Raw genomic sequence first — 57,376 nt, forward strand, 5'->3', positions numbered from 1 at the left:
CACCAAAGCTTGCCGCCCGCGTCTTTTACCAGCTGGGGGATTGTTTCTTCACACCCATTAAATTCCGGTGAAACCGTTCGGGACGAATCCTCACCGCAATGCGTCTGCGGCGGATTTAAGTACGTCAAAAATGATGTGGGCAAATCCGGCGCATATGCCTGACAAACCTTCAACAAGTCCCAATCAAAACTATGGAGCACCGTTCTCTTTGACAGATCAGTCCTCCGAACAACCTTGACGACTTCCGCGACTAAGCGCTCACGGTATCTGGGAGCAGAAACAAATTGGGGATCAGACTTAATTTCTAGCATTAAGAAAGTATCTGAATGCTGGGGATGCGAAACTAATGTGAGCAAGTCTTCAAGTTTTGGCACATGGACATCGCCAACCTGCGCTTGGTCAGGAAACCGCTGACCATAAGCCGTAGATCCATCAATCCATCCAATTTCATATTGACGGAGTTCATCCCAAGTCAGCTCTGAGATACGTCGTTCTTCCGTAATAAAATGACCGTCGAGCCCTCGGAATGTTGGCGCATGGAGCCTGTGATTGTGCGTAATCACGGGTACGATATCCGCAGTCATAACAACATCAAATTCAAGCAACTTTACCCCAGTATTAATGGCAAATTCAAAGCCAATCATAGAATTTTCGGGGAGTACGCCGCGGGCGCCTCGGTGACCAACTATTCGAACTGTATTTTGTGCACCGCGAAATGCTTCCGCCGCATCTAGCTCAATCATCCACCAACCTCTTTAGCGAAACTGGATCAAACAAATGAATATTGTCTGCAGCCACACTAAACCGCATGGGCGCTTGCACGCCTTCGAGATTGTGCACCCCATTTAAGCTTGCAGTTACCTGCTGGTCATCAGATGCCTGTAAGCGGCCATGCAAAAGCGTATTCGCGCCCAGGGGCTCTGACATGCGCATCTCAATGCTTATTGATCCCTCATTATCAGGCACAAGATGTTCTGGTCGAATGCCAAGTTTAACGGGGCCATCTGGGAGCCTGGCAGTTCCAATTTTAACAACGTCAACGCAAACCACTTTATCTTTTATGTGGGCGTCAAACACATTCATTGCAGGACTGCCAATGAATTGGGCTGCGAACAAGGTTTGTGGCCTCTCGTATACTTCTAGAGGCGTTCCGATTTGCTCCGCAACACCATCATTCATGACAATCATCCGATCTGCCATGGTCATGGCTTCAACCTGGTCATGCGTAACGTATAGAGACGTAACTCCGAGAGTTTGTTGCAGCTCGCGTATCTCTAAGCGCATCTGGACGCGCAATTTGGCATCCAAATTTGACAGTGGCTCATCAAAAAGGAAGACAGATGGCTCCCTGACAATTGCGCGCCCCATCGCGACGCGCTGACGCTGACCGCCGGACAATTGTCGTGGCCTACGATCTAGCAACTCAGTCAATTGCAGCAACTTTGCAGCATCTTCGACTTTTGAGTGAATGAGTGCCTTAGGAAGCCCCGCAATTTTGAGGCCGTATCCCATGTTCTCGCGTACCGACATGTGCGGGTAAAGCGCATAGTTTTGAAAAACCATTGCAATATCCCGTTCCATCGGTTCCTTCTCATTCACACGATGATCGGCAATAAAAATATCGCCTGCAGTTACAGTCTCCAAACCGGCAACCATTCGAAGGAGAGTGGACTTTCCGCAGCCTGATGGCCCAACGATAACGATGAATTCTCCGTCCACAATATCTACGCTTATACCGTGTATGACATCGACCGGACCGAAGCTCTTTTTTATATTTTTAAGACTTACCGTCGCCATCCTATTTCTCACTATCAACCAGGCCTCGTACAAACAGCCGTTGCATCGAAACCACTACAAATATGGGCGGAACCATTGCTAGGATCGATGTCGCCATAATTACAGGCCACTCAGCAACATCGTCACCAGAAGGGAACATTTGATTTAGCCCCATCACAATCGTGTTCATGCTTGGATCCGTGGTGATCAAAAGCGGCCACAAATACTGGTTCCATCCATAGATGAACAAGATGACAAAAAGGGCCGCAATATTAGTTCGGCTCATAGGCACAACTATATCGATGAAAAATCGCATAGGCTTTGCGCCGTCGACGCGAGCCGCTTCAGCTAATTCATCTGGTATCGTCAAGAAAAACTGACGGAATAAGAATGTCGCCGTCGCAGAGGCTATGAGAGGGAAAATCAGCCCCGCGTAACTGTTGAGCATTCCAAACCCGGCAACCACCTCAAATGTCGGCACAATACGCACCTCAACTGGCAACATGAGAGTGATGAAGATCATCCAAAAGAAAGTTGTGCGCCCAGGAAAGCGAAAATATACAATTGCAAAAGCTGACAACAATGAAATCACAATTTTCCCAACAGCGATGCCAAGCGCCATCACAAGGCTGTTAAACAGCATCTGCAGAACTGGCACGTTGACGCCTGAAAAGAGAGCCGCCTTATAATTTTCCCAAAAGTGCTCTCCGGGGAGCAGCGGCATTGGCGGTCGAACAATTTCCGGCTGCGTGACCGTAGAGGCGACAAATGCGAGCCATATTGGGAAAAAAACTAACAAAACGCCGCAAATCATAAAGAGATGGCTCAGCCACAATCCCGCACCACGACGCTCCACCATTCCATGAGACTGAGCCATCAATAATGCACCTTTTTCTCGACATATTTAAATTGAATGACTGTCAATAATCCGACCACAAACAGCAAAATCACTGACTGGGCGGAAGAAGATCCCAAGTCTTGTCCGACAAATCCATCAGAGAACACTTTGTACACGAGGATAGTTGTCGCCTGTTGTGGTCCACCAGATGTAATCGTGTGGATTACTCCAAAAGTTTCAAAAAACGCATAGACTACATTAACAACCAATAAGAAAAACGCTGTTGGAGTGATCAATGGTAGAACGATGCCGAAAAACCTGCGCCAAAAATGAGCGCCATCAATAGCAGCCGCCTCAATAACCGATCTCGGCACTGACTGCAGGGCGGCAAAGAAAAATAGGAAATTATAACTAATGCGCCCCCATGCCGAAGCAACGACAACTAAGCCCATTGCCTCGCCATCGTTCAGCACATGGTTCCAATCGTAGCCAAGGTGACCTAGATACCACGAGACTACCCCAACACGGGTATTAAACATAAACATCCACAAAACTCCTGCTACTGCAGGAGCCACGGCATACGGCCAAATGAGAAGCGTTCGGTATAGTCCTGAACCCTTGATTAAGCGATCGGCGACTACGGCTAGAAACAGCGCGGGCACCATAGAACATAGAGTTACCAGCACGGAAAATATGGCCGTTGTCAAAAAAGATGCGCGGTAGTACCGATCCAAAAATAGAAACTCAAAATTTCCAAGCCCGACAAATTCTGCGGACAGACCAAAGGGATCTGGAATGAAGAGTGACTGCCAAATGGCTTGCGCAGCGGGATAGAAAAAGAAAACAGCCGACACCAGTACTTGTGGCGCTATCAAAAGCAAGGGCAGAACCCAGCCACGAAAAGTTACACGCTTTTCCATTGTGAGACCCCGATGAGGTGCGGGCCGTAATAGCCCGCACCTGAACCATGGTGATTAGCGGTTCGCCTGCTCGAACCGACGAAGCAAGCCGTTTCCACGCTCAACTGCGCTGTCCATCGCCTCCTGTGGCGACTTATCACCGGACCAAATCGCTTCGAGTTCTTCATCAATAATTCCGCGGATTTGATCAAACGAGCCCAAGCGCAAACCTTTTGAGTTTGCCGTTGGCTCATTAGCTGTCATTTGGATAACAGCCACATCGGTACCTGGGTTTTCGTCATAGAAGCCAGAAGCGCGTGTGGCATCGCCAGCAGCCGCAGTGATGGGCAAGTATCCAGTATTCTGGTGCCAAGCGGCTTGGATATCGGTAGACGACAGGAAGCTTAAGAATTCGCCAACACCGCGATATTCAGCAGCATCATGACCCTCCATGACCCACAAAGACGCACCGCCAATGATTGTGTTTTGAGGTTCAGATGCAATTGCTTCCCAATAAGGAAGTGGCCTCACATCGAAATCAAACTCAGCCTCGGAGCTGATACCCGCGTATCCAGCGGAACTCTCCGTAAACAGAGCACAGTCACCAGAACGGAAGTTCGCGCCACCCTCATTGCGACGACCAGTGTAAATAAACTTACCGTCTTGAGCCCACTCTTGCATAGCAGTCAGGTGTGCGATCTGAGCGGGGCCATTAAATGTCAGTTCCGTATCTAGACCTGCAAAACCATTGTCGCGGGTCGCAAATGGAACATCATGATAAGCGGAGAAATTCTCCAAATGGATCCAGCTCTGCCATGCCGTCACGAGCGGGCAATCCTCTCCTCCTGCCTTCAGAGCGTCGAGGGCGTCCCCAACTTTCTCCCAAGTTGAGAGATCAATATCGGGATCGACGCCAGCTGCCTCGAATGCATCACGGTTGACCCACAAAACAGGTGTCGAGGAGTTAAATGGAAGGGACAACATGTCCCCATCGGTAGAGGTGTAATAACCTTTCACTGCCCCAATATAAGCGTCTGGATCAAACTGCGCACCGCTTTCAGCCATGACTTCATAAACGGGACGCACGGCACCTTCTGCTGCCATCATTGTTGCTGTGCCAACCTCAAAGACCATCAAGACGTGAGGCTGCTCACCTGCGCGGAAAGCCGCGATACCGGCATTCAACGTCTCCGAGTAGTTGCCTTTATGAGTTTGCACTACGACATAATCACTTTGGCTTGCGTTGAATTGTTCAACTTGCTCGGCAACCAGATCTCCCAACCGACCAGTAAACGCATGCCAGAAATGGACTTCCGTCTGAGCATATGCCGCCACTGGTGATAATGCTGCGGCAATCGCTGCACCGCTCACGAGATACTTTTTCATATTTCCCTCCCTTGTGCGCTCATTGGCGCAAAAAATCACACGGGTACCCACCCGAAAAGATCCTCAGATTTACAAGCGTATCTTCAAATATTTATAATGCAAGTAATTATTCTTGTGGATTTTCATAACATTTCATTATAATTATGGCACTAGGGGGTTAACCACATGACATCACGCAACATTCCAAAAATTCGTCAGCTTGAAGCGCTTATGTCAGTTATAGCAAGCGGCTCAATGACTGCAGCGGCATCAAATCTAGGCATAAGCCAACCCGCAATTAGTCGGCTGCTTTCAGACCTAGCAAAAGATTTTGATTTTCAGCTTTTTGAAAAACGCGATGGCCAACTTCGCCCAAGCCAAGAAATTCAAGTTTTAGAACCTGATATCCGTAGAGTGCTCGAACTGATGCGTCACATTGCCGACGTGAGCGCTGACATCACACGTCACAAAGCAGGGCATCTCAGAATTGCTTGCCTGCCAGGATTTGCAACCAGCCACCTGCCAATAGTCGTCGCCAACTTCTTGAAAGACCGCCCCGGTGTGACAATGACCATTGAACCAGATCGTCCAGAAAGAATTTTAGAGTGGATGGTGAATGAGCAATACGACCTCGGCATCACAGGTGAATTTTTTGGACACCCCGCGGTCGAACAAATCGCGCTGAACCTACGTACAGTATGTATCTTTCCTAGTGGGCATCGGCTTGAAAATTTGGAGGAGATTTCGCCATCAGATTTAGCGGACGAGCCCATGATACATACGCGCAAGGACAGTATCTTTTTCAGTCAACTTTCCAATCGCTTCCAAATGGCGAATTGTGCCATCAATTCGCATGTTGAAGTTCGCCAATTCACTGCGGCCTGCGAGCTAATTTGTAATGGGATTGGCGTTTCGGTCGTCAGCGAGCTTGACGCAGTCCAATATGCTCAAAAAGGACTTAGCTTTAGGCCATTTAGGCCATCGCTCCCACATAGAATTTCATTGGTCAGACCCGTCCATAAAGCGCCATCCATGCTCACCATAGACTTTATGGACCACTTTCAAAAAAGTGTTGAAGTTTTCCGCTGTTAATTTGCGCTCTGCGCATGATCAACTCTCAGATTGGTGACAGAGGTTGATATTTTTGGCAGTCCTTTCCCCCGAGTTTCATTCGCAAAAAAAAGAGCCAAAGGACCCTACTTTGGCGCACAAATATCTTTGTATTCGTCCAGCTGTCGATGGAGCGAAAAATTGAAAACGTTCTCGTGAAGGTTCAATTTTGTTCACCCAATTCTCGCGCCAAACCACGCAATAAGTACTTTTGAACTTTCCCAGTCGCTGTCTTGGGGAGTTCTCCAAAAACAACTGTTTTTGGCGCCTTAAAATGAGCGATATTGTTCCTACAAAAATCAATAATCTCTTGCTCTGTAGGATTACTCCCAACTCTTAATTCTACAAATGCACAAGGGCTTTCACCCCATTTGGCGTGAGGTCTCGCAACAACCGCCGCCAGTTGCACTGCTGGATGGCGGTGCAATACAGCCTCAACTTCGACGGAGGAAATATTCTCTCCCCCAGAAATAATGACATCTTTTAGGCGGTCGCGAATTTGCACATACCCATCTGGGTGAACTACGGCAGCATCTCCCGACCAAAACCACCCATCTAAAAATGCGTCTTTAGTGGCAATCTCATTCTTATAATAGCCAGTCATTACGGTGTTGCCGCGGATAGCAATTTCTCCCTGAGTTTTTCCATCTGCGACAACATCGTTACCTGTTTGACGATCCACCACACGTACATCTTCAACCATCGGAAAACTAACGCCCTGCATGGCCTGCATAGACGCCCGTTCTGCCATTGAAAGATCAGCCCACTCATCCTTCCACAAACATTGAGATATGTGGCCGTAAGTTTCGGTTAAACCATAAACTTGCATGACTTCGAGGCCCAAAGCAGCCGCCTTTTCCAAGACAGATGGAGGAGGAGGAGCACCCGCAGTCATCACTTTTATCATTGGTGAAAAAGGATTCTCTGGCGCATCAGGGCTTTCACATAACATTTGCAACACAATGGGAGCCCCACCCATGTGAGTAACACCGTGAACCTTAATCGCCGAAATAAGTTTCGCAGGAAGAGGGTCGCGGGTGAAAACCATATTTCCACCTACAACTGCCATCGCCCACGGGTGGTTCCAGCCATTACAGTGGAACATTGGTACGATGGAGAGGTAAGTTGGCATTTGTGGAAGTGCCCAAGCAGCGACTGTACCCATAGCCATCAGATAGGCGCCGCGATGATGATAGACTACTCCCTTTGGCTGACCCGATGTTCCTGAGGTGTAATTCAAACAAATCGCCTGGTCCTCGGATCCTGGCAGCCGCCAGTCAATCGGCTGACATTCTATCATCTTGTCATATGTGTCATCGCCACTTGCACTTTGACCTGCCTGAGCATCGACAATTTCAATTACAGGTAACGCTTTTCCGTTGATCTCAAATGCTGCCTTGAGAAGCGGCAGAAATGCTTGGTCGCAAAGAACAAGGCAACTGTCAGAGTGTTCAAGAATATAGGCAACGGTTTCTTTTTCGAGGCGAGTATTGATCGTATTTAATACGGCGCCGCTCATTGGGACAGCATAATGCAACTCAAAAAGCTGAGGTATATTTGGAGAAATTACCGAAACTGTATCGCCCGGTTTGATGCCACGCGTAACCAGTGCGCCCGCAACTGAACGGCAACGGAGCGCCATGTCACGCCAAGTGCACTGCTCATTGCCATAAGTCCAAGCCGGATGATCACAATACACCGCGGATGCGCGCTTTAAAAAAGACACGGGCGAAAGAGGCACATGATTAGCTGGATTGAATTTAAGCTCTTCAAAATGCTCTCTCATACCCACTCCTCCTACGCAGGGCCATGCCAGTTAATCTGACAAATTTCCGCAGATCTACCTTCAAAGTCCCATACACGTCCGTGGGCGCGAACTCGCCCCTTATTGGCAGAGGCGATAGTGATTTCAGAACCCATCCAGTAGCCCGTGTTTATTACTTTAACGTCTTCATTCGGGTCAGGACCCTCAATGGGCTCCACCTCGCCCTGAATTATTTTGCCAACCATTAAACGACGCTTCGGACCGTCATTTTCAAAAACAACAGGTGCACGCTCAGCTCCCAGAAACTCTGAAACAAGCATTGAAAATAACCCAGTTGTGCCGCGCACTTTACCAGAGAAAATTGACACCAGTCCCTCAAAGGCCTTTTCAGTTGCCCGTTCGTCGATATAGGCGGCTGCCTTCCAGTTTCCTCGGCCCATGTTGCCAGGTATGTCTAGCACCATGCCTATGTTCAGGCCTGCCAAACTTTCACCGTCAAAATTGCCTTCATCAATTCTAACGCCCATCCATGCCTGGCAATAACCTTCGGTCGGTGGATGCTTCCCTAAACTTACAACGCATGGGCAGAAAACTGTACAGTTACAGTTTAAAATTAACTCGCCCTTCAAGTTCCATTCTGGGATCGTATTTTTCATAACTGTCCTCCTACCGTCATTAATATAACAAATTTTATCAGCGCAGCACCAATCAAGATAACCCCCAGAGGCTTAGTCACAAATCGACCAAACTCAGGAAGCTTTTCAAAAACCATGAAAATTGTCGCCGCACCCATCCAAAGAACGTTCATCGCGCCACCAATGAAACCAATCAGCATCAAAAGCCAACAGCATCCAATGCACCACAGTCCAAGCCTGACGCCCATTGAAAACGCCGGCCAGTATCCCGGTTTCCAATACTCCATGAAGAACAATAGCGGATGACGGCACTTGGACAGGCAAGCCATTTTGGACGCACTGAATTGGTAGCCGCCTGAGATACCCAAAAGGATTGCGGTTATCCAAGGGTTTAATAGTTGCCCAGCATCGCTTAGAGCTCCGGCTCTAGCCAATAATATCTGCAATGTAGTGGCGGCGCTTGCAAATATTAACCAAGCCGACAAATAGCCAAGAGCTAGAGCAGTCATGGATCCAGCACTTGTGGCGTCCACGCTCCCAAGGTCGCCAAACACTCGAGCTGCTGGAACAAACGTCGGTAACATCATCGCCGCAGACATCAGTGCCCACATGCTAAAGATCAAACTTGGATTGGAGGAACCGGCTGAAACACACAGAGCTGCCCAGTATTCAGCGGCGGTCATTCCAGGTAATGGCGAGGCATTCATCTTAATTAAAAGAACCCACGAAATAAGAATGACCCCATAAAATCCGACCCAAAAAATACCCTTTGCAAACAAAGGCCAACTTAAGCGGAAGATGGAAAAAAGCCGCGCTTGCATCACAAAAAAGGCATTTCTACGAGACGGCCATTACTGCGCCCTGCTTGGCGGAGTACTTCAACTTGGGCACCCACGGGGACGGCACGGTCAACCAAAGCAAAACCAATGTTGGCTTTGAGCCGATAGGACCAAACACAGTTGGTCAACATTCCAATTTTTTTTCCGGAGGCTACAATATCCTCGCGGTGCACTCCAAGCGGAGCGGGGGTATCGCCCTCCAAAATGATCCCAAGCTGGTGACGCCTAAAACCCTCAACTTTAATTTGCCGCAAAGCCTGTATCCCTATGGTGTCATCGGGCACATGTAAGTCGATGTATTTTTCCATTCTAATTTCAAAAGGATTGGTCTCATCATCGGTGTCACCGCCAACTGAGACAAGGCCACTTTCTACACGCTCGGGTGTGGCAGGGGCGCCTGGACCAATATCCCAGGGCTTTCCGGCTTCCTTGAATATGTTCCACAACCTTGTCCCAAACTGGGCGTCCTTCAGATAGATTTCAAACCCTCCCTGCTTGGACCAGCCGGAACGTTGAATGGCGACGGGGATCCCCTCAATTTCACATTCTCTAAACCAAAAATACTTCAGCTCTCGCACCCAATTCCCGACCACATGCGCGACAACATCCTCGGCTTTGGGGCCCTGGATTGCCATCGGCGAAACATCGGGCTCACAGATCTCAACGTCGAGACCACGTTCCGCAGCGATTGCCCTAGCCCAGAGCTCTACATCACTGTCGGCGATGGAAAGCCAAAACAAATCATCAGCTAACTTTAGCAAAATCGGATCGTTAAAAATGGTGCCCCGGTGATCACATATCGCCACATATTTTCCTTGTCCGACCTCACACCTTGATAGGTCTCTTGTCACAAGAATTTGTGCCAACTTGGCTGCGTCTTTTCCTTTCAGCTGGACTTGGCGCTCAACACCAACATCCCATTGCGACACCCCATTAATTAGTCGCCAGTACTCACCCTCTGGGTCCCCATATGACGTAGGCATAATCATACGGTTGTAGACGTTTGCCATTTTGAGACCATCAAGGATTGCTGCCTCTAGAAAGGGTGAAGGCTTAATTCGACTATTAGGCTGAAATAAAAACATCTGCTCGCTCCCCAAGATCGAACAAAAGATAGAATTTAGTACTGTGGCACTCAATCAATCGATTTATGATCTTTGCCATTACAAAAAGTTATGCATAGTCATATTCTATGTATCGCGACCTTCCACCACTTACATGGCTTCGTGCGTTTGAAGCATCAGCAAGATTGCTGAGCTTCACGGCTGCGGCGCATGAATTGAACCTTACACAAGCGGCAATTTCCAAACATGTGAAGTCATTAGAGCTGCGCCTGAAACGCCAATTGTTCATTCGCCATCCCCGAAGCTTGGAAATGACAAAGTGGGCGGAGGCGTACCTCCCAAAAGTTCAGGACTCGCTACAAAGGCTATCGCGCGGGACTAGAGAAGTTTTTGGAAGCACTCAAGGGGATGTACTGACAATCCGCTGTGCCATTTCATTCTTGGTAAACGTGCTATCTGAAAAAATTCCAAAATTCCTAGCTGATCACCCCGATCAGAAAATACGCATCATATCAAGTGTGTGGGTCGATGCATTTGATCATGAAGCCTACGATTTTGATATCCAATATGGAACGGGGACTTTTCCTGGCGCCAAAAGCTATCGTTTATCGTATGAGAAAATTACTCCAGTTTGCGCGCCATCCAGGGCGAAAACCCTGAAGCACCCTGAACAGCTTAGCACTGAGCGACTAATCCATGTACAAGGTTATCAAGATGGGTGGGGCACATGGCTCAATGCCGCAAATCTTCAGGGCGTTGACCACGGACTTGGGCTGCAAGTCGACAACTCGCTAGCCGCATATGAACTGGCTGCACAAGACGCAGGCATTGCACTCGGCAGAAGTTCGTTGGTCGCTAACGACCTGAAAATGGGCCGGTTGGTAGCACCATTTGAGTTTACTCAAGAAATTGAAGAAGGGTTCTTCCTATTAGAGCCTCTAACATCAACAACGCGTGCGGACGCCGCAGCATTTGCGAAATGGTTGTTGAATGAACTCCAATAGTAAATAGAAGTGAAAATTTCGTGCGGCTCAACGCGGACATGACGGATAAGCGGAGGCTATTCAGCATGACCCTACTGAGACACTTGGTGATATTCGCACTTTAACGCCCACCCGTGCCAGTCCAGCCGATAACGGATCGTAATGCCCAGGGTAACGCAAACCAGGAGAAGTAAAATCTAATAAAACGCTCCCCAAGAATTTAAATAGAACAATCTCAGCTTTTATGATTGCTCGGAGCGTTAGCGATTAGAGTTTATCTAAGGCATATTCTTCTAAGATGGGTGCAATACCAGAACCAATCGCGCGGGCTGAAATACCTATCTCACCGGAAACAATTGTGAAAATTCCATTAGTAGAGGCAGCAATTCGTGCCACGCCAGGCATAAAAAAACTGGGAGGACGGATTTTGATGACTGCCTGTTATGATGCCAAACAAATGTTTGTGGCCCAGGCTCTGGAAGCGGATTTTATTGCTCCATACTTTGGCCGAATGATGGAGGCCGGTGTAGACGCAATGGGTCATCTAGCGACGATGGCACAAATGAATAACGGATGCGAAAAACCCTGCTCTGTCCTTGTGGCGTCATTGCGTTCACCTGACCAGATGGTGTCGCTTGCCGATATTGGGCACGATTGCTTCACAATTGCGCCTAGTGTTGCACGTTCACTCTTGGATTGCCGTCTAAGCGTCGCCGCATTTTAAGATTTCGAGGCCATAGCAAAATCAGGTCGGACGTGAATGGTTTTGTCTTAGTATTGCTTTTTTAAGGATAAAACTTAAAACCATCTTGATTGATCGCAAGGCAAGAACAGACAGCTGTGTAAATACGCTAGCCGGCAAACCTTGCCGTCAAGCCGCCGTCTACAGTCCAATTCGCACCAGTAACAAATGACGCTTCATCAGATAATAAAAAGGCAATGCAGTTAGCAATCTCAGCTGGGCGCGCCATGCGCTTCATAGCATGCACATCAAGCACCTTATCCCGCAATTTAGGATCGTTTAGCTCAAAAAATTCTTTGACGAGTGCAGTCTCAGTATAGCCAGGACTTAGAGCGTTCACACGGATTTGATGTCTGCCAACTTCAAGTGCAAGAGAGCGGGTTAGACCAACTAGGCCAGACTTTGCGGCGGCATATGGAAAAAACCCAGGATAGGTCATTGTTGCGTGAACAGAGGCGACATTGACAATTGCGCCGTTCCCACGAGCAATCATGTCGGGCAACACGGCTCTGGCAACGAGCCATGCCGCCTTCAAGTCTATGGACATAAAATCATCCCACTCGGCTTCTGTCATACTAACCGGATCCGCGTAGGAATTCCGTCCTGCATTATTTACCAGGCCAGTTATTGGGCCAAAGGCGGAATGAAACTCACTAAGTGCAGTTGTAAGAGCTTCTGGTGAACAGATGTCTGCCTCACGAAACATGACATCCTTGCCAAGGCTATCCGAAAGATGCTCGCCCTCATCGCGCAGTACATCCACAAAACTCACATACGCGCCCTCATCCCGAGCCTTTTCAACAGTTGCTGCACCAATCCCACGGCTACCGCCGGTGACAAGTATATGCGCGCCTTCTAATCGCCCCATGATGTTAACTGCCTCCGTGAACAGATAAACTGAATGACCATTCAAAGTCGTGGCACCGCAGTGCCATCGAATTCATCGCTCAAGATAGTTCAATCACAACAATTCATTCATCTCAGGCAGTAAATCACATGTGCCCGTGACCGATTTTTCAGCGTCCAGTCAGAGACTGCCGCTTCATTCGCCGATCAATCAGCGTCTGCAGGACTACGGAAACCACAATCACCAAGCCAAAAGCTAATTGAGTGTAGAAAGCGTTAATACCGGCCGCAACGACACCTGCGTTAATGGCGCCAATGATATATGACGCGAAGAAACTGCCCGCGACAGATCCCGTCCCCCCAAAAACACTAGTCCCGCCCAAGAACACGGACGCAATTGTGTTCAGTAGGAAACCCTCACCAGTGGTTGGCCAAAAATAGAACCCGTAAATCGATGTCATCAGACCTGAAAAAGTCGCCATTATGCCAACAAGAATGAATGCGCGTGTTTTAACGCTCACGGCATTAATGCCCATTAGTCTGGCTGAGGTCGGGTTATCTCCAACGAGGAATACATGTGCACCAAAGCGGGTCCGATTGAGTAACAGCCATGCCCCAATTAATATCACGACCATCCAAATTGTTTGGACCGGTATCCCAAACGGTGACGAGCGCAGTAGAGCATGCATCTCTGGATAGTCTTGTGCCGTCAGCGGAACGCCTGATCCATCCATCATCACAAGTTCAAGCCCGCGGAATAAAAACGATGTTCCAATTGTAACCACTAGCGACGGTATATTTAGAAAAGCCACAAGCGTTCCGTTGATCCAGCCACATATTGCGCCAGTGCCAAAGGCTGCGACAAGGGCGAGTGGCCACGCCAGCCCTCCTTGAGCCAAGAGGCAAAACACCGCTGTGCCTAAAGCCATGATAGAGGGGAACGACAAGTCCATCTCCCCAGTTATCACCACAAACGTTAGTGCAATTGCGATTATGCCGAACTGTGGAGTTGTCTGCGCAAACGCTAAATAGATGTTCTTGTTTGTGAACACCTCCGGGGCCGCGATCACGAAGGCAAGCCACATGATCAGGCCCACCCCGACAATTCCTATTTGGCTGACATAGCGGCGCCAGAACGAAGGAGGGCCGACCCGATTGTCTTTAGGCTTCTGGGGTGTTGCCTTAGAGGTTTTTGTCTTCGCTGTCATAATTATTCCTCAGTCCAACGACCCAGTACGGGCGACGTGATACAAGCGCTCGATTAATTCATCCATTGAGATCTCGCTCTTGTCGTAGATCCCAGCCACTTTCCCACGGTCGAGCACATAGAGGCGGTCCACAACTGGATAAACATGGAAAATATTGTGATCTATGAAAATCGCGGATTTTCCGGCTTTCTTAATACCACCCACAAAGTCCAGCGTTTTCTTGGTCTCAGTCAGCGACAGACCGACAGTGGGCTCATCGAGGATCACTAGGTTTGCGTCAAAATATAGCGCGCGGGTTATCGCCACACCTTGCTTCTCACCGCCGGACATTGTTGCGACAACATTGTCAGGGTGTACTGCGGCGGACGTGAACCCCATATGATCGGACATCAATCGAGCCGACTCGGAGCGCATTTTCGCTACGTCCAGCAACCCCCACTTCGAGCGCGGTTCGCGGCCCATGAACATATTCCGCCAAATCGGCTGCTTCTCACAGAGCGCCCGCTCCTGATAAATTGTCTCAATCCCCAGATCACGGGCTCGCGCCACGGACCAGTCGTCAATGCGATTTCCGTCAAACCAGATTTCACCCCCAGGGTCAGGTGAATGAAACCCCATCACCGTTTTCACCAAAGTTGATTTTCCCGCGCCGTTGTCGCCAAGGAGCCCGACGATCTCGCCAGGATATACCGCGAAATCTACATTTGATAGGGAACGCACCTCGCCAAATGTCTTGGACACGTTGCGTAGTTCAATCACCGGTGTGCCGGTGGGAGGCGTCGCCTTAGTCATTTCAGATCCTTTGAAAGCAGCATTACTGCGGCGAGCATGCCGCCGCAGTAATTTTTGGGTTAGCGGATCTCAACGGCCGCAAGTGGCGCAACGGCGTCCACGTTAGACGAGTCTACGAATGCACCGGCGGTGTTAACATCCAGACCTGAGAAGCCATACTTTTCAGTCAGGCAAATATTTAAGATCGGCAGATAGCCCTGTAGGTACGGTTGCTGGTCGATCACAAGGTTCTGATAACCGTCCTGCACTGCCTGGGCAGTATTGGGCGACATATCGAAGCCTGCAAAATACACCTGGCCGGGCTCGAGCCCGGCAGCCACTGCATAAACGCCTACGTTTGAGGTCAAGCCACCGTGGTCGGTTACAACGATTTTTACATCAGGGTTGGCACCCATGAGACCAACAAATGTCGCCGTGCCAGCGTTTGGATTTGCATTCGTGGCGGCGTCGATCTCTTGATACAGTACCTCCAAGCCAGCAGCCTCAAAGGCTTCGATAACCCCAACAGTACGTTGTCCACGGTCGCCGCCCTGAGCCTGAAGGCCCCAGACAAACACTTTGTCGCCAGGCGAAACACCCGCACGAGCCGCTGCCTCAGCACCTAGAGCATAGCCTGCGTCATAGTTAGGCGCGCCGACATAACCAAAGCCATTGGGCCCATACGCTGCCTGGCTGTCACGCAGCGAGGTATTGAGCGTCGTAAAAATTATACCCTGATCGTAAGCTTGCTGGACAATAGGGCCAGTGGCCGCTTCGCCCGCAAACCCATAGGTAGCAATTCCGTCAACACCGGTCGCAACCGCCTGCTGGATCTGCTGGAGCATCAAGTTTGGATCCCAATCAGAAAAGTAGTAGGTTACGTCCGCGCCAAGGTCTAGCTCAGCCTGCCGAAATCCGTTGTACACGTTGTTAGCGAAAACGCCGCCCTGCGGACCACCAGGGAATGCCGCAATTCGAACGCCCTCACACCATTTTTCAACTGGCTCTGCGGATACCCCAGTAGCAGCCAACACAGCTGTCGAGCAGGCAAGCGCAGAAAGCAAAATCTTTGCTGATTTCATATTTATTTTCCTCCCTTTTAAAGCTCCAGCCACGATTACAGCTTTTTGGTGTATGTTGTTATGGAGCACAACTAAATGGGTAAACTAGTCATACAAACCTGTAAATAGTTTTATAAGCAACGGAAAATAGCGCCTTGCAAATAATCTATTCTGTATCAAAAATCTTTTTTTATTGAAAAAATTATCCTCGCAACTGAAATAAATAAATTATTGCATTTACGGGCTCGAAAACTTGTCATACAAGTTGCCCATGGCATTTAAGAAAAAAGAAACTTCACCAGGTGAGACTGCGGCCCAAAACGTTGCAGAGCTGATCACAGCGGAAATTTTTGATCAATTTGATTTAGGAGTACAGCTTCCCTCTGAGACGGAACTCGCCGCTCGTTTCAAAGTCAGCCGAGTTACCGTGCGAGAGGCACTCAAACTTCTTGCAGGGCGTGGCCTCATAAATTTATCGCGAGGCCGGCGAGCCGCAATCCAACAGCCAGATGGCGCTATGTTTGGCGCATTTTTACAGGCGCTCATTCACTCAGACCCACGGGCTGTGTTTGACCTCACTCAAGTAAGGCGTTCCTTAGAAGTGCAATCGGTCACGCTCGCCTGCCGAAATGCAAGCCGGTCCGGCATTGACAGTGTGACATCTGCCCTAGCAGTAATGCAAGAGATCGCGCAAAGCATGCCTGAAGGCGAGGCAAATGTCGAAGTTGGGCAGGCGTTTGATCACGCTGACGTAAAATTCCACCAGTCAATTGCTTTAGCGGGAGGGAACCGAGTCCTCACATTTCTATTTGAGGCAATGGAGGGTGCCCTAATTGAAAGTTTCAAACGTAGTCGCCGCTTTCAGAAAAGATCAAGAGATACCCTACTGAGTGTTTGTGATGAACACGCTCAGGTACTAGAGCACGTCCGGCTCAAAGATGAACGCGCTGCAATAGAAGCACTACTGGCTCTTATTGACAGATCCGAGGCCAACCTCAGATCATCTTCTGGCATGAACGTGAGGAGCCGAATGTGAAAATTACTAGTCTGAAGACTTGGGTCGTACCTCCACGTTGGCTATTTCTAAAAATAGAGACCGACGAGGGTATATCTGGCTGGGGCGAACCTATCCTCGAAGGCCACGCCGAAACTCTGAAGGCAGCTGTACATGAATTGGAAGATGTACTGATAGGCTGCGATCCGAGCCGGATTGAAGATATATGGCAGATGATTTACCGAAACGGCTGCTATAGGGGCGGGCCAGTGCTGATGAGCGCCTTGGCGGGCGTTGATATGGCGCTCTGGGACATAAAGGGCAAAGCTCTTGGCGCCCCTATTCACACATTACTTGGTGGACCAGTACGAGATCGCATCCGCACCTACCAATGGTGTGGCGGCGACAAACCCTCAGATCTTATTGGCGGGGTGAAAGCTGTAAAAAGCAATGGTTATTCAGCTGCAAAATTTAACATATGCGCGGAACTTCAGATCGTAGACACATATGCAGCAGTAGATAGGATAGTAAAAAGCTTGTTCGAGCTACGGGAAGCAGTTGGAGACGAAATGGATCTCGCATTTGACTTCCATGGCCGCGTGCACGCACCAATGGCGCGCGTGTTACTTAAAGAGTTAGAACCTCTAAGGCCAATTTTTGTTGAGGATGCAGTAGTTTCGGCAATGATTGAAACAATGGCAGACCTAGCTCGCTCGACTTCAATACCTCTTTGTATCGGAGAACGCCTGCACAGCAGGTACGACTTTAAACGCGTATTTGAACTTCGCGCGGCGCAGGTCATCAATCCGGACACAGCCCACGTTGGTGGGATCTCTGAAATGGTCCGGATAGGCCATTGGGCCGAAGCCTACGATGTCGCGCTTGCACCTCATTGCCCGATAGGCCCCATAGCACTTGCAGCCTCGTTACAGGTTGATGCAGTTTGCCACAACGCATTCATTCAGGAGCAGTCAATCGGTATCCACTACAATACAGGCGCTGATGTGTTGGACTATCTGGTTCCAGGGGGCATCGAAATAGATAACGGTGACCTACTTATTCCACGGGGCCCTGGCCTTGGGATCGAGGTTAATCAAGAAAAAGTCGAGGAATTGTCTCGAGTGGGCCATCGATGGCGCGCACCCATTTGGAGGCACAAAGATGGGTCAATCGCCGAATGGTAAAACGCTTTAAGGGCATACATGCCGTTCTCTTCGCTCTTTTTGACGCTAACGAAGAGCTAGATCGCTTTGCAATGGCAAGCCAGATGGCGTGGATCCGTCAAGCAAGCCCTGACGGGGTCATTGTACTTGGTCTCGCAACGGAAGTCGGGAAGCTCAGTGAAACTGAGAAGAGGCAAATTATTGATTGGGCCGCTCAAGATCGGGGCGACCTGCCACTCGGGGTCACTGTCACTGGAAATTCGGTTGCGGAGCAAAAATCTCTCGCCGCTCACGCAACAGCTGCCGGCGCTGACTGGTTAATTCTTCAACCACCCCTCGCGGGAAACTACGCCCCCAATGAATACATTAACTTCATGACCCGGGTGGGCAGTGATTTAAGTCTGCCCTTCGCGGTACAGAACGCGCCACAATACCTGGGACGTTCACTGTCATCAGACGATCTTAACAGATTGGCTGACAATTGTCCTGGCTTTACCCACGTCAAAGCAGAAGTGAGCGCAGGTGATTTAGCTAACCTCATTGCCGTGTCAGGCGATAAGCTCACCGTCCTAAATGGCAGAGGCGGGCTCGAGATGACTGACTGCTTGCGCGCCGGTTGTGAGGGATTCATTGTGGCGCCTGATGTGTTGAGCGGTGTGATGAACTGTTTGAAACACTGGCGCTCTGGAGACGAAGCCAGCGCCGAAAAAGCCTATGCATCCTTTCTACCCGCAGCAACCTTTGCCATGCAGTCACTTGAATATTTGGTATGCTACGGCAAACGAATATTCGGGTTTCAAACTGGAATTACGATTTATGATCGAGCGCCAGCACTCCGACCAACCGAAGCTGGACTGGCTTATGCCAGAGGTTGGGCTGAACGCAATTCAGCGGGAAAATGAAAATAAAGAATATGACTTCGAATGACACGCCCTCAGACGGGATCAAAATTGAGTCTCGCTGATTACAAATCAGACCAATTTCCCCAAGGTCTCTATCAGCCGATCAAAATCTCTGTCATCATTCCAGAGATGCGGCGTAATGCGCAAAGAACCCGCGCGCTCCGATAAATATACATTTTCTTTTGCCAATTGGAGCAAGAGGTCGTTGCGCGCACCTGACGGCAGCTGTGCACCAATGAAATGTGCCCCACGGTTTTCAGCGGGAACAGTTTTCAATCCAAGCGCATTGAGCCTGCGACACAAATCTGCATTACGGGCAGCGAGCGTGCTCTCAATCGCCATTACATTCCAATCAAGCAATTGTCGCAGCGCCTCGTTCACACCGGGTAGAAGCGCGAAATTTGCTCGCTCACCCATATCATATCGGACTGCGCCAGCCTCAAATGTTTCTGGGTTCTCAGTGAGACGAGAAAAATTACGCCCACCCTGCCGCGTAACCCAGCCTTCTTCGAGTGGCTTCCCATCAAAATAGGTGGGATCCACGTAAAGAAATCCAGTAGAATATGGGCAGAGCATCCACTTATAATTTGCCACGGCCGCAAAGTCTGGGCGGATTATAGTAAAGTCAGTGACCAGCGCTCCTGCAGATTGTGTCAAGTCCAAGACGAGCGCAGCACCCACTTCGTCACATCGCGAGCGCATTTTTACCAGGTCAATATAAGCCCCTGTGGTCCAGAGCACGTTAGGCACGGCCACGATAGCGGTGCGCTCATCAATTGCCTGTAGGAGCGCAGCGGTTGCTGCCGCACCCTGGGGAACGTCTACTTCAACAAAATCCCCACCGGCCTCACGCGCTTTGCGCTTCCACGGATAGGTGTGTGAGGGAAACTGATTTTTCAGAGTGATAATGCGCTGACCCTGAGTTAGGGGAATGTTATTGGCCGCCGCACTCAACCCGTAAGAGGCGGAGGGAACGACCGCAATTCGGTCCTCAGGCGCATTAACCAACTGCCCAAATAACTTTTTGGCGGTGTCTACTTCTTCAAAAAAATGATCAATGGTTAGCCGCCAGGGTTGCGCCTTCAACCGCACGCCTTCATCGATTGCTGCGACAACAGAATGCATGAGCGGCGACATGTATGCGGTGTTCAGATAGGCGACCTCGTCAGGAATATCGAAGAGATGTTTTTGAGAGGCTATAATCGGCTTACCCATTATCTATTGTCCCTAATTCACTGGGAAAAGCTGTCTTTATCATCACTAGAACACAATCTTTTTCGACATCAGCTTTTTGCTTTTATTTCGTGATTTTGCACTCACCAAAATTCATTTGTTCCTAATGTGTAGAGCATAGCTTTGGGGTACGTTAAATTCTAGGAGACTGAAAAACACGCTCCCCATTAATGCGGATGTCCACATCCACCCGATAGGTTTCCAGGGCTTCGAGGTTCAGCTCAATTCCCAACCCTGGAGCATCTGGCAATTCAATCTCTCCATTGGCATTGGGGGCGATCTGAGTAATCGTCAGCTCGCGTGCCAGCGCCGACAAACCGGTGGGATACTCACAGATTTTATGGTTCTGGAGGCCGGCATAAGGTTGGATTGAGGCTGACAGAGCTAGGTTCGATGTGAACGTGTGATTTATGTAGACCACGTCTCGCTCGGCGGCATAGCGCGCCACATCGACCGCAGGCCCAATACCACCAATTCTACCGCAATCAATTTGGATGAAGCCAACGCCTCCAAAGTCGATCAAGTGCTCTGCCATGTGCCGATTATGTGCCGCCTCTCCGCCAGCGGTTTTGACTGTGCTACATTGGCTAGAAAGCGACTGATACGCACGATATGCGTGACCGTGAAAGGGCTCCTCAAATAGCATGACATTGGCAGCCTCCATAGCTGGCAGCCGCGCCGCTGCCGCCTCCACGTCTTCACCAAATATTTGACCGGCATCTATCAAGAGGATGCCGTCTGGACCCAATCCTTCGCGGGCTGCTGCCACTTGATTGGCGTCAGCTTCAACAGACTGGCCAAAAGGTGACCAACCAAATTTTGCGGCTCGAAAGCCACTGGATCTTATGTCTTTGGCACGGGACAATGTTATCTCAGGGCTGCTGCCAAACAAGACTGAGGCGTAGGGAGTTTTGGCGTATGCCTTCTCCCAATTTAAGAGTTGCCAAACTGGGACGCCTCGAGCCCGGCCGAGCAAGTCCCATAGGGCCATTTCAATTCCGGACCACGTGTGAGCGGCCTGCAGTAGGTCCATAGAGTTGTAAGCAACCTTTGCGGCAATTGCTCTGATATCATTTGGGCTTTCGATCCGCGCCCCGAGCACTGCGTCAGATACTGGACGACATGCGCCGTGCGAGATTGGGCAGACAAATGCAGAAATTGACGGTAATGGAGCTGCCTCACACTCTCCCCATCCCTCGTAATCGCCCCCACGCACCCTGACCACCAATGCGTCCTGGCTCCCATCAGCTGCAACCGTGACTTGCGGCATTGACAGGTAAAAGAAATCAACACTCTCAATCCTCAAAGTGGACATGTCTAAGTCTCCTCGACGAGTGATGGGATCACTCTTGTAGTAATCAATCATCACACACAGTGATATCGATTTCGTAAGATGCCTACCCTCAGCAGAGTATCAAAAACATGTCGGAAAAAAAGCTTTTCACTGTGGAGGAGTAAGCTGCAAACCGTCAACCGTGGGCCAATTTCTAGAATTTAGCCCAGGCTGAGCTAACATTTAAAATAGGATTGTATTGCAAGAAGAAACAATGACGGATTGCACTGTTATCATTCTGGGATCTGGGCCAAGTGTTACAAAGACACGTAACCATCCGCGCAAACCCTCAGAATTTTTTGTTGCCATCAACAATGCCTGGCGGGTGCGTGAGGATTGGGACTGGCTGATACACCCCGAAGACTTTCCCGCAAATCGACGGCCAAATTCACTGCAAAGAGGACAACGTATCGTTGGCGCACGAGAGTATGTCCCGGTGCAAAATGAATTCGGTGGCTTTGTGTATGCCGGCGGAACAATGGCTTTTACTGCTGGATACTGGGCGCTCGGAGTACTGAAGCCTCGGGTGATCGCGATGATCGGATGCGACATGGTATACCCGGATACGGGACCCACTCACTTTTATGGCCACGGCAAAGCAGATCCATTGCGAGATGATATCACCCTCCGATCACTTGAGGCAAAATCAGCAAGGTTTTGGGCCTTAGCCTCGCGGGCTGGCTGTTCGGTCGTTAATTTATCTACGGCGCAGCGAACACGGCTCACATTCCCAACAGCTTGTCACTCCGAACTCGAAAAATTAAGACCAACCCAATTCAAAAAAAATTTCGTGGACAAAGCACTGCAAGCCGAAGCAGCCGCAAACTATTTCGTCCCTTCAGGACGATACTGGGAAGCGAAAAGTAACTTCGACCCAAAGGTAATCGATGCAATTGATAGACTTTGGCTAGATGCGGTCGAGCACCGTAAACGTTGAACGATGAATGCGCGCATTTGTAGAGCGGTGTTGACGATTCAATAGCTTAATCAAAAACGTTTCACTAGCCGCACATCAGCCCGCATTGCCATGCTGATGAAAAATCCCAACGGCTCCTGCGCTAAGTTTAATTATTCGTTTTATTTCTCCTGATACCTTATACTCTCTTATAACTCACCAATCATTGGACTGATTGATGGATGAGTTGAGCAGCCGTCAGGAGCATGCCCGATATGAAACGCATTTATGATTTCTCCCGAAAACCAGCGAAACGCAATTACACCATCGCGGACCTGCAAGACCTAAAGGTAAATCCCAAAAAACTGTCGATGGCCAACCCGGCAAACCGCGCTGAAATACTCGCGTGCAAAGAGGCAGGCATAGACTTGTTCGTTGGAGGGATGGAGCAAATAGATGACATTCGAGAAATTGCGCCGACCCATTTCGCACGAGTGGGCTCAAGGTGGGCACAATTTGGATCGAACGCAGAAATCCTAGCTGACGCATTTGAGGCTATGCGCCGTGGCGCCGACATGTACTACACACTGCGCTCGCTCGATGCTTTGGAAATGATGTCGAGAGAGGGGATCCCGGTGCAAAGCCACATTGGGTTGATCCCAACCTTTAGTCAGTACTGTGGTGGCTTAAGGGGTTGGGGGCGCAATGCCGATGAAGCAATTAAAATTTTTGAAAATCTGAAACGCCTCGAAGAAGTGGGCGTAATTGCGGTCGAAGCCGAATGCATCGCAGAGGAAGTTTTGGAGGCCGTGAACTACAAGACGTCCATCGTCACGTTCTCGCTGGGATCAGGCATGGCCGGGGACGTGATTATGTCCTTTGTTGCCGACATTTGTGGGGAAGATAGCGAAGAGGAAAGGCCGCCAAAGCATGCACACGCATTTGGCAATGTTGGACGCTTACAGAAACAAATTCACGAGGAACGCGTCGCCGCACTCACACAATTTCATAATGAGGTAGCAAACGAAAACTTCCCATATCCAAAAAATAACATTTCGATGCACGAAGGCGAGAAAGACAAATTTCTCGAGGCCTTAGATAAGTGGAGGCCAACGCATCAATAACATTTTGACTTGATATATAAGAAATGTGGACCTGGATCACACGTGCAACCGCACGTGTAAGTCTTTAACAAACCCTCCTCAGAGGCGGCATAAGCATTGATTTCACGCCAACCTTGGTTTCGCGATATCCAGTGCGTCGTCAGCCTCAGGCCCTCTACCGTAGCTCATGCGTTTCATTTGCTCCAATACCCGATCCATTTCATTATCGGAGAGCACTGGCGGTTCACCAAACGCACAGGCGTTAATGTAAATTTTTGCTAGGGACTCTACCTCGATGGCCATTGCAAGGGCGCCGTCAACATTCTTCCCTAGGCTAATTTGACCATGCTGCGCGAGCAGACACGCCATTCTGCCGTCCAGGGCGTCTATCGCTGCATTGGAGAGCTCTTGTGTGCCAAAAGTCGCATAAGGGGCACATCGAAGGGTATTACCGCCCATTAACCCAACGATATAGTGAAAAGCCGGAATGTCTCGATGGTGACAAGCCACAGCAGTGGCGAAGGTGGAGTGACAGTGCAACACAACATCAACGTCTACACGTGTTTTTAGTATATCGCGATGGAAGCGCCACTCCGATGACGGCCGGGGGCCAAGATAGGTGCCGTCCCAATCCATCTGCACAATATCCTCAGGGCTGATTTGATCGTATGGGGTTGAAGAGGGTGTAATCAAAAATCCATCACCATAGCGTACGGAAAGATTTCCAGATGTGCCCTGATTTATACCGTGCGCATTCATCTTTAAGCAGGTCTCAATCATATTGCCGCGCAGTTTCTTCTCATCAGGTTTCATTCAACTCTCTCCCTTGCAAGCCTTTGCCAATCATCGACATATTTTTTCAAACCTTGGACCTTATCCAGTTTGGATGGATGCCCGAGCGTTGGTGGTAAAACTGTAGATGGGTAACATAATGCGACCGCTCCCCTTGAGAGGCCATCAGCCGCCTCATTTATAAAAGTTTTCGCATTAGGCGCGGATAGGGAGCGTATTGAGTTTACCATTGCTGCGTAGAGTGGCTCCTGCAAGTAGCTCCCGTCTAATATCCATGTTCGATCAGGTCCCAAGGTGTTTGCGCACTCCACCGTAAGAAGCGCACTGTGAATGATCGCCAAGGCAAGACGCTGTTCTTGTGTGTCTGGTTTTGGACCGACTATCTGCCCAGAACGCGCAGAACCTGGAAACTGGCCATTATCATCGCCCAAACTCGGTAGCACCATGGTCCCCTGCAATACCAATTCCTGGATCACACTTAGGTCGGCTCTTGCTCCGGCGGGTTGGACACCTGCGATAGTCTCATATTCACGTCCAGCCATCGTCAGTGCGCCACAAACTGGGTTGCCAAACGGATCTGAATTGCACGTCATCCCCAGTGCCTCATTCAGCTGCAGCGGGTCAAATCCCCCAGCGAGGGCCACGGTCCAAGTGCCGGTAGACACAACGGTGAACTCCTCAAGGCCTAACGATTTATAACTATAAAAATTGGCCGATGAATCATGGATCCCCGCGTGCACTTTAATATCAAGAGGCAGTGAATATTTTTGGGCCAATTCCGGTCGTATCTTTCCAAGCACCGCATCAGACGAGGTCATGGGTGGTAATATTCTCTGCCAGTTGCGATCCCGCACTAACTCCGTCCAACTAGACTGAGGCACATTCCACAAGTGAGACTGGGCACCTAAAATTGTAAATTCACTGACAGCCACACCACTCAAACGCCATGCCCAGTACTGTGGAAGGCATAAAAACCACCGAGCATGCTTAATGGCTTCAGGTAGCTCAGTTTCAATCCAAAAAAGCTGACGGGCTACGTGACTGGCACCCATCATTAAGGCCGAACCACGATCTAGGTAGCTGGCCTCAATATTTTCGTACGCCATAGCGATGTCTTCTGGAAGCTCTTGTTCATAGTCGATCATAGGTACTAAGGCTCCATCGCCAACGACCTCATTACGATCCTCAACCAACACTCCACCCGACCCATGGGCCGCTACGATGAGATCTCCAATGGAGTGGTTTTGATTTAATTCAGCTAGTGTAGAGAACACCCATTCGTTTAGCTCGATAAGATCTGTATGCCGCCAATTTTTAGATTCTACCGACACATTCCGAGTCGAGCGGCTATCTATGACGTCACCACTCTTGCTACATATGAATAATTTGACGTTTGATTTGCCGTGGTCGAGGACAGCAACTGTCTGATTATCCATGCTCACTCACTCCCCTACCACAAAGGCACAATACACTTACGAAGAACCGTATTACGCCTACTGCACGCTACCTTTGCGTAAGTTTTGGCTCAATGGGGTTATTAGTTGCAGCCACATCCGATCATCGCTTGTCCGGAACACCATTCATAACACAAACAAAGCGTACTAGTAGCGGTACAGAGATCCAAAAGCGTCAAGAAATCCTCGAAACTTGGTCGCAAATTGACGCGTTCGTCCGCCGAACTTTCATAACGCTAGAGGCGGGAGGCGTGTTATGAACAATCACTTTCGAGACAGTCGCAAGATTGACCCCAGTCGCGGTGCTGTCACCGGTGACAATACGCCCAATGACCAAGATCGAATTGAAATTGGGCCGACTCAACTTGCCTATGCGGAGTGGGCCGATGCGGGTCTACTTCTACCTGATTTGCAGGAGATGCGACGTTATCGTTGGTTCCGCCTAACGCAGGCAATTCAGGCGCGCGACTACGCCGGCCTCTTGCTCTTTGACCCCCTCAATATTCGCTATGCGACTGACAGCACCAACATGCAGTTGTGGAACACCCACAACCCATTCCGCGCAGTCCTGCTGTGTGCGGACGGGTATATGGTAATGTGGGACTATAAGAACGCGCCATTCCTGTCACAATTCAATCCACTTGTGCGCGAGGCCCGGTCCGGGGCTGATCTCTTCTATTTTGACCGCGGCGACAAAATTGACGTGGCCGCGGATCAATTCTCCAATGAGGTGAGGATCCTCCTTGAGGAGCACGCCGGCCAAAACCACCGCCTCGCCGTTGACAAAATCATGATCCACGGGCTCCGCGCGCTCGAGGCGCAGGGCCTGGAGATCATGGAGGGCGAGGAATTGACCGAGAAGGCCCGCTCAATTAAGGGGCCCGACGAGATACGGGCCATGCGCTGCTCGGTCCACGCCTGCGAGACCGCCATGCAGAAGATGGAGGACTTTGCCCGGACCGAGGTGCCGCGTGGCGGAGTTTCAGAAGACGACATATGGGCGGTGCTGCACGCAGAAAACATTCGCCGAGGGGGTGAGTGGATCGAGACACGCCTACTCACCTCGGGCCCGCGCACCAATCCATGGTTTCAGGAGTGCGGTGGACGGATCGTGCAGAACAATGAAATCATAGCCTTCGACACTGACCTCGTCGGCAGTTATGGCATCTGCACTGACATGAGCCGGACCTGGTGGGTGGGCGATCAACGCCCTCGCCCCGATATGGTGGAGGCAATGCGGCACGCTCACCAGCACATGATGACCAACATGAGCTTACTGAGGCCCGGCATCAGCATCCCAGAGCTCGTGGCGAAATCGCATAGCCTCGCAGACAAATACCAAGCCCAAAAGTATGGGTGCCTGATGCACGGCGTCGGACTGTGCGACGAGTGGCCGTTGGTGGCTTACCCCGACCAGGAGGTCGCCGGGGCATTCGACTACACTCTGCAGCCCGGCATGACGCTCTGCGTGGAGGTACTGGTGAGTGAAGTGGGACAGGATTTCTCGATCAAGTTGGAAGACCAGGTCGTCATCACTGAGTGCGGATACGAAAATCTCTCGACCTATCCGTTTGACCCAGCATTATTGGCTTCATAGTGTTCTAGAGACGCACACCCAGTCATGTCGATTTTTTCCAACCCGCGGCAAAATCTAGCCTGCGTGGTTCAGCGTTGTACTTAACCTTTAAAAATATTTTCGCTTTAGCGAATTTTTGAGCCCGACTTTGTGCTGCCAAGGCTACTAATCAATGACGCTGTGTACACGACAAGTGCGATCCAAATAAGTGGAAAAGCAATTACTTTAGGCCCAGTAAACGGTTCCTTAAAAATGAACACCGCGCACAGGAATATCATGGTCGGAGCAATATACTGTAAGATAGCAATCGTTGTCAGACGCAGCCGCTTAGCGCCGTTGGAGTACAACAACAAAGGGACAGCAGTCACCGCACCACACCCCAGAAGCAGCAGTGTTGTCACAGGACCCTCTACGAGAAAGCTACCCGCTCCAGTTAAAATTAAATAAAATATGTAACCCAGGGCGAATGGCAGCAAAACTAAGACCTCCAAAAGGAAGCCTTGATTGGGGCCAATGGGCAAACGTTTTTTGGCTAGTGCGTACATGCCCCAGCTCACAAAAAGTGCCACTGTCACCACAGGCAGGCTACCCGCTGAAACTGTCAATATCACCACAGCAATTACTGCAAAACCGATTGCCACAAGCTGAATTAAGTTAGGGCGCTCTTTTAAAAAAATAGCCCCAAGTGCAACGCTAAAGAGGGGATTAATATAGTACCCTAGCGCGGCATCTAGCGCGTGGTCATTAGCTATCGCCCAAACATAAACTGTCCAATTGAAAGAGATGAGTGCCGCGGTCAGAAGGCCCATAGACAACATCTTCGGCGACCTTAAGGCTTGCACAAGGTCAGACACTCTACCCAATGATATCAAAACTGCGGCAGCTATTGGAACAGACCAAGCCACTCTATGAGCGACAACCTCCGCCGGTGGCACATGAGCAAGTAGCTTCATGTAAATAGGAAGTATTCCCCAAAGGAGGTAAGCTGATACAGCAAATGCGAGGCCCGAACGGCTATCTGTGCTTTCGTTTGCCACTCGATCAACCCTAACTCGCAGAAAAAACTTTAGCGCAACATTATAGTGTTCAAGCAGCACACACTGTTACTTCATCACCATTAGCGATTGGTGAATGTATTCGCCAGTATCCTGAGCGCTTTATGGATTTACAGGGTCAGCTGTAGTAAGAAATACACAACTTAGCTAGAAAAATGCGCCTTGAAGCGATCAATGCAACTCCTGAAACCAGCTTCAAAGTCTCCGTCTCCCTTGTGGTATACGCTCTCAAAAGAGATTACCCCTTGGTAGCTGTCTTGTCGTAAGGAACTAGCAATTTTCGGAAAGTAGGGCGCTAGCTGTCCCTCATCCATTCGGCGCACTTCAAGGTGTGCCCTTGGGGTGTCAACTTGGACGTCCTTTATATGAACGTGGCCTAAGTAACCCTGGCTCAATTCCTTGTAGCCATCAGGAAATGCCACCTCGTGACACCAGCAATTATTAGCTGGATCCCACAGAACGCCCAAGACGTCCTTTGCATCCAGATCATCAATCAGACGACGACCCGTGTAACTGGAATTAACCATCGTGCCATTACCCGTTTCAACCACTAACTTGACACGTTCAGCCCTGGCCAACTCGATTGCTGGCGCAATCAGCGGCAGAATAGCGTCCCACGCGCCCTTCGCGACGTTCCATTGCTCTGCTCCATGACTACCCCAAAGTATTTGCTCCTTCTTTGGCGTCATGATCCGTACTAATCCCGCATCTAAAATGTGTGCCATGTCGATGACGCGTTTAAGTGCGTCCATATGGGTTGTGTGGAGTGTGTCACCGGGTTTGTTGTTTTGGGTCATACCCGCAAAGATGTGACGGGAGAGGCAGGAGACGGGCTTACCGCGATCTCTCAAGAGACTGTCCATTTCTTTGATCTGCTCTGGCGTGTGATCACCCACCTCGGCATCCCAAACAAATTGTAATTCTGCGTATTCTAAGTCGAACTCATCCATTACATCGACGGCATGGTAGAGATCACGGCTGATACCGTCACAAATCACACCAAGTTTCATCTAATGGCCCTCGCCCCATCGCGGTGCAATTCTACACCGACTATTTCCTCAATAACCCGCGTACAAACCCAATTGTCTCCATTGGGGTACTTTATTTTACCTGCATGAAACACTTGCATCGCTTGAGCAGCCATATGCAGCGGCACAGTCATTTGCTGTGCCAAATCAAGGGAAATGGTTAAATCCTTGTGCATGGTGGAGATGTGACTGCCCGTCCCCTCGAATTTACGGTCGATTATATTCTCTAGAGCCGCCTTAGTAACGCCACATCCAGCTCCAGATGTGGTGAAAACATCGTGGATCACTTGCCCCGAAATGCCCGCCTTTGCAGCAAGAACACACGCCTCAAAATTCGCTGCGAAAATCGATCCAATTACTGTCTGCAGGCACGCCTTAACTGTCTGACCTTGTCCGGGGACTGACCCAACCCGATGAATTTTGGCTGACACAGCCTCCATGACTGGCACCGCACGATCAAGGATATCTGAAGGAGCTGCGGCCATCATTGTAAGTGTGCCCGATTGCGCTCCCGGGAACCCGCCTGACACTGGAGTATCGACCAAATCGAGCCCAGTCGATTTTAATCCTTCTGCGATCTCTACAAGCTCATGCGGTTTGATCGTGGCCGTGATCAGAATAATTCCACCCTTGCGCATGGCTTCCACTAGCCCACCTCTTCCAAAGATTACCTCCTTGGCCTGCGCGCCAGTCATCACCATTACGAAGGCTGCGTCCACATTGCGGCCTAACTCGAACAAATTTTCTGCTGGTTTTCCTCCAAACTCAGAAAAGCTAGCCATCCGCTTCTGATCAATGTCAAAGCCCCAAGTCTCAAAGCCAGCCTTGATCAAATTCAAAGCCAAGCCGCTGCCCATATCCCCAAGACCAACAACCGCTGCTTTCATTATCACCCTCCACCGTTGTGCTTGCCATCCGCCGTTCGAAAGCATCGCAGAAGCAGCCAAAAGCCAAGAAAAATCACTTGCAACTTTCATATTTGATGAATTTTGATGTGAAGTATGGCTTAGAATGGATTTATTTGATGTATTTTGATGTAGTAAGTGCCCTATGACCGGTCGTGCTCGTATTAAAGAAATTGCAAATCTCGCAAATGTTGGCAGTGCCACTGTCGATAGGGTTATACATGGACGCAGCCATGTGTCGGACACGACCAGACAAAAGGTTCTTCAGGCCAAATCTGCAATAGAGAGTGGTGCGTGGACGGTGCGCAGCCCTAGGCCATGGCATTTGAAGGTGATTTTGCCTGAAATGGCCGGGCTATCTACTGAATATCTTGCCCAATGTTTTAACGAGTTTGGAGCTCTGGGGAATGCCATTGTCGAATGCGCATTTTCGCCCAAGCTGGAGCCTGCCGCCTTAGCTCGCAAACTACGCAACTGTGGTTCGGGCAAGTGGGACGTGGTTATATTTCAAGCTCTGGAAGATCCAAGGGTTCGTGATGCTGTCTCCTATCTTAATAACAGAGGAGTGCCTTGCCTTAGTCTTCTCTCTCCCCTGCCTAATGCGCCAGTTATTGGGTTTGTTGGTAGTGACGGACGAGCGGCGGGGCGAACTGCGGGGCTCTTAATGGGTCTAGCATGCCCTCACGGCGGCGAAGTTGTAATTATTTCGGGTGGCCAGTTATATCGTTCCCACGAAAATCGAGAAATGGGGTTTCGCTCTTATCTCAGGAGCCACGCAAAGCACCTTAAAATACTTGAAACTGTGCTAGGCCATGACACGGCTGAACAAAATCACGAGAACTTAAGCCGAATTATCCGTAACACTCCCGGCTTGGTCGGGCTGTACAATGTAGGTGGCGGCAACGAAGGGATTGTGCGTGCCCTGAGTGAGGCCAATTTAACTTCAGAAATTTGCGTCATTGCACACAACCTAACACCCAGAACCCGAAGTCATCTAGGAGAGGGCATTTTTCAATTTATTCTTCACCAAGATATGAGACTGATGGCTGAGCGCGCCATAAATGTTTGCCTAAACTACCTAATCAACGGGCAAAGTGACAACATTCACGTGCCTGTAGAGATTATAACCAGGGAAAATCTGGAACCTCGTGATAGCGGCCAGCAAACATTGAATAGTTTGCCTCAATAAATGATTTATTTATTGCCACTTTCGATCATGTGTGAGCGTCATGCTCACAACATAAACGATATGACTTCGGAGCATTCTTGAGCTTTCTCAAAATTAAAACCATACCACAGCTCTTTTGGAGTGCGCCGGTCCCACTTAGTATGCGCCCCCCTTTTACGTCGTGCGCCATGCTCATATTTGGGCTAATAATTTTTGGGTTTGGGGAGACACTCCTCATAGCATCAGGATCAGGGGTGAGCCCATGGACGGTTTTTGCTCAAGGGATTTCACGCCTTACCGGCTGGAGCATAGGGTTGACGACTTTCGTGGTCAGCTGTGCAGTGCTTCTTCTGTGGATCCCGCTAAGACAAATGCCGGGCATCGGGACCATTCTAAACATTATCATCGTAGCCTCAGTGATGGATTTGGCGCTGCCACATATCCCAGTTTTTGAAGAACCAATCTTCAAAATAGCTGAAGGCGCATTGGGTGTATTCACGACTGGATTTGGTGGAGCAATTTATTTGATTGCCAATCTTGGCCCGGGGCCGCGTGATGGCCTGATGACAGGAGCTCAGAGGATTACGGGATTACCGATTGTATGGGTTCGAAGCGCTATTGAAATTTTGGTGGTGACCGTAGGGTGGCTGCTCGGTGGAATTGTGGGCATCGGAACTCTTTTATTCGCATTTGGGATTGGCCCGTCGATTGCACTCAGCATGGCTATTTTAATTTCCTTATTTGGCAAAAAAAATTCACACTAATGGAAAGATTTTTAAGTTTTTTATCAAATAAAACGCATGCCAAGCTGCTAGGCAGAACCTTCGAAGCCCTCTTGAAGATTACTAAAATTTTTGAGAGCCCAGCCTAATGCGCTAAAAACTTGACCAAATTTTTATCTGCTGATTAGCTCAGAGGGCGTTTGTAATTCTCATATGCATGGTGAGTTGAGCTTGGGAGGAAATTGATGTGCTGACAGATAAACAAAAAGAATCTTTTCACACCAATGGCTACCTCGTGGTCGAAGATGTGTTTGATCAAGAAACTATCTTGGAACCCGTACGTAAAGAATACGAAAACCTACTCGATGAGCTCGTTGACGGCTGGATTTCCGAGGGGAAAATTGCAGCTAGCATAAAAAAAGAAGACTTCTACACCAAGCTCATGCACTGCTATGAAGCAGGGTGCGACTGGTTCCAGCCGATGGATATTTCCCTGCCAGGGGATGAGATCAGTGAAAACACACCCATGCACTTTGGTCCCGCCGTCTTCAAACTCCTCACCGCTGACCGACTTCTTGACATCGTAGAAGATCTCATTGGTCCTGAAATCACTTCTAACCCAATCCAACATGTTCGATTGAAACCACCAGCGAAAAGATTGCACCATGACGAGGTGCGTCCCCACATTGGTAACACGGCATGGCATCAAGACCGTGGTGTGGCCCACGATGAAGCCGACGCCACCGACATGGTTACTGTGTGGTGTGCCGTTAACGACGCGACCGTCAGTAACGGCTGCCTGCAGGTTATTCCAAAGAAGACTGAACAGAGCTTATTGCCTCATTGCCCACAGCGACAAACCACAATAGCGGACGGCTTTTTAGAACAGAGCAATGCAATACCTTTGCCTGTTAAGTCGGGCGGCATTTTAATCCTACATCCGTTGACGCCCCACGCGTCACTAGACAACATGACGAATAAATTCAGATGGTCTTTCGATATACGCTTCAACAAAACCGGGCAGCCCACAGGTAGATCACACTTCCCAGAATTTATTGCGCGTAGCAAAGCAGATCCCGGCCAGGTGCTGACAGACTGGAAAGCTTGGAAAAAATCATGGGAAGAAGCGCGGAAAAAACTCTCGACGCAGAGCCACATACCGATCCACCGCTGGACCAGCGACGCGCCATTTTGTGCTTAAATTCCAGTTTCTGTGTGGTCTGGTAGGCTTCATGGTAGCCGAGGCCTATTTCCGTACAACCAAACCCCCAGGTGCGCAGGGGGCGCGGCTGAAATTAGTTAGTTTTCTACCATTGAATGAAAAGCAGCGCGTTAAGTCTTAGGAACTTCTAATCTTCGTATCTGACATCACTGCCTTTCATTAAATCTGGCAACCACTTCGGCATTTTAAGGCCTTGTGCGACCTGCGCATCCAACTCGGCTTCGAGAGATTTGATGCGTTCCAGCTTTTGAATAACATCATCGATCTTGGCAAAGGGAACTACAACTACTCCGTCAAGGTCAGCAACAATCATGTCACCGGTTTCAACCTGTTGGCCACCAATTTGAATTGGAAAGCCAACTGTTCCGGGCCCCGACATGTAGGGAGATGCAGGTGTGAGGCCTGTACACCAAACCGGCAGACCTACTTCGACGATGCCTGAATAATCGCGGACGGGGCCATCGGTTATAAATCCAGCAGAGCCAGAGTTTTTGTACATTCCTATCAATCGATCGCCAGCCGCAGCGCAACCCTGATGGGCATCAGAAGACACAACCACCATCTCGCCGCCTTCGATTAAATCCAGGACAGCAAAGCTAGCTAAAACGTCAGCTGGACCAGAATAAGCCGTTATTGCTGGTCCTGCCGCGACACACTTGATGTCTCGGCCTGCACCCAGAGGTTGTATGTTCTCACTCAGAGCGCCTTTTCCATCTAGCGCATCTGCAACAAAGCTGGTCGGTACATTTTGAAAAGCCGCAACCTGAGCTTTGGTAGGACGGCTAATATTCTTCTTGATGATTAACCTAGGCGGATTTTCAATCATGATGCACCTTTTCTTTAACTTGTAAAAATCAAAGAATGACAAATTTACAGCGCACTGGCTATCAATTTTCGTTAGATGGAGATTACGCCGATAGTCCTCAATTTAGGCCAGTTTCAGGAGCGTGTTGGCGAAGTTGACCGAAAAAATGGATCGGTGCGCGGTTAAAATTTTCTTGCTTTTAAAGTGATCCACTAGACACAGTTAGTTTAGTCACAAGGTGTCGAGACAATGGTTCTAGAAAACAAAAAAAGCGTAACAAAGAATAAAGTAGCTAAAGGCCACCTTTCTGGGATGTTAGTCTTCGAATTTTTCTCGACTGGAATGCCCATGATAGCCGCGTCCGCGGATGCTGATTTTCTGATGTATGACATGGAGCACACCGGCATTGGATTTGAGACATTAAAAAATCAAATGGCGGCATGTAGAGGGCTCGATATAGCGCCGTTTGTTAGGGTACCTACGGTGGAAGGGAACACAATCGGCCAGGCACTAGATATAGGCGCCCATGGTGTGATGATACCCATGATAGAAACTGCTGACCAGGCAAGAGACCTTGTAAAGCGGGCCTACTACCCACCGATTGGCAAGCGCGGCACTGCATTTGGTGTGGCACACGACGACTATTCAGACAGGGCCCCGGCGGCAATCATGGCAGACGCCAATGAAAAAACCATTTTAATCGCCATGATCGAAACAGCTGAAGGGCTTAAAAACGTAGACGAAATTGCTGCCGTCGAGGGTATTGACGTGCTATGGCTGGGACATTTCGACCTAACCAGCTCTATGGGTATACCCGGGCAACTAGATCACCCCGACTATCTTGCCGCTGTGTCGCGGATTGTATCTGCAGCCAACAAAAATGAGAAACTTGCAGGCTTCATGGCCGTCAACAAAGCGGTCGCTGAGGAGTATTGGGGGCATGGATTTCGTATGATTGCCTATGGCATAGATCACATTTTGCTCAAGGCGGAGCTAAACAGCGGAATTAATTTCATCAATTCTCTCAGTAAAAAAACCGTAGAGAATTGATGTGCAAAAGTTCAGGGTAGGAATATCGGGTTCAATTTTTGGAAGTGACGGTGCACCGTGCTTCGACCCACAGATCTTGCAAAAACTCATGGATCGCCCGGACGTTGATGCCACGATCCTACCGGTAGAAAAGACCGAAATTGACGCGCATGATGCCGAAAATTTCAATGCAATCTACTTAATGCTGGAGAAAGTTTCATTCTCACAAATAGCGCCACGCACTGGCCCCTTCACTGGTCGGTTACGCCTGCTGGCGCGCCACGGAGTGGGCTTTGACTCAGTTGATATTGATGGCATGAACAACTTAGGAATTATGGTCACCAATACTCCTGATGCGGTGCGCCGCCCGGTTGCCACGATGGCCATGACTATGATGTTGGCTGTGACCCATCGCATTATTGAGAAGCATAATTTGACGCGTGCCGGCGGGTGGTCCCACAATGCCGATTACATGGGCACGGGGCTGACTGGTAAGGTGTTAGGTGTCCTCGGGGCGGGCAGCATCGGCAAAGAAATACTTCGCCTTGCGCAACCTTTTGAAATGAAATTAGCAGCTGCTGACCCAAATTGCTCCGTAGCAGAACTAAGTGCGTTGGGCGCGGAAAAGTTAAGTACTGAAGAGCTTTTTGAAAAAAGTGATGTCCTAATTATAGCGACATCACTCAACCAGGATACTTATCACCTGGTAGACATGAGTAAGCTGTCCAGAATGAAGCGAACTGCAGCTCTAATAAACGTGGCACGTGGTCCAGTGATTAAGGAAGTTGATCTGATCGAGGCGCTTCAAAAAAATTATCTATCGTGCGCAGGGTTAGATGTTTTTGAACAAGAGCCCGTAGACATGGCGAACCCACTTCTCAAAATGGACAATGTGATCACTACATCTCACTCATTATGCTGGACAGATGAATGCTTCGATAACATCGCACGAGATGCGATCGGGAGCGTTCTGTCATACGCTGACCGGAGAACACCTCAATACATTGTAAACAGAAGCGTGCTAGAGCATCCGAGGCAACAATCCTGGTTTTAAAGATTGTTTTTCATTGGTCTATTTTCATCCTGACCAAAATTTGACTAAGATTGCGATGGCCTTGCTTCCTGACGCCTTAAAAGCCAAGCTCTCCAAAAGGCATTATTAGGAGGGTTAATATGAGCGTTACGCTCTTCGATCTGACAGGAAAGACCGCACTGGTTACAGGGTCTTCACGCGGGCTGGGACTTGCTTTTGCCAAGGGTCTGGCACAGGCCGGAGCAAGTGTAATCCTAAATGGTACTAACGACGAGAACCTCGAGGTTGCCCGTGCTCAGCTACAGGGACTGGGATTGAGCACCAGAGTTTCCGCTTTTGATGTCACTAATGAGCAATCCGTTATCTGTGCGTTCCAAGAACTTGATGCAAACGGAATTAAAGTTGACGTTTTGGTCAACAATGCGGGGATCCAGTTTCGCAAACCAATGCTTGAACTGGAGACTAAGGACTGGCATCGCGTACTAGACACAAATTTGACTGCCGCCTTCATTGTTGGTCGCGAGGCAGCTAAGCGGATGGCCGAACGCGGACACGGCAAGATTATCAATATCGGCTCGCTCACCTCAGAGCTCGCGCGTGCCACGGTGGCTCCCTACACTGTAGCCAAGGGCGGCATCAAAATGCTTACTAAAGCCATGGCAGCAGAGTGGGGAGAATTAGGCATTCAGGCCAATGCTATTGGACCCGGTTACATGATCACAGACATGAACGAGGCGCTTATTAACAACCCAAAGTTTGATGAGTGGGTCAAGTCACGCACACCAATGCGGCGATGGGGGCGGCCTGAGGAATTAGCCGGCACGTGCATATATCTTGCTTCGGACGCTTCTAACTACGTGTCAGGCCAAATTATCTATGCCGATGGCGGCATGATTTCAGTTCTCTAAAGGTGATCAGAATGAAAATTGTCTTCTACGGAGCGAATGCAGTCAGTTTTCTACCGGGAGTGTCAGACCTGTTAACAATCCCCCATGAGATCACCAGCGTACCGGATGCGGTTGATCAAATTGCGCAGGATGAACTGAACGCGGCGGACGTTGTAGTGGGTGTCCATTTCAAGTCACCCGTCACAGCTCGAAATGCGCAGCTGTTCCAGCTACCCGCGGCAGGCTACGACCAGGTAACGTTTGATGCCCTGCCCTCCACCTGCAAAGTGTGTAACGCCTTCGGCCACGAGAATGCGATTGCCGAATATGTGATGTCTGCCCTCCTAACCCGTCACGTACCCCTGGCGACGGCAGACGCTCAATTGAGAGCGGGGGCTTGGAATTTTTGGGCTGGTGCGGGCCCCAAGGCGCTGCGAACCGAACTGGGTGCGCAGGGCATTGGGATCATTGGGCATGGCCACATCGGGCAGGCAGTCGCGGATCGGGCGGTAGCCTTTGGCATGGCGGTGCACGTTGCCAATCGAAGCCCCGTCACCGACAGACGCTATACCGCCGTTTACGGTCTCGACAAACTAAACAATATGCTGGGCGCGGTTGACATAGTGGTCAACACACTCCCGCTCACGCCCTCTACAGTCTCATTGATTGACCACTCAGCCTTCGCCGCCATGAGGCGCCATTGCGTTTTACTGAACGTGGGCCGTGGCGGCGTGGTAGATGAAGACGCACTATACGAGGCCCTCGCGGACGAGAAAATTGCCGGCGCAATCATAGACACGTGGTACAGCTATCCGACCGACGCCGCCACACCGCACCGCCCCGCGACACGCCGCTTCGAGGAGTTGTCAAACATAGTTATGACGCCGCACATGTCCGGCTGGACGGACGGCACTGTAGCGCGGCGGCAGGCAACAATCGCGGACAACATCACGCGCCTCGCTGAGGGCCGCCCACTCATAAATCAGTTAAATTAGGAAACTCTCCAATGACCAAGATTACGCGCGTCACCCTCACTGAATTCGAATTTGAAGCCGCAAATCTGGCGCCATCCGCCGGGGGCAGTTCAATCGGCGGGCTCTATTACAGAAAGGGCGCATCCACTCCAATCAAAAAGTACGCCGTCGAAATAGAGACAGGAGACGGCTGCATTGGAAGTTACATCGTGAACTGGGGAGCATCACTCTCGGTATTTGGGCAAATGCAGATGCTGGCGCCAATGCTAATTGGCCGCGAGGCGGAGGAGCGTGAGGGGATCTACGACGACCTCAAGCGTGAGGCCCGCCAGTTTGATCATATGGGGCATGGGCCGCTTGATATCGCCCTGTGGGATTGGCAGGGGAGAGCGCTTGGGTGCTCAATAGCAACACTACTCGGTAGCCACCGGCGGGAATTCCCCGCCTATGCGAGCACCTACCACGGCGACCGCAGTGGTGGGCTAGACTGCAAGGAGGCCTACGGTGACTTCGCCTTGGCCTGCAAGGAAATGGGATATCGCGCCTTTAAAATCCACGGCTGGCATGATGGCAATGCCCGAGAGGAGGCAGAGTTAGTGCTTCACGTGCGTAAGGTTGTGGGAGATGAGATGACGCTGATGCTCGACCCAGCCTGTCAGTTGCGCAATTTCGCGGACACGCTCTACGTCGGGAAGGCCTGCGACGAGGCTAATTACTTTTGGCTTGAAGATCCCTACCGCGACAGCGGCGTCTCAGCCTTTGCCCACAAGAAATTACGCGAAATGTTGCGCACTCCGTTGCTACAAACTGAACACGTGCGTGGCGTTGAACCCAAAGCTGACTTCTTAATTGCGGGCGGCACTGACTTCCTGCGCTCTGATCCCGAATATGACATGGGGATCACGGGCTGCCTTAAAATTCATAATATGGCCGAAAGTTTTGGCGTGGATGTCGAAGTGCATGCCTGTGGGCCCGCGCATCGCCATATGATCGCCCGCAGCCGCAACTCAAATTTCTACGAGGTGGCCCTGGTAGGGCCTGACTGCCCAAATGCAGTTCCGCCAGTGTATGAATGCGGCTACACTGACCAACTCGACTGCATTGACGAAAACGGCATGGTCCAATTGCCTGATGGCGTGGGGCTTGGCGTGGCTTACGACTGGGAGTTTATTGCCGCGCACAAAACACACCAGCTCATTTACAACTAGAGGGCCGATCTAGTCATCAAGACAATATTGGGCCCTGAGCTGGCTATTGGATCTAATCCACACTACAAAATATCATTGAGGCTCAAAAGCACCTTCGGCAGAGAGGCGGCATCCGCACCGCATGAAAAATTTTATTCCAAAAATCGTTGAAGAGAGCCTCAAGCTGTTGGTGCAGCGCCCCGAGTGGGTTCAAGTCGGCGCACTATGCTATCGCCACAAAAAAGGGAAATTACAGATCCTTCTGGTTACGAGCCGCGGCACAAAGCGCTGGATTATTCCGAAGGGCTGGCCAATGCCGGGCAAGCACGGGTCCCCCGCTGCAAAGCAGGAAGCTTGGGAGGAGGCCGGCGTAGCTGTTGCTCAGATCGAAAGCGAACCGCTCGGACAATATCGCTATCGCAAGAAAATGGCGAGTGGCCTGGCCCTGCCCGTCACGACTTTTGTGTATCCCTGCGAGGTATCGAAGGTCACAAAAAACTACCCCGAGAAAAGCCAGCGTAAGCGTAAGTGGTTCACCCCGAAGAAGGCAGCCAAAAAAGTTTCGGAACCCGAATTAAAAAAGATGATCTTAGATTTCTCGACAGCGATAGCAGGACAAGATACACCCGTGGGACGCTGACGAATTTCATGGCCTTGGAGAGAGATATGGCGCAAAATCAGTTTGATCCACGGCACTTGGAGACCCTGGACCGTGACCTCGATCGTCTTTCTTCAATTGAAGTTGCGTCTAATTATGTTTCGCGCCCAATTGTTGGCCCCAGCCTTGCGTTTGTTTTCATTGCGATAGCCGGTTTAGCCAGTGCCACAATGTTCGGCTTCTCCGATGGTGGCTTCCTAATTGTGTTGGCAGCAATTTTTGGTGCCTACATGGCACTCAACATTGGAGCCAACGACGTCGCAAATAATATGGGGCCAGCCGTAGGCGCAAAGGCAATTACAATGGCCGGCGCGATCGCGATTGCCGTTGTATTCGAGAGCGCGGGCGCGTTGATAGCGGGCGGAGATGTGGTCTCGACCATTGCGAAGGGCATTATTGACCAATCCGCACTGTCTAACACCCAGAGTTTCATCTGGGCTATGCTTGCCGCCCTATTGGCCTCTGCCCTGTGGGTTAACTTAGCGACTTGGATTGGCGCGCCAGTGTCCACCACTCACTCAGTTGTGGGCGGGGTCATGGGCGCGGGCATCGCCGCCGCGGGGTTGGCCAGCGTTAATTGGCCCACCATGAGTGCGATCGCGGCGAGTTGGGTCATCTCACCCGTGTTGGGTGGCGTCATCGCGGCGGGCTTTTTGGCGCTGATCAAGTCCCGGATCATCTATCAGGAAGATAAAATTCAGGCTGCTCGAAAGTGGGTCCCGATTTTACTTGGAATTATGGCCGGTGCATTTGCAACTTACTTGGCGCTCAAGGGCATCAAGAAGTTAGTGAAGATTGATCTCACCACAGCGCTCGGTATCGGAGTGGCAGCGGGCATCTTAGTCACAATCCTAATGTTTCCAGTGATCAAGAAACAATCCGAGGGACTGGAAAATAGAAATAAGTCGCTCAAGGTATTGTTCCGCATACCGCTACTCGTCTCCGCGGCATTGTTGAGTTTCGCACATGGCGCAAACGACGTGGCCAATGCCGTGGGTCCGCTTGCTGCCATTGTGCAGGCCTCGCAATCAGGTATGGTGGAAAGTACCGCAGCCATTCCCCTTTGGGTCATGATTATTGGGGCGCTCGGGATCTCATTTGGCTTATTCCTATTTGGCCCTAAGCTGATCCACATGGTTGGCAATCAAATCACGAAACTTAACCCAATGCGGGCCTACTGCGTGGCCCTCTCAGCGGCTATTACGGTTATTGTGGCCAGCTGGCTCGGGCTACCAGTAAGCTCAACTCACATAGCGGTTGGTGGTGTCTTCGGAGTGGGCTTCTTCCGAGAGTGGGATGCAGATCGTCGGCGACAGAGACTACAGATTGGCCTATCTAAATCTGACCTACCGGGGCGCGAGGAGAAGAAGCGCCGCAAGCTGGTACGCCGGTCACACTTCATGACGATTATCGCCGCATGGGTGATAACAGTCCCATCTGCGGCCTTAATTTCAGCAGCAATTTACTTGGTATTTTCAAACCTCTGAGACGACTATTGTCTAGCCAGCGTTATTTGCTAGCCCATAGGCAGTCCTCAGGTGGTTAAAGTGGCGTGCCGCCATACCACGATAGGCCACCCAACCCTCTGCGGTATCCCTCGCCACTTTATCCTCTAGCACCGCCAGGGGGCGTCCAGTTGAATAGGCCAGCATGAGGGTCTGGGCCGCACGCTCGAAAAAATAAAGATCCTCAAACGCATCGGCAACGGTAGGTCCCACGACAGTGACGCCGTGGTTGCCCATCACGAGCACTGATTTATCAGACAGTGCCTCCGCAATCCTTTCGCCTTCCTCTAGCGCGTCCGCAATGCCACCAAAGTGCAGGTCGTACGCGACCCGGCCGAAGAAGCGTGCAGTGTTATTGTCAATCGGCCAGAGTGTGGGGTCTTCAAGGCAGGCTAAGGCAGTCGCATAGGGCGAGTGCACGTGCAACACCACACGCGCGCTCGGCAGTCGCCGGTGGATTGTCCCATGAATACACCAAGCAGATGCATCGGGCGCATTATCCCGCGTCATGACGGATGGGTCACCTGAGTTTAAGGCCAAGAGATCCTCGGGACTGATAGTCGCAAAGTGCTGCCACCGGGGATTTAGAAGAAAGACTTTGCCATCCGGGTCTAGCACCGCGCTGAAGTGGTTACCGACACTTTCGCTCCAGCCGAGAGCGTGACAAATTCGAAACGCATCGGCTAATTCTGCGCGCAGGGTAATTTCATGTTCGTCCATCATGACTTGAACCGCCCCTCACTGACCAATGCGCGATATGTCGAGCGCATCTCGCCGCGATCAACGTAGCAACCGCGCAGATAGCGATCTCCACTCGTTGCTGAATAGGCCGCGCGCCCGTGAACAATTCGGTGATTATCAAACACCATGCACTCGCCGCCCTTCATCATGAAGCGCATCATATACTTGTCCTCTTGGAGCATACGGCCAAACCGGCAGAAGGCGGGGTAATACTCGTCCAACAGCGTCTGATCGAGGTCAAAAATATCTGCCATGTGCTGGCTAATTGTGAGACCCGACACCTCGCCATGATTGTCGAGTTCAATCACAGTCTGGCGTGAGCGTGCATCGTAGTGGTCGTGTTCACAGAAGAACGGAATAGAGATCGTTGAGAGGAGCTCAAACCCCCGTGGGTCTCGCAGCCGGAAGTCATTAGCCACTGCAACGCCATCAGAGTAAAGGCTCTGCCCTCCCTCAACTGTGTTGACACGACAGTGAAGGAACTGAATGCCCGGCGCAAACTCCTCGGCAGGTGTGTCTGTGTGCAGCTCGAGCGCAGCCGAGGTGTAGGCGGTGTTGGTTGGATTGATGTGAGTGTGCACATCAAAATACGTGCCGAAGAATGTCGGGCGAACATACCCCATCAACTCAGCAGTCTGGGTCAATCCCTCGTCACTGTCGGGCATGTCCGTGACTATCGTAAAGCCATGGACGATCATGGCCTCAATCCACGCTGAGCGCTGTCCAGTGTCTGCAAGGAGATCCGCTTGCGCAAAACGCGGAACGTTGGGGTAGTGATCGCTGTACCAAGCCTCACGCTTGAGGTCAGCTGGATCTGGGCGGGGCTTGCCAATTGCATAAGTTTCAATCCAGTGCAGCGGCATGCGCGTCACGTGATCCTCGTCTGCCCACTCAACGTGCAGGATGCCATCAACAATCCTGGCTGCTTTCGCTCGTGGCGCTTGCTCTAAATGAAAAATGTCAAAACTGCGTTCACGCGTGATTGGGCTGAAGGAACTAGGGCAATTGTCGCGCAGCCAATAATAATTTAGGTAGCGACGGTCCTGCTTGGGCAGGGTCACGAACAGGCCCCTATCCCCCAACTCTACTGCCGTCACGACTGAGGATTTTCCGTCAAGCATTACTTTAGTCCAGATGATTGCAATAATAAATAATTACAATTGCACATTGATTTTTTAAATATAGATGGATTTATATGAATATAACATAAGTCATGAGTTATAATCATATTATGAACCACTTCCCCCCACTTCGCTTGTTAGTCTGCTTTGAGGCATTCGCCCGGCACGGATCCATGCGCGAGACTGCCGCACAAATGAACGTGAGCCAGCCAGCGATCAGCCAGGCGATTAAGACGCTCGAGGAATATATTGGCACCACACTATTGGATCGGCGCCGCAAACCAGCAAGCTTGACGGAAGAAGGTGAGATGCTGGCACGCTCTGTGCGGGAGGGATTGAGCCAAATTCGCGCTACCATCAGCGACATTCAGGCAGCGCAAGCGGGACATGAGCTGCAAATCACAGTCGCTTGCACTCTGGGGGTTGCAACCTATTGGCTGATGCCCCGCCTCCCGCAGTTTTACGCGCTGCACCCAGAAATAACGGTGAATGTCCAGGCGCCACCCACAGACTTACCGGTACTGTCGCCGGATATCGATCTGGCCCTGCGTTATGGGGCTCAGAATTGGCGCGACGGGCACAACGAAAAGCTGTTTGATGAAGTGGTCTGTCCCGTGGGAGCCCCTAAGTTCATCGACACACTGCGAGCAAGTGGCACTCCAATATGGAGCGCCCCCTTGATACATGTGCGAAACCCGCACACACAACACTGGGCCGGGTGGGAGGCCTATCTCTCAGCCAAGAGCATGCCAGCGCCCAAGCAGGCAGGGCACTCATTCAATAACTATGTCCAAGCCATGCAGGCAGCTCTGGATGGCCGAGGCCTCATGCTGGGGTGGCGCTCAATTACTGCTGGCGCGATTAATGACGGAACACTTCGACCACTCACAGATCTAGCCCATAATTTTGGCACGGCATATTACATCTCAAGCTCGAAAACACCGACACAAAATACCCGCTCGTTTATTAACTGGATCAAGACGGTGGCTTAGTCTGCGGGGCTAAGTCTACAAATTATATCGACGTGCAGTTATCTTTCATCTTGATAGAAAAAACACGCATGGTAGCCTCACTTAATGAGCGATCTGATTCCAGAGTTGAGACTGTGGCAAGCCGTCCTGTGGAGGGCCACTCAGGATTTACAAACAAGCGAAAGCAGCAGAGGTCGAGAGTTTCAAGACGTCAGGCGCTGGATTGGAGAATACCCATCGAGAGACTTTCGAGAAGTGTGTATGATGGCGAACTTGGAACCTGATTTTGTACACCCGCGGCTTCATAAAGCACTATCAGAAAAGTTAGAGCACCTGGCACCACACAAACAAAGTAAAAACTTTGCCGCCGAGTAGGCGTGACGACTGAGCTATACTGCTAGTGGGGATAAGTTATGTTTGGGTGTGCAAAAATTTACTTCCACGGGCAGTCTGCTTGCCAATCAGCGCATTTGCAGATGGGCTCAGGAGACTTCGCGGAGCAATCTGAAGAAAAGCATCGAAACTACGAGCACTGCTGCAAAACCTAACACATCTCCGACAAAAATAGCGCCAGAGGCCCGCACGTCTGTTATATCCAAAGTGTAGTGCAGGGTCGCATTCATCATTGCACCAAACGCACCTGCGAGGGCTAAACTCTTCCAATCGATTGAAACCAAGAGATAATTGCGCTCAATAAAGTCAAAGCGGCTCAATACCTCGAAGGCCAGCACGCAGGCCACGAGGCTCCCCAATGCCAGAACAAGCCCTTCGAAGATCGTGCCAGCATCATCCCCAAACCACACAAAGACAATGCTGATAGGCAAAAGGTAGAGGATGCTTCGCCAGCCAAACAAATAGGCCGCCAGCACTCGAACACCATGAGGGAAGAACAGCACGCTGGCATAAATAATGTCAGGTAGCACGAACTGCTGCAATTTATCCGAGACAACAAATACGGCCTCAAAGGCCATTGCGTAAAAGATCGAACACATGACCAAGGCCACAAGATCGGTCATAAGTGGATGCCGCATAAGCACAGCCTTACTCGGGAAATTAAAAGATCAAGCCACGATAATATAATCGGACTTGCGACCTGCGCCTGCGCGCTTCAGCTTGCCCTTATCGATCAGGCAGCGCAGCGTGCGGAATTTCGTGCTCACGGGCATGTCCGCGATCAAATCCTGGGCCTCTAAATCATGAAGCGAAAATGAGCCGTCTGCTTTTGCGGCCAATGCCGCGGCACTGAGCACATATTTCTCAGCCTCAGTGAGTTGGTGAATGCCCACTGACGCCTCCATTTTTTCCAACGTATAGCGCAACCGCGCGACATTGGTGAGGATGTCAAAATTTAAAGCCAATTGCCTCCACCTCGCAAAAGTTTGCCTCACTGGGTTGAATTATAACCCGCGAAACACTTGCTGCATAGCCTCTCATGTGGCCAAGCACGGCCTGGCCACACAACGCTTCAGTTACTTTATGAGCAAACCGTCAAGTGACTTGCCGGAGGCAAGGTGTGCCTCGACCCACTTTGGCTGGCGCCCACGCCCAGTCCAAGTCTGCTCTGAATTGTCAGGGTTCACGTATTTTGGCGCCACCTTGGATACCGACTTCCTTGGTTTCCCCCCCAACAAGTCCGAAAGCGAAAAGCCCATCTCAGCAGCCTGCTTCTCAAGTTTGGCTAGCGCCTCCCTCTTCATTCGGTCTTCGTAGCCATCGATAGCCTTACTGACGCGCTTATTCAAATCACGGAGTTCAGCTAAGGAAAGGTTATCAAGATCTATATTCATTTTGATACTCCAAATAAATTGCTTGAAACCAATTCAATGAATGGAAGAAAAATTCAAGATTTTTTTTAATGGGGGCCCAAAAAAATTTTTTTTAAAATTTTTCATAAATAATTAATTGGTGAAGCGAAAATAATTAACTAACTAAAAAATTCAGAATGAAAGAGAAGATTTAATACCAAAAATATAATAATATCAATCTGGCAACGAAATTGCGTACCCAGCTCTCTTGTCCGTTCCGAGCCTAGTTACTTAGCCACCTGCACACAAAGCTTTGAGTGAACGAAAAAAAGAACTCCGAGACACACCGTCCTCTCCCCTCAACATTTCAAGAACCTCAACCGGAGAAAATATATTTTCCGAATTGGATGCCGCAAAGGCTGCCCTCAACACCTTCCTCTCAAGATGAGACAGGCTGCCTATCCCAGCAGCCTGCTCCATGCGCTCCAGACGCGATGCCAGTACACAGATACGAGCTAAACTTGCATGCCGCCCCATTGGAAGCCACTCCAAATAATTTAATCCACGCGGACGATGTACCTCAGCAGGTCAAATCAATCAGTTGCGCCAGCAATCGAGGGTAATATTATTCATACAACGGCGACCATTTTATCAAGCTACCATTACATTAGAAATCGCCAGAAATGATGAAAATTTATCGCGAGACGAGTGGCAAATGATATACGTGACCCTACAGGCCCTCAGCTGGCTGGGGGCGCCTCTGCAGTTGACGCGTCTACTTCAGCTTCCGACTGGGCAGCCGCGCGCTCAAGTGCAGCCGCCTCACGAGCTATGAAGTCACAGTGAGCACCCAATTGAGCCGACAGTAATTTACCGTCATGCGAAAGGTCAGCAATTTTCCAACGATACCCGTCGCGCAATAACGTCACATCTACGCGCTGCGAGCCCGGAGTGCGACCTGTCAATACGGATACCTGTGCTGCTTGCTGGCTCTCTATATGGCTCTCGTAGACCAAGGTCTCGGGGAGTTCCGTGAGGATTGGCAGGACGTCACTCATCTCTAATGGCACCCCATAGGCTTCCTGGTGGCAGGCCGAAGCTCGGGCCGAGGCCTGCACCAAATCATCGGTCAGATATTGCGGCTGCAATTCGGGATCTGTGAAGGCGGCAAGAACCACCCCACCACGGGGCGGGATCACCTGCGCCAAAGCCTGTTGGGGGGGGCTCAACTCTTCCACAGGGGGCATGCTCATCGTTTGACACCCTGCAAGGAGGGTGGCGGTCATAATCAAAGCAACGGGCAAGTAGTGCATGGGTTTGACCCTCCTTGGGGCAGTCGAAATTCTGGTCACGCCTCCCCTAGCAAACCCTTGCGCTTGGGGCAAAGAAATAGCTCGGGCCGAAGATAAATTCAGCACGCGCCTGTGTATGCTAGGTGGGGTGCCTTAATCCGTCAGGGTCAGGGCAACAAATCGTGGATCACCCGCGCGGCGGATCAGCAACAAGATCGATTTTTGCCCTGCATCACGCGCCTCTCCAACAATTTGGTCAAATTCCTGCGGGTTGGAAATCGGCATTTGCGCAACTTCGGTCACGATGTCGCCCGCCTGTAGGCCCTTTGCGGCCGCGTCCGAGCTTGGATCGACCGCCTCGATCACCACGCCGGTCAGACCGCGTGCCGCGAGATCTGAGCGATCTTCTTCGGAGATGGGGCCAAGGCGCAGGCCAAGCACATCCACAGATGCGGGTTTAATCGGTTCGGGTCGTCCCGCGCCGCCTGCACCCGCGGTCTCGCGGCGCCCCAAGGTGACCGAGAGGGTTTCAACGGCACCACTGCGCAGAACGTCCATATCCACCGTTTCCCCAGCAGGGGCCGCGGCCACAACACGCACCAATTCGCGGGTATCCTGAATATCCTGCCCATCAAAGCTGAGGATCACGTCCCCCACCTCGACACCCGCATCACGGGCGGGGCCTTCTGGCACATCTGTGACCAATGCACCGCGTGCCTCCTCCAAGGACAGGCCATCGGCGATATCTTGGGTCACGTCCTGAATGCGCACGCCCAACCATCCGCGGCGCGTTTCGCCGAATTGCTGCAATTGATCAACCACATCGCTGACCACGGCCGAGGCCATAGAAAACCCGATACCAATCGAGCCACCGTTGGGTGACAGGATCGCAGTGTTCACGCCGATGACATCGCCCTCGAGGTTGAACAATGGCCCGCCCGAGTTACCGCGATTGATTGCAGCGTCTGTCTGAATGAAATCATCATAGGCCCCCGACAATTCCCGTCCGCGTGCCGAAACGACACCGACCGAGACTGAGAACCCCTGCCCGAGCGGGTTTCCCATGGCCATAACCCAATCCCCCACGCGCAGCGCGTCACTATCCCCAAAGGAGACAGAGGTGAGCGGGCTTTCAGGGTCGACCTTCAAAAGCGCGATATCAGTGTTGGGGTCTGTGCCGATTAATTCAGCCTGCAACACCTCGCCCGTGCGGAATTCGACCGAAATCTCATCGGCCCCTTCGATCACGTGATTATTGGTGACGATAAACCCATTGTCAGAGATCACAAACCCCGATCCCAGCGCCTGAGAGCGGCGGGGAGCTTGGCCCCCTTGACCGTTGCGGTTCATGAAATCGTTAAAGAAATCTTCAAATGGCGATCCAGGTGGCAGCATGGGTTGGATGCCCTGCGGCCCTTGTTGGCGGGCGGCAACGATTGAGGTTGTGGTGATATTCACCACTGCATCGCCCACTTGATCCACCAAATCTGCAAATGTGTCAGGCCGCGCCGCTTGCGCATGCGCGGGGCTTTGCAGGGTGATCAGCCCCAGCGCCAACAGCGCAGTCGCCAAGAAAAGCGCCGCTTGGCGCAGACGCGAGACCCGCTGTGGCGCAATGGAAATTGCCTTCACCCGCGCCACAGCTCTTGGCCGCATCCATTCCGTGGTTTGATAATCGCGTCTCACCTGCACACTCCTTTTTATCTCCCAAACCACGCCCGGACGAGCTGTGGTTAGGTTCCGTCATAACCAATAGGGTCAGATGAATATTTGGCCGCCCACAAGGTTATTCAAGAACCGTCCCGATCACCCTATCTCACACCCCCGTCACAAGGCCGTGAAAGTAAATTACAAACTTCCCGTAAAGGCCAGAATGATGACCCCAAAACACACCGCGCCAAAGCCGATGAGGCGGCGTGTTTCCACGGGGATCGCCGCGAGAAACGCAATCAGATTTTCCAAACGCGAAGGGGCCAGCACAAAGACCAGCCCCTCGATCAGCAGGGCCATACCAAGCCCTGCAATTATAATGTCCCACGACAATCCCAGCATCAGCGCGGGCTCTGCGAAGACCCCAAGTAATCAAAGAATTCGCTATCAGGGGCCAAGAGGAAGGTTGAATTCCCCGTGCGCAGGGCTTGGCTATAGGCATTCATCGAACGATAGAATTCAAAGAATTCTGTGTCCTGCGAAAACGCCTCGGCAAAGATGCGGTTCCGTTCGCCATCTGCCTCACCGCGGATGATTTCGGCTTCGCGGGTTGCCTCTGACACGGTCTCAACCACGGTGCGGTCGGCTTGGGCGCGGACACGCTGTGCAGCCTCGGCACCACGGGCGCGTTCATCTGTGGCTTCGCGCTGCCGCTCGGCCTCCATACGTGCGAAGGTGGCTTCAAGGTTTTGCTGTGGCAATTCCGTGCGCTTGAGGCGCACATCTAGAACTTCAAGACCAACCCGATCGGCCAGGTTGCGTGCCTGTTCCGTGATGCGTGCCATAAGTGAGGCGCGCTCACTGGACAAAATCGTGTTTGACGTCACACCGTCAGCACCCAACACGGCACGGATCTGTGGGTTGAGAATATCTTGTAGCTGCGCCTCAGCCGCGCGCAGACCGCCTGCGCCAATCGCCTGACGGAAGGCAACCACATCCGAAATCCGATAGCGCGCAAATGCATCAACCACCAAGCGGCGATCATCGGACGGGGTCACCTCAATCGGTTGGGTGTCAAGCGACAGGATCCGGTCGTCATAATACACCACCTCTTGGATGAACGGCACTTTGACGTTCAACCCTGGCTCTTCGATGACCTGACGAATTTGACCAAATTGCAGAACAAGCGCCTTTTGACGCTCATCCACGATGAACAGTGAGCTGAACGCCACGGCAACGGCGAGAACGCCAACGGGGATTAGGAAAGCAATACGAGACATCAGTTATTCCCCCCTGCTGCGGGCTCAGTTCTGCGCAATTCATTGAGCGGCAAATACGGCACAACGCCATTCCCCCCGCTATTCTCATCCATGACGATCAGGTTCACATCACCCAGAACCTGCTCCATGGTTTCAAGATAGATACGGCGGCGTGTCACTTCGGGCGCCCCGCGATATTCTTGAAGAACCGCCAAAAAACGGCTGGCTTGACCCTCGGCCTCATTGACCACTTGGGCGCGATACCCTTCGGCCTCTTCCAGCAGCTGCGCCGCTTCACCGCGCGCGCCCGCGAGGGCTTGGTTGGCATAGGCATCCGCCTGACGCTCTAGTCGGTCGCGCTCCTGTTCTGCGGCTTGCACGTCACGGAAGGCGTCAATCACCTCGGCGGGCGGGTCAGCGCGGTCAAGGTTAAGGCGCACAATATTAATGCCTGAATCATATCCATCCATCGTGGCTTGGATCAAATCCCGCACCTGATCTGCAACTAGGCCGCGATCCCGGTTTAAAATTGGAGACAGCTCGGACTGCGCGATGACTTCACGCATCGCGGCCTCTGATACAGAGCGTACAGTTGCCTCTGGATCTCGAAGGTTAAAGAGGAACTCTGCGGGGTCTTTGATGTTCCAAACAACTTGGAAATCAATATCGACGATGTTTTCATCCGTGGTCAGCATCAGGCCTTCGCCCGCGCGGGAAGACCCAATCGCCTCGGTGCGCTGCGTGGTGACTTCGATCACTTGTGCACGCACAAAGGGCCAAGGTGCCAAATGCGGGCCATCGCCCGTGGTGCGATAGAAACTGCCAAAGAATGTTTCAACGCCCTGCTGAGAGGGCTGCACCGTGTAGAAGGACGTCAAGAACCAAGCAACGATGCCTGCGCCCGCGCCAAGCAGGAACATGCTGCGTGTCGGTTTAAACCCACCGCCGCCTGCGCCGCCGCCAAAGCCGCCATTGCCGCCACCGCGCCCCCCCATCAAAACGCGGAGTTGCTCTTGGCCCTTGCGAACCAAATCATCCAATTCGGGGATCTGTTGCCCACCGCCCTGTTCAGGGCGGCGCGGGCCGCCATTGCGACCATCATCATCGCCACCGCGATTTCCACCAGAGCCCCAAGGGCCGCCGTTATTTCCAGCCATGCTGCGCTATATCCTCTTGTGATCTCTCGTCTTACATATTCAGTCAAATCTGTGCCCTGCCGCGCCACGCTGCACCACATGGGCCATCACCGTCTTGTCACAGATGTGCCTTTGCGCCTGATTTTCAAGCCACGCGGACGGGTGTTTTCAGTGTCACCAATTCCTCCGACATGGTGGGATGCACGGCGCAGACGCGGTCAAAATCTTCCTTTGTTGCGCCCATTTTCACAGCAATACCCGCCAATTGGATCATCTCACCCGCCTGCGGGGCGACAATGTGACAGCCCAAAACGCGGCGCGTTTCAGCGCAAACCACCAATTTCATCATCACCCGATCAGACCGCCCCGCAAAACTGGATTGCATAGCTTTGAAAGAGGTCGCGTAGACCTCAATTGGGCCTGCTGCGCGGGCCTCCTCCTCAGACAGGCCCACAGTGCCAAATTCGGGCTGCGTGAACACCGCCGAGGGGATTAAGTCATGATCCACGGGCGTCTTCTTGCCTTCGAAGACTGTCGCCACAAAGGCCATCGCTTCGCGAATGGCAACGGGGGTCAGGTTCACACGATTGGTCACATCCCCAATTGCATAAATCGAAGGCACGGCGGTTTGGCTGAATTGATCCACCACAATCTCACCACCACGGCCCAATTCCACGCCGAGGGCGTCTAACCCCAACCCATCTGTGTTGGGGCGGCGACCTGTGGCAAAAAACACCTGATCAAAACTTTGCATCTCGCCATTGGTCGCCTCAACCCGCAAGCCCGTGTCTGTTTTCTCAATCCCAATCACATCGGTGCCCATATGGATAGAAATCCCATTGGCCCGCATCTGATCGCAAATCAGCCCACGCGCCTCATCATCAAAGCCACGCAGAATTTGTGCGCCGCGATAATATTGCGTGACCTCAACCCCAAGGCCGTTGAGAATACAGGCGAACTCGCACGCGATATAGCCACCGCCCACGATCAATATTGATTTCGGCAGTTGCGGCAGGTTGAAAATATCATCCGATACGATGCCATATTCCGCGCCTTTGACATCGGGGCGGACAGGCCGACCGCCCGTAGCGATCAAGATATGTTTCGCGGATTTGATTGTGCCATCGGCAAGACGCACGGAATGTGGATCCGACAGGGTGGCGCGCTGCGCAAAAACAGTGACGCCTGATTTGTCCAACAGGCCGTTATAAACCCCTTCCAAGCGATCTAACTCGGCGGCTAATTTGCGCTGAAAATTCGGCCAATGAAATGCCCCCAGTGAAATGTCCCACCCATAGGCCGCTGCATCTTCTGCCATCGGCGCATATTCCGAGGCAAAGACCATAAGTTTTTTGGGCACGCATCCGCGGATCACACAGGTGCCCCCCATGCGGCTATCCTCAGCCAAGGCCACCTTGGCCCCCAAACCTGCTGCAACGCGTGCGGCGCGCACCCCGCCAGAGCCGCCACCAATTACGAAAAGATCATAGTCAAATGTCATAAATCAGCCTGAGTTGAGGGATTAGGAGAGGTTAAAGAGGTTATCACCCTCAAGAATTTCGATCTTTTCCCGCTCGACCGTGCCATCGTTGATATTGCGCACCTCAACGGTGCCATCACCATTGCCGATCACGATAATGTCGCAAATATCTAAGAACAGACCATTCTCTACCACGCCAGGGATCTGGTTTAGAACAAGCGAGGCTTGTTGCGGGTTGGCAATGCGCTTGAGATGCAAGTCGATGATGAAATTCCCTTCGTCTGTGCGATAGGGTTCTTCCCCCGAAAGGCGCAAAGATGTGCTGCGACCCAGAACATCGAGATTGACCAAAACTTCCTCAATCAGGGCTTTGGTGGTTTGCCATCCAAACGGAATAACCTCAACGGGCAAGGGGAAGGCCCCAAGACCCGTTACCTCTTTTGCAGGGTCGGCAATCACGATCATCTGATCCGAAGCGGTTGCTACGATTTTTTCTTGCAACAAAGCACCACCACCACCTTTGATGAGGTTCAGATTTGGGTCAAACTCATCCGCGCCGTCAATCGTGAGATCCAGCCATTTCACCTCGTCCAAGGTTTTGACTGTGATGCCAACTTCACGGGCAAGCTCTGCTGTGCGGGTTGATGTGGCAACACCTGTGACCTGCAATCCGTCTTCGCGCACCATCTCGCCCAGACAGCGCACCATCCATGCTGCCGTTGATCCCGTCCCAAGCCCAAGGCGCATCCCATCTTCAACAAAATCAACAGCGCGCTTTGCCGCCACATATTTTGCTTTATCAATTGGGTTAAGGTCAGCCGCCATTCGCGCGTCTCCATATTGTCATGCCAAAGGGTCAGCCGCACTGCGCCAGTGGCGTTTGTCGATCTCGCATCATGTTTAACGAAACTTGTTCAGGGATGCGAGGGTCAAAGAGACAAACCGAAACTCTGCAAAACCTGATCACGGTAGCGCGCAGGCAAAATGGCAAGCAGCCCTGCCCCCTTGGCCATCAGACGCAGCGCCCCACCCTCGGCCTTGTTGGATGTGCCAATCTGCCCCATCGGATCGAAGGTCAAACCATCGAGAGGCCAACGCAGCCCCTCAGCGGCACAGGCCACAGGGGCAAAAGGGAACAAAGAGACCCGCGTATCTCGCGGTAATTCAAAAGCCATTTCGCGATGCGCAGGGAGGTGGAAAACCACATCCTGCGCGCTTTGCAAAATGACGGGCGCGCCTTGATGCCGTGCCAAGGCCTGCATCGCGGCCAATCCATGATCGGCGCGCGGCCCGAGAAACCCAAAACCAATGATGCCCGCAACATCCAAAACCCGCAAAGATTTCTCAAAATCGGTGCTGTCCTGCTCGGGAATGTGATGCAGAACATCCCCGAATTGGGCGCGCGTCTCAGGGCTGATGGAATCCATATCGCCAATCACGGCAACGGGCTGCAGACCAAGGCGTAAGGCGTGATTAGCACCACCGTCAGCCGCTACCACAATCGCTCCAGAGTTGACCAGCGCCTTTACCGGCTGTTCTTCAATTTCTCCACCACCTATCAGGCACACAAGACGTTCGGTGTAGGCTAAAGTGTTCTCTGACGCTGATATCCCGCCAAAGCTAACCTCGTTATCATTCACCTCTACGCTCACGAATGCGTTCAATCCAAATTCTGCAACAGTGAAAAAAATCGTTTTAGTTTTGGCTCATTAGCCTTAGCGTATCACTCAAAGTGATACTGCAGAAGCTAAAAAACGCTTTTGGAAAATACATAGAGCATAGCTAAACAAAATACTAAGGGGCTCTATAGCTTGTGAAGCTGCGCCAATGAATTTGCATTTAAAATGTTAGGATTACCAGTTGATAAATCAATTCAAGCTCAAAGATAAAGTTGTTGTTGTAGTAGGTGGAGCAAACGGTATTGGCGAAGCCTGTGCAAATTATATGGCGTCTTTAGGTTCGCATATAATAATATTGGACAAAGATGGAGCTGCAGCCAAATCGGTTAGCGAGAATATACCAAACTCACTCTCATTCGAGCTTGATATTTGCGACGCAAACCAAATCGACGAAGTGTTCGAGAAAGTCCCGAACGTAGACGTCTTGGTGAATAGTGCCGGCGTAGCGCGTCGGCAACCGGCTCTGGACCATAACAAGTCGGACTGGGATTTAGTTGCAAACGTCAACACCACCGGATCTTTTCTATGTGCTCAGGCTGCAGCCAGAAAGATGGTCAAAGCAAAACAACCGGGATGCATCACAAATATAGCCTCAATTATGGGGCTTTCAGGGGGGGGTATTTACCCCAATGTCTCGTATCAAACGTCAAAGGGAGCTATAGTAAATATGACACGTGCCTTGGCAGTTGAGTGGGCCCCTTATGATATCCGTGTCAACTCTGTTGCCCCTACGTATGTGAGAACGGAATTTATTAGACCGTTACTCGATGACCCCTATACTGTTCGACGCATCGAGGAAATGACGCCCCTAGGCAAGATTGCTGAGCCAGGAGATGTGGCTGCCGCTGTCGCTTTTCTATCGTCGTCAGCAGCATCTATGATCACTGGGCATACTCTCCCCGTCGATGGAGGTTTTTTGGCCCAGTAGTGACAGGGTTACGATGGACCTACCAAACCAAAAGGATACCGAAGTCGATGCAAGAAGTAACTTACGATTTTTCCGGTAGAATTGCTGTAGTGACGGGGGGGGCAAACGGAATCGGCGCTCAGATTGCCTCACAATACCTTGATGCCGGAGCCAAGGTAGTCATATGGGATCTACATCCCCCAAAGAACAAAAGAAAAAATGCAATTTTCAAGGAAGTTGACGTTAGTGACCTCAGCCAAGTCAAAAATGCAACCAAAGACACAATTAACAATTGGGGCAAGATTGATTTCCTCTCACACAATGCTGGTTATGCCGGCCCAACTGAGAACACAATTAACTACGACACGGAAGCTTGGATCAAAACTGTGCAAGTCAATTTAATTGGCACTTATATCGTAGCAAAAACAGTAGCTCCATGTATGGTCTCTGAGGGGTACGGTCGCATAATTAATATGGCGTCTCTTGCAGGCAAAGAGGGTACACCCTACGCATCTGCATATTCTGCGGCAAAAGCTGGTGTAATAGGCTTTACTAAGTCGCTCGCAAAAGAGCTGGCCGAAACCAATGTTCGAGTGAATTGTGTGGCACCTGCCGCAGTAAAAACGAACATTCTCGACCAGATGAAACCTGACTTTGTGGAAACTATGATAGCAAAGTCACCGATGAAGCGCCTTGGCGATGCACGGGAGGTCGCCGATATAGTGATGTGGCTTTCCTCTAGTGCATGCTCATTTAACACCGGCGCTGTTTTTGATATGTCGGGAGGCAGAGCCACGTACTAACGCGTTAGTGTTTACCGTCTTTGTCGCCGTTGTTATCTGCCTGTCCAACACCCTTGAAAACGGCTTTGAATGGCAGGGCCCACAAAATACCAAGCCCCACATATATGGCAAACTCCACCCAGATGGAGGGGCGCTCAAACAAGCTCATCAGCCACCACGCCGCCGCGATATAGGCAGGCAGCCCGAAGATCAGGATAAGCAGGGACAAACGCTTGCGGGTTTTATAGCCAAGGGCCATGACAGGCAGCTCTCCCTTTGGTCGGTGATCAGATCAATCCGCGAACGGGTCAGTCACAAGGATTGTGTCTTCACGCTCTGGTGAGGTGGAAAGTAGCGCCACGGGGCAGTCGATCAACTCCTCCACACGGCGCACATATTTGATCGCGTTGGCAGGCAAATCCGCCCAAGAGCGCGCGCCCTCGGTCGTCTCATGCCACCCTTCCATCTCTTCATAGATTGGCGTGCAGCGTTTTTGCGCCTCAGACGCGGTTGGAAGGTAATCAATCCGCGTGCCGTCTAATTCATATCCCACGCAAATTTTGAGCGTGTCAAACCCGTCAAGAACATCCAGCTTCGTCAGCGCGATCCCGTTCACACCAGAGGTCGCACAGGTCTGGCGCACAAGGGCGGCGTCAAACCACCCGCAGCGCCGCTTGCGCCCTGTGACCGTGCCAAATTCATGGCCACGCGTCCCCAGACGGGTGCCATCGTCATCGTCCAATTCCGTTGGAAACGGCCCCTCGCCCACGCGGGTTGTGTAGGCTTTTACGATGCCCAGCACATAATCAACCGCACCTGGCCCAAGACCGACACCTGTCGCAGCCTGCCCTGCAATGACGTTGGAGGAGGTCACAAAGGGATAGGTGCCAAAATCAATATCCAGCAGCGCACCTTGAGCGCCCTCGAACAAAATACGCTTACCCGCGCGGCGCTGTTCGTTCAGAACCTTCCAAACAGGTGCGGCATAGGGCAAAATCTCAGGCGCAATGGCCTTGAGCTTTTCGATCAGCGCATCGCGATCGACAGGCGCGATGCCAAGGCCACGGCGCAGCGGGTCGTGATGCTGC

The 57,376-nt window shown here is 51.1% G+C and carries 58 protein-coding genes (2 of these 58 only partly in view); 22 read left to right on the forward strand and 36 right to left on the reverse strand.

Annotated features, from left to right (window positions below; translation table 11 throughout):
- The 5 genes in view from AAC636_RS09755 to ugpB are tightly spaced (at most 54 nt apart) and all read right to left on the reverse strand, a layout consistent with a single transcriptional unit that may run on beyond the window.
- Nucleotides 1-743: the 5' portion of a glycerophosphodiester phosphodiesterase family protein gene (locus AAC636_RS09755; RefSeq protein ID WP_340301365.1), read on the reverse strand. 241 nt of this gene lie to the left of the window's left edge; only the first 743 of its 984 coding nucleotides appear in the window; it begins with the start codon at nt 741-743; its stop codon lies off the left edge, out of view.
- Entirely contained in the window at nt 736-1,797 is a 1,062-nt protein-coding gene (ugpC, locus tag AAC636_RS09760; RefSeq protein WP_340301366.1) for a sn-glycerol-3-phosphate ABC transporter ATP-binding protein UgpC, read from the reverse strand. Before ugpC ends, AAC636_RS09755 begins: the two co-directional genes overlap by 8 nt.
- Nucleotide 1,798: 1 nt before the next feature.
- A complete protein-coding gene (gene ugpE, locus AAC636_RS09765; RefSeq protein WP_340256440.1) occupies nt 1,799-2,635 on the reverse strand; it encodes a sn-glycerol-3-phosphate ABC transporter permease UgpE in 837 nt (278 codons plus the stop codon).
- A 17-nt stretch (nt 2,636-2,652) separates the two neighbouring features.
- A complete protein-coding gene (gene ugpA / locus AAC636_RS09770; protein ID WP_340301367.1) occupies nt 2,653-3,534 on the reverse strand; it encodes a sn-glycerol-3-phosphate ABC transporter permease UgpA in 882 nt (293 codons plus the stop codon).
- 54 nt (nt 3,535-3,588) lie between these two features.
- Nucleotides 3,589-4,899, reverse strand: coding sequence for a sn-glycerol-3-phosphate ABC transporter substrate-binding protein UgpB (gene ugpB / locus AAC636_RS09775; protein WP_340301368.1), 1,311 nt, complete (start codon nt 4,897-4,899; stop codon nt 3,589-3,591).
- A gap of 165 nt (nt 4,900-5,064) precedes the next feature.
- Here ugpB and AAC636_RS09780 point away from each other — a divergent pair, with 165 nt between their 5' ends.
- A complete protein-coding gene (locus tag AAC636_RS09780) occupies nt 5,065-5,970 on the forward strand; it encodes a LysR substrate-binding domain-containing protein (RefSeq protein ID WP_340254732.1) in 906 nt (301 codons plus the stop codon).
- A 181-nt stretch (nt 5,971-6,151) separates the two neighbouring features.
- Here the strand turns inward: AAC636_RS09780 and AAC636_RS09785 are convergent, their stop codons facing one another.
- The 4 genes from AAC636_RS09785 to AAC636_RS09800 are packed head-to-tail and all read right to left on the reverse strand — an operon-like array spanning nt 6,152 to nt 10,312.
- Nucleotides 6,152-7,774: an AMP-binding protein gene (locus AAC636_RS09785; protein ID WP_340301369.1), complete on the reverse strand. Its 1,623-nt coding sequence runs from the start codon at nt 7,772-7,774 to the stop codon at nt 6,152-6,154.
- Nucleotides 7,775-7,785: 11 nt separating this feature from the next.
- On the reverse strand, nt 7,786-8,409 hold the full coding sequence (locus tag AAC636_RS09790) for a DUF1326 domain-containing protein (RefSeq protein WP_340298585.1): 624 nt from the start codon (nt 8,407-8,409) through the stop codon (nt 7,786-7,788).
- Nucleotides 8,406-9,209, reverse strand: a complete 804-nt coding sequence (locus AAC636_RS09795) for a DUF2182 domain-containing protein (RefSeq protein WP_340301370.1) — start codon at nt 9,207-9,209, stop codon at nt 8,406-8,408. Before AAC636_RS09795 ends, AAC636_RS09790 begins: the two co-directional genes overlap by 4 nt.
- Complete coding sequence (locus tag AAC636_RS09800; protein WP_340301371.1) at nt 9,209-10,312, reverse strand: glycine cleavage T C-terminal barrel domain-containing protein; 1,104 nt, start codon at nt 10,310-10,312, stop codon at nt 9,209-9,211. The genes AAC636_RS09795 and AAC636_RS09800 overlap by 1 nt, the downstream gene beginning before the upstream one ends.
- A gap of 107 nt (nt 10,313-10,419) precedes the next feature.
- Here AAC636_RS09800 and AAC636_RS09805 point away from each other — a divergent pair, with 107 nt between their 5' ends.
- Nucleotides 10,420-11,295 (forward strand): LysR family transcriptional regulator, encoded by an 876-nt coding sequence (locus AAC636_RS09805; protein ID WP_340301372.1) that lies wholly within the window; start codon nt 10,420-10,422, stop codon nt 11,293-11,295.
- Nucleotides 11,296-11,572: 277 nt separating this feature from the next.
- On the forward strand, nt 11,573-11,998 hold the full coding sequence (locus tag AAC636_RS09810) for a transaldolase family protein (RefSeq protein ID WP_340301373.1): 426 nt from the start codon (nt 11,573-11,575) through the stop codon (nt 11,996-11,998).
- 127 nt (nt 11,999-12,125) lie between these two features.
- On the opposite strand, the gene AAC636_RS09815 is transcribed toward AAC636_RS09810, so the two are convergent.
- From AAC636_RS09815 to AAC636_RS09830, 4 genes are all read right to left on the reverse strand, one after another.
- The gene (locus tag AAC636_RS09815; RefSeq protein ID WP_340301374.1) at nt 12,126-12,884 is read right to left on the reverse strand and encodes an SDR family NAD(P)-dependent oxidoreductase; all 759 of its coding nucleotides are present in this window, start codon (nt 12,882-12,884) and stop codon (nt 12,126-12,128) included.
- Nucleotides 12,885-13,032: 148 nt separating this feature from the next.
- The gene (locus tag AAC636_RS09820; RefSeq protein ID WP_340298579.1) at nt 13,033-14,070 is read right to left on the reverse strand and encodes an ABC transporter permease; all 1,038 of its coding nucleotides are present in this window, start codon (nt 14,068-14,070) and stop codon (nt 13,033-13,035) included.
- 9 nt (nt 14,071-14,079) lie between these two features.
- A complete protein-coding gene (locus AAC636_RS09825) occupies nt 14,080-14,862 on the reverse strand; it encodes an ATP-binding cassette domain-containing protein (protein ID WP_340298578.1) in 783 nt (260 codons plus the stop codon).
- A gap of 59 nt (nt 14,863-14,921) precedes the next feature.
- Nucleotides 14,922-15,923, reverse strand: coding sequence for a sugar ABC transporter substrate-binding protein (locus AAC636_RS09830; protein ID WP_340298577.1), 1,002 nt, complete (start codon nt 15,921-15,923; stop codon nt 14,922-14,924).
- Nucleotides 15,924-16,173: 250 nt separating this feature from the next.
- Between AAC636_RS09830 and AAC636_RS09835 the strand changes: the two genes are divergently transcribed.
- From AAC636_RS09835 to AAC636_RS09845, 3 genes are read left to right on the forward strand one after another with little or no spacing between them, the layout of a single operon-like run.
- Nucleotides 16,174-16,938, forward strand: a complete 765-nt coding sequence (locus AAC636_RS09835; RefSeq protein ID WP_340301375.1) for a FadR/GntR family transcriptional regulator — start codon at nt 16,174-16,176, stop codon at nt 16,936-16,938.
- Nucleotides 16,935-18,080, forward strand: a complete 1,146-nt coding sequence (dgoD, locus tag AAC636_RS09840) for a galactonate dehydratase (RefSeq protein ID WP_340301376.1) — start codon at nt 16,935-16,937, stop codon at nt 18,078-18,080. The genes AAC636_RS09835 and dgoD overlap by 4 nt, the downstream gene beginning before the upstream one ends.
- Complete coding sequence (locus tag AAC636_RS09845; protein WP_340301377.1) at nt 18,074-18,961, forward strand: dihydrodipicolinate synthase family protein; 888 nt, start codon at nt 18,074-18,076, stop codon at nt 18,959-18,961. Before dgoD ends, AAC636_RS09845 begins: the two co-directional genes overlap by 7 nt.
- A gap of 69 nt (nt 18,962-19,030) precedes the next feature.
- Here AAC636_RS09845 and AAC636_RS09850 read toward each other — a convergent pair whose 3' ends face one another.
- Nucleotides 19,031-20,176, reverse strand: a complete 1,146-nt coding sequence (locus tag AAC636_RS09850) for an aminotransferase class V-fold PLP-dependent enzyme (protein WP_340301378.1) — start codon at nt 20,174-20,176, stop codon at nt 19,031-19,033.
- A gap of 151 nt (nt 20,177-20,327) precedes the next feature.
- The gene (locus AAC636_RS09855; RefSeq protein ID WP_340301379.1) at nt 20,328-21,560 is read right to left on the reverse strand and encodes a mandelate racemase/muconate lactonizing enzyme family protein; all 1,233 of its coding nucleotides are present in this window, start codon (nt 21,558-21,560) and stop codon (nt 20,328-20,330) included.
- Nucleotides 21,561-21,741: 181 nt separating this feature from the next.
- On the opposite strand from AAC636_RS09855, the gene AAC636_RS09860 reads away from it, so the two are divergent.
- Together AAC636_RS09860 and AAC636_RS09865 are read left to right on the forward strand one after the other, a co-directional pair.
- Nucleotides 21,742-22,464 carry a hypothetical protein gene (locus AAC636_RS09860; RefSeq protein WP_340301380.1) on the forward strand — a complete coding sequence of 241 codons (723 nt, stop codon included), beginning with the start codon at nt 21,742-21,744 and terminating at the stop codon, nt 22,462-22,464.
- Nucleotides 22,465-22,697: 233 nt separating this feature from the next.
- The gene (locus tag AAC636_RS09865) at nt 22,698-23,546 is read left to right on the forward strand and encodes a 3-methyl-2-oxobutanoate hydroxymethyltransferase (protein WP_340254662.1); all 849 of its coding nucleotides are present in this window, start codon (nt 22,698-22,700) and stop codon (nt 23,544-23,546) included.
- Nucleotides 23,547-23,648: 102 nt separating this feature from the next.
- Here AAC636_RS09865 and AAC636_RS09870 read toward each other — a convergent pair whose 3' ends face one another.
- Nucleotides 23,649-24,338 (reverse strand): class II aldolase/adducin family protein, encoded by a 690-nt coding sequence (locus tag AAC636_RS09870; protein WP_340301381.1) that lies wholly within the window; start codon nt 24,336-24,338, stop codon nt 23,649-23,651.
- The gene (locus AAC636_RS09875) at nt 24,335-25,753 is read right to left on the reverse strand and encodes an FGGY family carbohydrate kinase (protein ID WP_340301382.1); all 1,419 of its coding nucleotides are present in this window, start codon (nt 25,751-25,753) and stop codon (nt 24,335-24,337) included. Before AAC636_RS09875 ends, AAC636_RS09870 begins: the two co-directional genes overlap by 4 nt.
- A gap of 274 nt (nt 25,754-26,027) precedes the next feature.
- Here AAC636_RS09875 and dddP point away from each other — a divergent pair, with 274 nt between their 5' ends.
- Nucleotides 26,028-27,368 (forward strand): dimethylsulfonioproprionate lyase DddP, encoded by a 1,341-nt coding sequence (gene dddP / locus AAC636_RS09880; protein ID WP_340301383.1) that lies wholly within the window; start codon nt 26,028-26,030, stop codon nt 27,366-27,368.
- Between the two features lie 104 nt (nt 27,369-27,472).
- Here the strand turns inward: dddP and rarD are convergent, their stop codons facing one another.
- The 3 genes from rarD to AAC636_RS09895 all read right to left on the reverse strand — a co-directional run bounded on the left by rarD (nt 27,473) and on the right by AAC636_RS09895 (nt 30,317).
- The gene (gene rarD, locus AAC636_RS09885; RefSeq protein WP_445322570.1) at nt 27,473-28,405 is read right to left on the reverse strand and encodes an EamA family transporter RarD; all 933 of its coding nucleotides are present in this window, start codon (nt 28,403-28,405) and stop codon (nt 27,473-27,475) included.
- A 140-nt stretch (nt 28,406-28,545) separates the two neighbouring features.
- Nucleotides 28,546-29,412, reverse strand: a complete 867-nt coding sequence (locus AAC636_RS09890; protein WP_340254647.1) for a sugar phosphate isomerase/epimerase family protein — start codon at nt 29,410-29,412, stop codon at nt 28,546-28,548.
- Nucleotides 29,409-30,317 (reverse strand): NAD(P)-dependent oxidoreductase, encoded by a 909-nt coding sequence (locus tag AAC636_RS09895; protein WP_340259962.1) that lies wholly within the window; start codon nt 30,315-30,317, stop codon nt 29,409-29,411. Before AAC636_RS09895 ends, AAC636_RS09890 begins: the two co-directional genes overlap by 4 nt.
- A 163-nt stretch (nt 30,318-30,480) precedes the next feature.
- Between AAC636_RS09895 and AAC636_RS09900 the strand changes: the two genes are divergently transcribed.
- The 3 genes from AAC636_RS09900 (at nt 30,481) to AAC636_RS09910 (ending at nt 33,426) form a co-directional block, all read left to right on the forward strand.
- Nucleotides 30,481-31,524, forward strand: a complete 1,044-nt coding sequence (locus tag AAC636_RS09900) for a LacI family DNA-binding transcriptional regulator (protein ID WP_340301385.1) — start codon at nt 30,481-30,483, stop codon at nt 31,522-31,524.
- A gap of 167 nt (nt 31,525-31,691) precedes the next feature.
- Complete coding sequence (gene yczE, locus AAC636_RS09905; RefSeq protein WP_445322571.1) at nt 31,692-32,267, forward strand: membrane protein YczE; 576 nt, start codon at nt 31,692-31,694, stop codon at nt 32,265-32,267.
- A 205-nt stretch (nt 32,268-32,472) separates the two neighbouring features.
- Nucleotides 32,473-33,426 (forward strand): phytanoyl-CoA dioxygenase family protein, encoded by a 954-nt coding sequence (locus AAC636_RS09910; protein ID WP_340301386.1) that lies wholly within the window; start codon nt 32,473-32,475, stop codon nt 33,424-33,426.
- Between the two features lie 148 nt (nt 33,427-33,574).
- Here the strand turns inward: AAC636_RS09910 and AAC636_RS09915 are convergent, their stop codons facing one another.
- Entirely contained in the window at nt 33,575-34,273 is a 699-nt protein-coding gene (locus AAC636_RS09915) for an RraA family protein (RefSeq protein ID WP_340259959.1), read from the reverse strand.
- 228 nt (nt 34,274-34,501) lie between these two features.
- Here AAC636_RS09915 and AAC636_RS09920 point away from each other — a divergent pair, with 228 nt between their 5' ends.
- The 7 genes from AAC636_RS09920 (at nt 34,502) to AAC636_RS09950 (ending at nt 41,507) form a co-directional block, all read left to right on the forward strand.
- Nucleotides 34,502-35,302: an HpcH/HpaI aldolase family protein gene (locus AAC636_RS09920; protein WP_340301387.1), complete on the forward strand. Its 801-nt coding sequence runs from the start codon at nt 34,502-34,504 to the stop codon at nt 35,300-35,302.
- Between the two features lie 88 nt (nt 35,303-35,390).
- Complete coding sequence (locus AAC636_RS09925; protein ID WP_340259957.1) at nt 35,391-36,335, forward strand: 2-hydroxyacid dehydrogenase; 945 nt, start codon at nt 35,391-35,393, stop codon at nt 36,333-36,335.
- A gap of 119 nt (nt 36,336-36,454) precedes the next feature.
- Nucleotides 36,455-37,222 carry an SDR family oxidoreductase gene (locus AAC636_RS09930; RefSeq protein ID WP_340254619.1) on the forward strand — a complete coding sequence of 256 codons (768 nt, stop codon included), beginning with the start codon at nt 36,455-36,457 and terminating at the stop codon, nt 37,220-37,222.
- 11 nt (nt 37,223-37,233) lie between these two features.
- Nucleotides 37,234-38,196, forward strand: coding sequence for a 2-hydroxyacid dehydrogenase (locus tag AAC636_RS09935; protein ID WP_340259956.1), 963 nt, complete (start codon nt 37,234-37,236; stop codon nt 38,194-38,196).
- Between the two features lie 11 nt (nt 38,197-38,207).
- Nucleotides 38,208-39,383, forward strand: coding sequence for an enolase C-terminal domain-like protein (locus AAC636_RS09940; protein ID WP_340259955.1), 1,176 nt, complete (start codon nt 38,208-38,210; stop codon nt 39,381-39,383).
- A gap of 121 nt (nt 39,384-39,504) precedes the next feature.
- Nucleotides 39,505-40,002, forward strand: a complete 498-nt coding sequence (locus AAC636_RS09945) for an NUDIX hydrolase (protein WP_340301388.1) — start codon at nt 39,505-39,507, stop codon at nt 40,000-40,002.
- 26 nt (nt 40,003-40,028) lie between these two features.
- Nucleotides 40,029-41,507 (forward strand): inorganic phosphate transporter, encoded by a 1,479-nt coding sequence (locus AAC636_RS09950; RefSeq protein WP_340301389.1) that lies wholly within the window; start codon nt 40,029-40,031, stop codon nt 41,505-41,507.
- A gap of 12 nt (nt 41,508-41,519) precedes the next feature.
- Here AAC636_RS09950 and AAC636_RS09955 read toward each other — a convergent pair whose 3' ends face one another.
- Entirely contained in the window at nt 41,520-42,248 is a 729-nt protein-coding gene (locus AAC636_RS09955; protein WP_340301390.1) for a class II aldolase/adducin family protein, read from the reverse strand.
- Entirely contained in the window at nt 42,245-43,387 is a 1,143-nt protein-coding gene (locus AAC636_RS09960; RefSeq protein WP_340301391.1) for a TauD/TfdA family dioxygenase, read from the reverse strand. The genes AAC636_RS09955 and AAC636_RS09960 overlap by 4 nt, the downstream gene beginning before the upstream one ends.
- 110 nt (nt 43,388-43,497) lie before the next feature.
- On the opposite strand from AAC636_RS09960, the gene AAC636_RS09965 reads away from it, so the two are divergent.
- Nucleotides 43,498-44,379 (forward strand): LysR substrate-binding domain-containing protein, encoded by an 882-nt coding sequence (locus tag AAC636_RS09965; protein WP_340301572.1) that lies wholly within the window; start codon nt 43,498-43,500, stop codon nt 44,377-44,379.
- 461 nt (nt 44,380-44,840) lie between these two features.
- On the opposite strand, the gene AAC636_RS09970 is transcribed toward AAC636_RS09965, so the two are convergent.
- The 11 genes from AAC636_RS09970 to AAC636_RS10020 all read right to left on the reverse strand — a co-directional run bounded on the left by AAC636_RS09970 (nt 44,841) and on the right by AAC636_RS10020 (nt 54,584).
- On the reverse strand, nt 44,841-45,374 hold the full coding sequence (locus tag AAC636_RS09970; protein ID WP_340301392.1) for a hypothetical protein: 534 nt from the start codon (nt 45,372-45,374) through the stop codon (nt 44,841-44,843).
- Nucleotides 45,375-45,419: 45 nt separating this feature from the next.
- The gene (locus AAC636_RS09975; RefSeq protein WP_340298552.1) at nt 45,420-45,716 is read right to left on the reverse strand and encodes a hypothetical protein; all 297 of its coding nucleotides are present in this window, start codon (nt 45,714-45,716) and stop codon (nt 45,420-45,422) included.
- Nucleotides 45,717-45,827: 111 nt separating this feature from the next.
- Entirely contained in the window at nt 45,828-46,145 is a 318-nt protein-coding gene (locus tag AAC636_RS09980) for an H-NS histone family protein (protein ID WP_317655501.1), read from the reverse strand.
- A 698-nt stretch (nt 46,146-46,843) separates the two neighbouring features.
- Entirely contained in the window at nt 46,844-47,356 is a 513-nt protein-coding gene (locus AAC636_RS09985) for a hypothetical protein (RefSeq protein ID WP_340301393.1), read from the reverse strand.
- Nucleotides 47,357-47,548: 192 nt separating this feature from the next.
- Nucleotides 47,549-49,051 carry a Do family serine endopeptidase gene (locus tag AAC636_RS09990; protein ID WP_340301573.1) on the reverse strand — a complete coding sequence of 501 codons (1,503 nt, stop codon included), beginning with the start codon at nt 49,049-49,051 and terminating at the stop codon, nt 47,549-47,551.
- A gap of 192 nt (nt 49,052-49,243) precedes the next feature.
- On the reverse strand, nt 49,244-49,447 hold the full coding sequence (locus tag AAC636_RS09995) for a DUF2065 domain-containing protein (RefSeq protein ID WP_340254583.1): 204 nt from the start codon (nt 49,445-49,447) through the stop codon (nt 49,244-49,246).
- Nucleotides 49,447-50,325, reverse strand: a complete 879-nt coding sequence (hflC, locus tag AAC636_RS10000) for a protease modulator HflC (RefSeq protein ID WP_340301394.1) — start codon at nt 50,323-50,325, stop codon at nt 49,447-49,449. Before hflC ends, AAC636_RS09995 begins: the two co-directional genes overlap by 1 nt.
- On the reverse strand, nt 50,325-51,461 hold the full coding sequence (gene hflK, locus AAC636_RS10005) for an FtsH protease activity modulator HflK (protein WP_340301395.1): 1,137 nt from the start codon (nt 51,459-51,461) through the stop codon (nt 50,325-50,327). Before hflK ends, hflC begins: the two co-directional genes overlap by 1 nt.
- 124 nt (nt 51,462-51,585) lie before the next feature.
- Nucleotides 51,586-52,941, reverse strand: coding sequence for a glutathione-disulfide reductase (gorA, locus tag AAC636_RS10010; protein WP_340301396.1), 1,356 nt, complete (start codon nt 52,939-52,941; stop codon nt 51,586-51,588).
- A gap of 21 nt (nt 52,942-52,962) precedes the next feature.
- Nucleotides 52,963-53,745 (reverse strand): ribose-5-phosphate isomerase RpiA, encoded by a 783-nt coding sequence (gene rpiA, locus AAC636_RS10015; RefSeq protein ID WP_317655508.1) that lies wholly within the window; start codon nt 53,743-53,745, stop codon nt 52,963-52,965.
- Nucleotides 53,746-53,849: 104 nt separating this feature from the next.
- Nucleotides 53,850-54,584 (reverse strand): thiamine diphosphokinase, encoded by a 735-nt coding sequence (locus AAC636_RS10020; RefSeq protein ID WP_340301397.1) that lies wholly within the window; start codon nt 54,582-54,584, stop codon nt 53,850-53,852.
- A 196-nt stretch (nt 54,585-54,780) separates the two neighbouring features.
- Between AAC636_RS10020 and AAC636_RS10025 the strand changes: the two genes are divergently transcribed.
- Nucleotides 54,781-55,527: an SDR family NAD(P)-dependent oxidoreductase gene (locus AAC636_RS10025; protein ID WP_340254566.1), complete on the forward strand. Its 747-nt coding sequence runs from the start codon at nt 54,781-54,783 to the stop codon at nt 55,525-55,527.
- Nucleotides 55,528-55,574: 47 nt separating this feature from the next.
- Nucleotides 55,575-56,309 (forward strand): SDR family NAD(P)-dependent oxidoreductase, encoded by a 735-nt coding sequence (locus AAC636_RS10030; protein ID WP_340301398.1) that lies wholly within the window; start codon nt 55,575-55,577, stop codon nt 56,307-56,309.
- Nucleotides 56,310-56,313: 4 nt separating this feature from the next.
- On the opposite strand, the gene AAC636_RS10035 is transcribed toward AAC636_RS10030, so the two are convergent.
- Nucleotides 56,314-56,547: a DUF2842 domain-containing protein gene (locus tag AAC636_RS10035; RefSeq protein WP_340254560.1), complete on the reverse strand. Its 234-nt coding sequence runs from the start codon at nt 56,545-56,547 to the stop codon at nt 56,314-56,316.
- 33 nt (nt 56,548-56,580) lie between these two features.
- A protein-coding gene (locus AAC636_RS10040; RefSeq protein WP_340301399.1) for an adenylosuccinate synthase crosses the window boundary here: on the reverse strand, nt 56,581-57,376 show its 3' portion. The gene runs 500 nt beyond the window's last position; 796 of the gene's 1,296 nt are visible here — the last part of the coding sequence; the start codon falls outside the window, past its right edge — the gene reads right to left on this strand; the stop codon is at nt 56,581-56,583.

Source organism: Roseobacter sp. HKCCD5988 (assembly GCF_037830355.1).
GTDB lineage: Bacteria > Pseudomonadota > Alphaproteobacteria > Rhodobacterales > Rhodobacteraceae > M30B80.

Bases quoted from the DNA above. Each gene is read 5' to 3' on its own strand.
- AAC636_RS09995 (WP_340254583.1), bottom strand. From the start codon at position 49,447: ATGCTGGGATTGTCGTGGGACATTATAATTGCAGGGCTTGGTATGGCC.
- AAC636_RS09945 (WP_340301388.1), top strand. From the start codon at position 39,505: ATGAAAAATTTTATTCCAAAAATCGTTGAAGAGAGCCTCAAGCTGTTG.
- AAC636_RS09835 (WP_340301375.1), top strand. From the start codon at position 16,174: ATGGCATTTAAGAAAAAAGAAACTTCACCAGGTGAGACTGCGGCCCAA.
- ugpB (WP_340301368.1), bottom strand. From the start codon at position 4,899: ATGAAAAAGTATCTCGTGAGCGGTGCAGCGATTGCCGCAGCATTATCA.
- hflC (WP_340301394.1), bottom strand. From the start codon at position 50,325: ATGTCTCGTATTGCTTTCCTAATCCCCGTTGGCGTTCTCGCCGTTGCC.
- AAC636_RS09850 (WP_340301378.1), bottom strand. From the start codon at position 20,176: ATGGGTAAGCCGATTATAGCCTCTCAAAAACATCTCTTCGATATTCCT.
- AAC636_RS09855 (WP_340301379.1), bottom strand. From the start codon at position 21,560: ATGATTGATTACTACAAGAGTGATCCCATCACTCGTCGAGGAGACTTA.
- gorA (WP_340301396.1), bottom strand. From the start codon at position 52,941: ATGACATTTGACTATGATCTTTTCGTAATTGGTGGCGGCTCTGGCGGG.
- AAC636_RS09815 (WP_340301374.1), bottom strand. From the start codon at position 12,884: ATGGGGCGATTAGAAGGCGCGCATATACTTGTCACCGGCGGTAGCCGT.
- AAC636_RS09895 (WP_340259962.1), bottom strand. From the start codon at position 30,317: ATGAAAGCAGCGGTTGTTGGTCTTGGGGATATGGGCAGCGGCTTGGCT.
- AAC636_RS09990 (WP_340301573.1), bottom strand. From the start codon at position 49,051: ATGCGGCCAAGAGCTGTGGCGCGGGTGAAGGCAATTTCCATTGCGCCA.
- AAC636_RS09805 (WP_340301372.1), top strand. From the start codon at position 10,420: ATGTATCGCGACCTTCCACCACTTACATGGCTTCGTGCGTTTGAAGCA.
- AAC636_RS09900 (WP_340301385.1), top strand. From the start codon at position 30,481: ATGACCGGTCGTGCTCGTATTAAAGAAATTGCAAATCTCGCAAATGTT.
- ugpC (WP_340301366.1), bottom strand. From the start codon at position 1,797: ATGGCGACGGTAAGTCTTAAAAATATAAAAAAGAGCTTCGGTCCGGTC.
- AAC636_RS09790 (WP_340298585.1), bottom strand. From the start codon at position 8,409: ATGAAAAATACGATCCCAGAATGGAACTTGAAGGGCGAGTTAATTTTA.
- AAC636_RS09925 (WP_340259957.1), top strand. From the start codon at position 35,391: ATGGATCGCCCGGACGTTGATGCCACGATCCTACCGGTAGAAAAGACC.
- hflK (WP_340301395.1), bottom strand. From the start codon at position 51,461: ATGGCTGGAAATAACGGCGGCCCTTGGGGCTCTGGTGGAAATCGCGGT.
- AAC636_RS09830 (WP_340298577.1), bottom strand. From the start codon at position 15,923: ATGAAATCAGCAAAGATTTTGCTTTCTGCGCTTGCCTGCTCGACAGCT.
- AAC636_RS09870 (WP_340301381.1), bottom strand. From the start codon at position 24,338: ATGAAACCTGATGAGAAGAAACTGCGCGGCAATATGATTGAGACCTGC.
- AAC636_RS09980 (WP_317655501.1), bottom strand. From the start codon at position 46,145: ATGAATATAGATCTTGATAACCTTTCCTTAGCTGAACTCCGTGATTTG.
- ugpE (WP_340256440.1), bottom strand. From the start codon at position 2,635: ATGGTGGAGCGTCGTGGTGCGGGATTGTGGCTGAGCCATCTCTTTATG.
- AAC636_RS09970 (WP_340301392.1), bottom strand. From the start codon at position 45,374: ATGACCGATCTTGTGGCCTTGGTCATGTGTTCGATCTTTTACGCAATG.
- AAC636_RS10030 (WP_340301398.1), top strand. From the start codon at position 55,575: ATGCAAGAAGTAACTTACGATTTTTCCGGTAGAATTGCTGTAGTGACG.
- AAC636_RS09965 (WP_340301572.1), top strand. From the start codon at position 43,498: ATGAACCACTTCCCCCCACTTCGCTTGTTAGTCTGCTTTGAGGCATTC.
- AAC636_RS09935 (WP_340259956.1), top strand. From the start codon at position 37,234: ATGAAAATTGTCTTCTACGGAGCGAATGCAGTCAGTTTTCTACCGGGA.
- AAC636_RS09780 (WP_340254732.1), top strand. From the start codon at position 5,065: ATGACATCACGCAACATTCCAAAAATTCGTCAGCTTGAAGCGCTTATG.
- ugpA (WP_340301367.1), bottom strand. From the start codon at position 3,534: ATGGAAAAGCGTGTAACTTTTCGTGGCTGGGTTCTGCCCTTGCTTTTG.
- AAC636_RS09890 (WP_340254647.1), bottom strand. From the start codon at position 29,412: ATGAAACTTGGTGTGATTTGTGACGGTATCAGCCGTGATCTCTACCAT.
- AAC636_RS09950 (WP_340301389.1), top strand. From the start codon at position 40,029: ATGGCGCAAAATCAGTTTGATCCACGGCACTTGGAGACCCTGGACCGT.
- AAC636_RS09955 (WP_340301390.1), bottom strand. From the start codon at position 42,248: ATGATGGACGAACATGAAATTACCCTGCGCGCAGAATTAGCCGATGCG.
- dddP (WP_340301383.1), top strand. From the start codon at position 26,028: ATGAACAATCACTTTCGAGACAGTCGCAAGATTGACCCCAGTCGCGGT.
- AAC636_RS09865 (WP_340254662.1), top strand. From the start codon at position 22,698: ATGAAACGCATTTATGATTTCTCCCGAAAACCAGCGAAACGCAATTAC.
- AAC636_RS09940 (WP_340259955.1), top strand. From the start codon at position 38,208: ATGACCAAGATTACGCGCGTCACCCTCACTGAATTCGAATTTGAAGCC.
- AAC636_RS09825 (WP_340298578.1), bottom strand. From the start codon at position 14,862: ATGACTAAGGCGACGCCTCCCACCGGCACACCGGTGATTGAACTACGC.
- AAC636_RS09810 (WP_340301373.1), top strand. From the start codon at position 11,573: ATGGGTGCAATACCAGAACCAATCGCGCGGGCTGAAATACCTATCTCA.
- AAC636_RS09800 (WP_340301371.1), bottom strand. From the start codon at position 10,312: ATGTTTTTATTTCAGCCTAATAGTCGAATTAAGCCTTCACCCTTTCTA.
- AAC636_RS09860 (WP_340301380.1), top strand. From the start codon at position 21,742: ATGACGGATTGCACTGTTATCATTCTGGGATCTGGGCCAAGTGTTACA.
- AAC636_RS09960 (WP_340301391.1), bottom strand. From the start codon at position 43,387: ATGCTTGACGGAAAATCCTCAGTCGTGACGGCAGTAGAGTTGGGGGAT.
- AAC636_RS09820 (WP_340298579.1), bottom strand. From the start codon at position 14,070: ATGACAGCGAAGACAAAAACCTCTAAGGCAACACCCCAGAAGCCTAAA.
- AAC636_RS09920 (WP_340301387.1), top strand. From the start codon at position 34,502: ATGGTTCTAGAAAACAAAAAAAGCGTAACAAAGAATAAAGTAGCTAAA.
- AAC636_RS09795 (WP_340301370.1), bottom strand. From the start codon at position 9,209: ATGCAAGCGCGGCTTTTTTCCATCTTCCGCTTAAGTTGGCCTTTGTTT.
- AAC636_RS10035 (WP_340254560.1), bottom strand. From the start codon at position 56,547: ATGGCCCTTGGCTATAAAACCCGCAAGCGTTTGTCCCTGCTTATCCTG.
- AAC636_RS09875 (WP_340301382.1), bottom strand. From the start codon at position 25,753: ATGGATAATCAGACAGTTGCTGTCCTCGACCACGGCAAATCAAACGTC.
- AAC636_RS09915 (WP_340259959.1), bottom strand. From the start codon at position 34,273: ATGATTGAAAATCCGCCTAGGTTAATCATCAAGAAGAATATTAGCCGT.
- AAC636_RS09845 (WP_340301377.1), top strand. From the start codon at position 18,074: ATGGTAAAACGCTTTAAGGGCATACATGCCGTTCTCTTCGCTCTTTTT.
- yczE (WP_445322571.1), top strand. From the start codon at position 31,692: ATGCTCATATTTGGGCTAATAATTTTTGGGTTTGGGGAGACACTCCTC.
- AAC636_RS09785 (WP_340301369.1), bottom strand. From the start codon at position 7,774: ATGAGAGAGCATTTTGAAGAGCTTAAATTCAATCCAGCTAATCATGTG.
- AAC636_RS09985 (WP_340301393.1), bottom strand. From the start codon at position 47,356: ATGAGCATGCCCCCTGTGGAAGAGTTGAGCCCCCCCCAACAGGCTTTG.
- rpiA (WP_317655508.1), bottom strand. From the start codon at position 53,745: ATGGCGGCTGACCTTAACCCAATTGATAAAGCAAAATATGTGGCGGCA.
- AAC636_RS09930 (WP_340254619.1), top strand. From the start codon at position 36,455: ATGAGCGTTACGCTCTTCGATCTGACAGGAAAGACCGCACTGGTTACA.